The sequence below is a fragment of the Mesorhizobium sp. M0590 genome (assembly GCF_040320905.1).
Taxonomy (GTDB): Bacteria; Pseudomonadota; Alphaproteobacteria; order Rhizobiales; family Rhizobiaceae; genus Mesorhizobium.
Genome location: NZ_JAMYQN010000020.1, coordinates 54114 through 105068, shown reverse-complemented (window position 1 = coordinate 105068; position 50955 = coordinate 54114). Strand labels below are relative to the sequence as shown.

General features: G+C 61.1%; 47 protein-coding genes and 2 tRNA genes (1 of these 49 cut by a window edge). 28 read left to right on the top strand and 21 right to left on the bottom strand.

The window, feature by feature from the left end:
- Nucleotides 1-913, bottom strand: a 913-nt coding sequence (locus tag NKI52_RS26720; RefSeq protein ID WP_352700291.1) for a DUF4350 domain-containing protein, incomplete at its 3' end; no start/stop codon positions are given.
- Nucleotides 910-1542, bottom strand: a complete 633-nt coding sequence (locus NKI52_RS26715; RefSeq protein WP_352700290.1) for a DUF4129 domain-containing protein — start codon at nt 1540-1542, stop codon at nt 910-912. The genes NKI52_RS26720 and NKI52_RS26715, both read right to left, overlap by 4 nt.
- 144 nt (nt 1543-1686) lie before the next feature.
- On the opposite strand from NKI52_RS26715, the gene NKI52_RS26710 reads away from it, so the two are divergent.
- Both NKI52_RS26710 and NKI52_RS26705 read left to right on the top strand, forming a co-directional pair.
- On the top strand, nt 1687-2469 hold the full coding sequence (locus NKI52_RS26710) for a hypothetical protein (RefSeq protein ID WP_352516778.1): 783 nt from the start codon (nt 1687-1689) through the stop codon (nt 2467-2469).
- 154 nt (nt 2470-2623) lie between these two features.
- The gene (locus tag NKI52_RS26705; protein WP_352700289.1) at nt 2624-3409 is read left to right on the top strand and encodes a hypothetical protein; all 786 of its coding nucleotides are present in this window, start codon (nt 2624-2626) and stop codon (nt 3407-3409) included.
- Between the two features lie 57 nt (nt 3410-3466).
- Here the strand turns inward: NKI52_RS26705 and NKI52_RS26700 are convergent, their stop codons facing one another.
- The 3 genes from NKI52_RS26700 to NKI52_RS26690 are packed head-to-tail and all read right to left on the bottom strand — an operon-like array spanning nt 3467 to nt 6203.
- Complete coding sequence (locus NKI52_RS26700; protein ID WP_352700288.1) at nt 3467-4246, bottom strand: N-formylglutamate amidohydrolase; 780 nt, start codon at nt 4244-4246, stop codon at nt 3467-3469.
- Nucleotides 4246-5559 (bottom strand): type I glutamate--ammonia ligase, encoded by a 1314-nt coding sequence (locus NKI52_RS26695; RefSeq protein WP_352700287.1) that lies wholly within the window; start codon nt 5557-5559, stop codon nt 4246-4248. Before NKI52_RS26695 ends, NKI52_RS26700 begins: the two co-directional genes overlap by 1 nt.
- Nucleotides 5556-6203 carry a cysteine hydrolase family protein gene (locus NKI52_RS26690; RefSeq protein WP_352700286.1) on the bottom strand — a complete coding sequence of 216 codons (648 nt, stop codon included), beginning with the start codon at nt 6201-6203 and terminating at the stop codon, nt 5556-5558. Before NKI52_RS26690 ends, NKI52_RS26695 begins: the two co-directional genes overlap by 4 nt.
- Before the next feature lie 150 nt (nt 6204-6353).
- On the opposite strand from NKI52_RS26690, the gene NKI52_RS26685 reads away from it, so the two are divergent.
- The 5 genes from NKI52_RS26685 to NKI52_RS26665 all read left to right on the top strand — a co-directional run bounded on the left by NKI52_RS26685 (nt 6354) and on the right by NKI52_RS26665 (nt 13390).
- Nucleotides 6354-7076, top strand: a complete 723-nt coding sequence (locus NKI52_RS26685) for a LuxR family transcriptional regulator (RefSeq protein ID WP_352590463.1) — start codon at nt 6354-6356, stop codon at nt 7074-7076.
- A gap of 83 nt (nt 7077-7159) precedes the next feature.
- Nucleotides 7160-7840, top strand: a complete 681-nt coding sequence (locus NKI52_RS26680) for an acyl-homoserine-lactone synthase (protein ID WP_352700285.1) — start codon at nt 7160-7162, stop codon at nt 7838-7840.
- Between the two features lie 278 nt (nt 7841-8118).
- On the top strand, nt 8119-11343 hold the full coding sequence (locus NKI52_RS26675) for a hypothetical protein (RefSeq protein WP_352474980.1): 3225 nt from the start codon (nt 8119-8121) through the stop codon (nt 11341-11343).
- Entirely contained in the window at nt 11344-12645 is a 1302-nt protein-coding gene (locus NKI52_RS26670) for a patatin-like phospholipase family protein (protein ID WP_352474979.1), read from the top strand. It abuts the gene before it with no gap.
- Between the two features lie 463 nt (nt 12646-13108).
- The gene (locus NKI52_RS26665; RefSeq protein WP_352474977.1) at nt 13109-13390 is read left to right on the top strand and encodes a hypothetical protein; all 282 of its coding nucleotides are present in this window, start codon (nt 13109-13111) and stop codon (nt 13388-13390) included.
- A gap of 196 nt (nt 13391-13586) precedes the next feature.
- Here NKI52_RS26665 and NKI52_RS26660 read toward each other — a convergent pair.
- Nucleotides 13587-13660: transfer RNA gene (locus NKI52_RS26660), tRNA-Gln, on the bottom strand.
- Between the two features lie 261 nt (nt 13661-13921).
- On the opposite strand from NKI52_RS26660, the gene NKI52_RS26655 reads away from it, so the two are divergent.
- Nucleotides 13922-14353, top strand: coding sequence for a YybH family protein (locus tag NKI52_RS26655; RefSeq protein ID WP_352590473.1), 432 nt, complete (start codon nt 13922-13924; stop codon nt 14351-14353).
- A 733-nt stretch (nt 14354-15086) separates the two neighbouring features.
- Complete coding sequence (locus NKI52_RS26650) at nt 15087-15512, top strand: hypothetical protein (protein ID WP_023674443.1); 426 nt, start codon at nt 15087-15089, stop codon at nt 15510-15512.
- A 155-nt stretch (nt 15513-15667) separates the two neighbouring features.
- On the opposite strand, the gene NKI52_RS26645 is transcribed toward NKI52_RS26650, so the two are convergent.
- Entirely contained in the window at nt 15668-16090 is a 423-nt protein-coding gene (locus NKI52_RS26645) for a CBS domain-containing protein (protein WP_023674444.1), read from the bottom strand.
- A gap of 252 nt (nt 16091-16342) precedes the next feature.
- Between NKI52_RS26645 and NKI52_RS26640 the strand changes: the two genes are divergently transcribed.
- Complete coding sequence (locus NKI52_RS26640; protein WP_352571491.1) at nt 16343-16642, top strand: hypothetical protein; 300 nt, start codon at nt 16343-16345, stop codon at nt 16640-16642.
- Nucleotides 16643-16853: 211 nt separating this feature from the next.
- Here NKI52_RS26640 and NKI52_RS26635 read toward each other — a convergent pair whose 3' ends face one another.
- The 3 genes from NKI52_RS26635 to NKI52_RS26625 all read right to left on the bottom strand — a co-directional run bounded on the left by NKI52_RS26635 (nt 16854) and on the right by NKI52_RS26625 (nt 18311).
- The gene (locus NKI52_RS26635) at nt 16854-17069 is read right to left on the bottom strand and encodes a hypothetical protein (protein ID WP_352571489.1); all 216 of its coding nucleotides are present in this window, start codon (nt 17067-17069) and stop codon (nt 16854-16856) included.
- A 116-nt stretch (nt 17070-17185) separates the two neighbouring features.
- Nucleotides 17186-17259 (bottom strand) — tRNA-Gln (locus tag NKI52_RS26630).
- A gap of 119 nt (nt 17260-17378) precedes the next feature.
- Nucleotides 17379-18311, bottom strand: a complete 933-nt coding sequence (locus tag NKI52_RS26625; RefSeq protein ID WP_352590477.1) for a lysylphosphatidylglycerol synthase domain-containing protein — start codon at nt 18309-18311, stop codon at nt 17379-17381.
- Nucleotides 18312-18805: 494 nt separating this feature from the next.
- Here NKI52_RS26625 and NKI52_RS26620 point away from each other — a divergent pair, with 494 nt between their 5' ends.
- Together NKI52_RS26620 and NKI52_RS26615 are read left to right on the top strand one after the other, a co-directional pair.
- Complete coding sequence (locus NKI52_RS26620) at nt 18806-20197, top strand: Ppx/GppA phosphatase family protein (RefSeq protein WP_352700284.1); 1392 nt, start codon at nt 18806-18808, stop codon at nt 20195-20197.
- Nucleotides 20198-20255: 58 nt separating this feature from the next.
- On the top strand, nt 20256-20951 hold the full coding sequence (locus NKI52_RS26615) for an RlmE family RNA methyltransferase (RefSeq protein ID WP_352700283.1): 696 nt from the start codon (nt 20256-20258) through the stop codon (nt 20949-20951).
- Between the two features lie 118 nt (nt 20952-21069).
- Here the strand turns inward: NKI52_RS26615 and NKI52_RS26610 are convergent, their stop codons facing one another.
- Entirely contained in the window at nt 21070-22554 is a 1485-nt protein-coding gene (locus NKI52_RS26610) for an MFS transporter (RefSeq protein WP_352700282.1), read from the bottom strand.
- A gap of 294 nt (nt 22555-22848) precedes the next feature.
- Here NKI52_RS26610 and guaB point away from each other — a divergent pair, with 294 nt between their 5' ends.
- From guaB to NKI52_RS26595, 3 genes are read left to right on the top strand one after another with little or no spacing between them, the layout of a single operon-like run.
- The gene (guaB, locus tag NKI52_RS26605; RefSeq protein ID WP_352458563.1) at nt 22849-24351 is read left to right on the top strand and encodes an IMP dehydrogenase; all 1503 of its coding nucleotides are present in this window, start codon (nt 22849-22851) and stop codon (nt 24349-24351) included.
- A gap of 31 nt (nt 24352-24382) precedes the next feature.
- The gene (locus NKI52_RS26600; RefSeq protein ID WP_352700293.1) at nt 24383-24922 is read left to right on the top strand and encodes a hypothetical protein; all 540 of its coding nucleotides are present in this window, start codon (nt 24383-24385) and stop codon (nt 24920-24922) included.
- 28 nt (nt 24923-24950) lie between these two features.
- Nucleotides 24951-25370, top strand: a complete 420-nt coding sequence (locus tag NKI52_RS26595) for an MAPEG family protein (protein WP_352700281.1) — start codon at nt 24951-24953, stop codon at nt 25368-25370.
- Nucleotides 25371-25382: 12 nt separating this feature from the next.
- On the opposite strand, the gene rnd is transcribed toward NKI52_RS26595, so the two are convergent.
- Together rnd and NKI52_RS26585 are read right to left on the bottom strand one after the other, a co-directional pair.
- Nucleotides 25383-26534: a ribonuclease D gene (rnd, locus tag NKI52_RS26590; protein ID WP_023674454.1), complete on the bottom strand. Its 1152-nt coding sequence runs from the start codon at nt 26532-26534 to the stop codon at nt 25383-25385.
- 73 nt (nt 26535-26607) lie between these two features.
- Nucleotides 26608-27855, bottom strand: coding sequence for an MFS transporter (locus tag NKI52_RS26585; protein ID WP_352700280.1), 1248 nt, complete (start codon nt 27853-27855; stop codon nt 26608-26610).
- Nucleotides 27856-28111: 256 nt separating this feature from the next.
- Here NKI52_RS26585 and NKI52_RS26580 point away from each other — a divergent pair, with 256 nt between their 5' ends.
- The 4 genes from NKI52_RS26580 to aspS all read left to right on the top strand — a co-directional run bounded on the left by NKI52_RS26580 (nt 28112) and on the right by aspS (nt 33170).
- Entirely contained in the window at nt 28112-29380 is a 1269-nt protein-coding gene (locus NKI52_RS26580; RefSeq protein ID WP_352700279.1) for an ABC transporter substrate-binding protein, read from the top strand.
- Between the two features lie 68 nt (nt 29381-29448).
- Nucleotides 29449-30321: a carbohydrate ABC transporter permease gene (locus tag NKI52_RS26575; protein WP_352622841.1), complete on the top strand. Its 873-nt coding sequence runs from the start codon at nt 29449-29451 to the stop codon at nt 30319-30321.
- Between the two features lie 19 nt (nt 30322-30340).
- Nucleotides 30341-31165, top strand: a complete 825-nt coding sequence (locus tag NKI52_RS26570) for a carbohydrate ABC transporter permease (protein WP_352622835.1) — start codon at nt 30341-30343, stop codon at nt 31163-31165.
- Between the two features lie 214 nt (nt 31166-31379).
- A complete protein-coding gene (aspS, locus tag NKI52_RS26565; protein WP_352700292.1) occupies nt 31380-33170 on the top strand; it encodes an aspartate--tRNA ligase in 1791 nt (596 codons plus the stop codon).
- Between the two features lie 80 nt (nt 33171-33250).
- On the opposite strand, the gene NKI52_RS26560 is transcribed toward aspS, so the two are convergent.
- Nucleotides 33251-34444, bottom strand: coding sequence for an aq_1923 C-terminal domain (locus NKI52_RS26560; protein ID WP_352571484.1), 1194 nt, complete (start codon nt 34442-34444; stop codon nt 33251-33253).
- 371 nt (nt 34445-34815) lie between these two features.
- Between NKI52_RS26560 and parC the strand changes: the two genes are divergently transcribed.
- Both parC and NKI52_RS26550 read left to right on the top strand, forming a co-directional pair.
- Nucleotides 34816-37068, top strand: a complete 2253-nt coding sequence (gene parC, locus NKI52_RS26555; RefSeq protein ID WP_352700278.1) for a DNA topoisomerase IV subunit A — start codon at nt 34816-34818, stop codon at nt 37066-37068.
- A gap of 249 nt (nt 37069-37317) precedes the next feature.
- Complete coding sequence (locus tag NKI52_RS26550; RefSeq protein WP_352621043.1) at nt 37318-38538, top strand: AI-2E family transporter; 1221 nt, start codon at nt 37318-37320, stop codon at nt 38536-38538.
- Here NKI52_RS26550 and NKI52_RS26545 read toward each other — a convergent pair.
- From NKI52_RS26545 to NKI52_RS26535, 3 genes are all read right to left on the bottom strand, one after another.
- Nucleotides 38526-39422 carry a DMT family transporter gene (locus NKI52_RS26545; protein ID WP_352700277.1) on the bottom strand — a complete coding sequence of 299 codons (897 nt, stop codon included), beginning with the start codon at nt 39420-39422 and terminating at the stop codon, nt 38526-38528. The two genes, NKI52_RS26550 and NKI52_RS26545, sit on opposite strands and share 13 nt — an antisense overlap.
- A gap of 121 nt (nt 39423-39543) precedes the next feature.
- A complete protein-coding gene (locus NKI52_RS26540) occupies nt 39544-40308 on the bottom strand; it encodes an arginyltransferase (protein WP_352700276.1) in 765 nt (254 codons plus the stop codon).
- A gap of 138 nt (nt 40309-40446) precedes the next feature.
- A complete protein-coding gene (locus tag NKI52_RS26535; RefSeq protein WP_023674465.1) occupies nt 40447-40917 on the bottom strand; it encodes an RDD family protein in 471 nt (156 codons plus the stop codon).
- Between the two features lie 212 nt (nt 40918-41129).
- On the opposite strand from NKI52_RS26535, the gene sthA reads away from it, so the two are divergent.
- The 3 genes from sthA to NKI52_RS26520 all read left to right on the top strand — a co-directional run bounded on the left by sthA (nt 41130) and on the right by NKI52_RS26520 (nt 44326).
- Nucleotides 41130-42518, top strand: coding sequence for a Si-specific NAD(P)(+) transhydrogenase (gene sthA, locus NKI52_RS26530; RefSeq protein ID WP_352571479.1), 1389 nt, complete (start codon nt 41130-41132; stop codon nt 42516-42518).
- 149 nt (nt 42519-42667) lie between these two features.
- A complete protein-coding gene (locus tag NKI52_RS26525; RefSeq protein ID WP_352700275.1) occupies nt 42668-43876 on the top strand; it encodes an MFS transporter in 1209 nt (402 codons plus the stop codon).
- Between the two features lie 72 nt (nt 43877-43948).
- Nucleotides 43949-44326, top strand: a complete 378-nt coding sequence (locus tag NKI52_RS26520; RefSeq protein WP_352571477.1) for a VOC family protein — start codon at nt 43949-43951, stop codon at nt 44324-44326.
- A 46-nt stretch (nt 44327-44372) separates the two neighbouring features.
- Here the strand turns inward: NKI52_RS26520 and NKI52_RS26515 are convergent, their stop codons facing one another.
- A complete protein-coding gene (locus NKI52_RS26515) occupies nt 44373-45029 on the bottom strand; it encodes an alpha/beta hydrolase (RefSeq protein ID WP_023674469.1) in 657 nt (218 codons plus the stop codon).
- 215 nt (nt 45030-45244) lie between these two features.
- Here NKI52_RS26515 and NKI52_RS26510 point away from each other — a divergent pair, with 215 nt between their 5' ends.
- Nucleotides 45245-46420, top strand: coding sequence for an OpgC family protein (locus tag NKI52_RS26510; RefSeq protein WP_352590513.1), 1176 nt, complete (start codon nt 45245-45247; stop codon nt 46418-46420).
- Between the two features lie 22 nt (nt 46421-46442).
- On the opposite strand, the gene NKI52_RS26505 is transcribed toward NKI52_RS26510, so the two are convergent.
- Nucleotides 46443-47522 (bottom strand): LacI family DNA-binding transcriptional regulator, encoded by a 1080-nt coding sequence (locus tag NKI52_RS26505; protein ID WP_352700274.1) that lies wholly within the window; start codon nt 47520-47522, stop codon nt 46443-46445.
- Nucleotides 47523-47893: 371 nt separating this feature from the next.
- Here NKI52_RS26505 and NKI52_RS26500 point away from each other — a divergent pair, with 371 nt between their 5' ends.
- Nucleotides 47894-48037, top strand: a complete 144-nt coding sequence (locus NKI52_RS26500; protein WP_023674473.1) for a hypothetical protein — start codon at nt 47894-47896, stop codon at nt 48035-48037.
- A gap of 69 nt (nt 48038-48106) precedes the next feature.
- Here the strand turns inward: NKI52_RS26500 and NKI52_RS26495 are convergent, their stop codons facing one another.
- Nucleotides 48107-48478: a DUF423 domain-containing protein gene (locus NKI52_RS26495; protein WP_023674474.1), complete on the bottom strand. Its 372-nt coding sequence runs from the start codon at nt 48476-48478 to the stop codon at nt 48107-48109.
- A gap of 53 nt (nt 48479-48531) precedes the next feature.
- Nucleotides 48532-49791 carry a multidrug efflux MFS transporter gene (locus NKI52_RS26490; RefSeq protein WP_023674475.1) on the bottom strand — a complete coding sequence of 420 codons (1260 nt, stop codon included), beginning with the start codon at nt 49789-49791 and terminating at the stop codon, nt 48532-48534.
- Between the two features lie 197 nt (nt 49792-49988).
- On the opposite strand from NKI52_RS26490, the gene NKI52_RS26485 reads away from it, so the two are divergent.
- Both NKI52_RS26485 and NKI52_RS26480 read left to right on the top strand, forming a co-directional pair.
- Nucleotides 49989-50651, top strand: a complete 663-nt coding sequence (locus NKI52_RS26485) for a GntR family transcriptional regulator (protein ID WP_352571474.1) — start codon at nt 49989-49991, stop codon at nt 50649-50651.
- Nucleotides 50652-50747: 96 nt separating this feature from the next.
- Nucleotides 50748-50955 carry the 5' portion of a DUF982 domain-containing protein gene (locus tag NKI52_RS26480; RefSeq protein ID WP_023674477.1) on the top strand. Its footprint extends 50 nt past the window's final position, so the window shows 208 of its 258 coding nt (coding positions 1-208); its start codon is at nt 50748-50750; its stop codon lies off the right edge, out of view.

The window sequence follows — 50955 nt, the reverse complement described above, 5'->3', positions numbered from 1 at the left end:
GCGCACGCTTGCCGAAGGCGATCGCGCGCTGGTCGATACGCGGCGGGCCGAACCGGCCAAGGCCATGCAGGAACGCCAGCGCCGCAGCGATCAGGATCGTCAGTGTCAGCGCCAGGAACGGCGGCTCGACCAGAAGCTTGGCCAGATCATACTTCCGCCCCGCGCCGTGCAGCGTCAGATCGAACATCACCGGGCCGTCGTCGGGCTGGAGCAAGGCAATCAGCCCGAGCGCGGCTGCTGCCTTTTCGGGATCCTTGAGGGCGGCGTTGTTGATCAGGTCGGGGTCAGTCAGGATATAGAACGGCTTGTCGTCCAGTTCGGTAAGCACAGCCTTGTCATTGCCGGCTGCGATGAGAGGGTACTTGTCGGCCACCCACTGCAATTCTTCGGGTGCGGCAACCATGTTGCCTTCGATGTCGAGTTGCTTTGCCGTGCTCTGGCCGGCACCGATCGTCGCATCGGCGATGCGGCCAAGCCATTCGTTCACCACCGAACCGGGCAATCGCCCGAATTTCATGTTCCAGCTTTCATGCCCCTGCAGCGGCAGGATCTGCCATTTGGGCAGCACGAAGAGCGTGTTCTGGTCCTGGCGAAGATTGAGGATGTGGTCGAGCGCCTCCGGATCGCTGTCGGGCGAGATGGTGACGATCAGCAGTATATCTCTGGCAAGATCGTCTTCGGTCCGCGCCATCAAGGGCGCTTCGCCGGTGAGCCGCAGCCATTCCGCCAGGCCGGCGTAGCCCACACCGCTTTTCGACAGCGGCGTGGCGCCGCCATTGCCGGGTTGCCGGAAATCGGGAGCATAGGTGGACAGCAGGAAGAAACCGGCTGCCGCAAGGAGGCTGGCGAAAATCCCCCAAAACAGTGTCTTTCGATTGAACGGCTCCTGTGCCTCGACCGCCGGTGCACTCACGTCCAGGCATCCCGGAAGGCGAAACGTTCATAGGCGCCGCGCGCCTGCCGCCAGCCTTCCGCGCCGACCGGCCGGCGCGCGAACAGCGCCGCCTCGACAATGCGGGCGATCTCGGTAAACGCATGGCGCGCCCTTCCCGGCAGGGGAGAGGCATTGGCGATGTCGCGCGCGGTGAGCGACGGGCGCAGGAAGTCCGGCAGCCGGCCGGCAATATCGGCGACGCTGCGCCGAAGCAAAAGGTGAACCGCCTCGTCATAGTCGCCGCGTGCGGCCAGCGCATCCGCTTGCGACAACAGGATCTGCGCGGCGCCGGCGTCGGGGCGCCAGGCTTCTTCGTCTTCGACTTCGGGTCGAGCGCGCTGCCACGGCAGCCGCCAGGCGATGCCTTTCACCTCAAGGAAGACCAAAAGCAGGATGATTGCGACGCCCGATATCACCGCCCCCCAGAACAGATAGATCATGTAGGGACCGAGCCACGACAAAAAATCCTGCAGCGGTTTCAGCCACTCGGGCGGCTTTGGTGGCACATAGGCCGGCAGGTCGAACTGGATCGACTCATCGGCGATCAGCTGCTTGTGCAGATTGGTCAGCCGTTCGGCTTCCGCTGTGCCTGGCTGTGCCAACGCCACCCGCTCCCCTGCAACCTGTGGTTCCCTGCCGACACTGACAATGCAGCGGAACAATTGCAAGTGGGCTGGACGCCCACCGTTAATCTTGGCAGAATTACTATTAGGGCGCCGTGATACTGTTACGGCGAAACACGGGGGGAAATCATGGCTTCAACGACACTGGAACGGCCTGAGAAATTCGAGATCGGCAGGGTGTTCAACAACAGCTTCGCCGTGATCGGCCGCAACATCGGCTTGTGCCTTGGGCTCGCGCTGCTGTTTTCAGGCTTGCCGGCGATTATTCTTCGGCTGTGGAGCCAACCGCAAATAGATGCGGTTCTGCAGGGCGACCCCGGCGCCGCGGCCGATCCCTCGATGATGTTTCGGAATTCATGGTTTACGATTATTGCGGGATTGCTATCCTTCGTTTTCGCGCTGCTGCTCCAGTCGGCGCTGGTGCGGGCGACGATCGAGGACTTGAACGGCAAGCGGCCGACCTTTGGCGACTGCATTCAGATAGCCATCCGCAATTTGCTGCCGACCCTCGGTATTGGCCTGCTCGTCGGCCTGGGTGCGGGCCTGGCGTCGATAGCTTTGCTGGTTCCCGGCATCATCTTATGGCTCGGATGGTGCGTGGCGGTGCCGGTTCTGATCCAGGAGCGGCTTGGCGTGTTCGGTTCGATGTCGCGTAGCCGTGTCCTGACCAAGGGCAACCGCTGGCCGCTATTTGGCCTCTTCTTGATCCTGATGGTCATCGCGATGGTCATCCAGTGGGTGATGCTGGCAGTCATCGTCATGTTTGGCGGGATCATTGCCGATGTGGCGGCAGCCTTGGTGTCGACCGTACTGTCGATGGTGCTGTCGGTCGCCACGGCGGTCAGCTATGTCGAGCTGCGTCAGGTCAAGGAAGGCACCAGCGTCGAAGAACTGTCGCAAATCTTCTCGTAGCAAAGTCGCGCGGCTGCACCACGTCGGGACCGGCCTGAACATCAGGCGGGCCCGGCGAGCCGCGACAGCCGTTCGCCATGCTGCCGCCGGCGGGTCAATGTCGGCCAACACCGGGTCGCAATGACGGACCGGTCAAAACAGGTAGAGGTATATCGTGGCGTCAATAACGCTGGACCAGCCCAACAAATTTCGCATCGGCAGGGTTTTCGGCGCCAGTTTTGCGGTCATCGGCCGCAACCCCATGCTTTGCCTCGGACTTGCATTGCTGTTTTCGGGTTTCTCGACCCTTGTTCATGAGCTTTGGATGCAGGTGCCGCAGGCCGGCGTCGCCCGAGGGGATCCTGATGCCGCCCTCGGCGGCCTCCGCATGATGTCTCGTGATTCCCTGATTACGTTCGGCGTCGTGTTGATGTCCTTTGTCCTGGATCTGTTGCTTCAGTCTGCGCTGGTCCGGGCGACTATCGAGGATCTGAACGGCAAGCAGCCATCCATTGCCGACTGCATCAAGATAGCGATCGGCTGTTTTCTGCCAACGCTCGGCGTCGGGCTGCTGGTCGTCCTGGGCGCAGGATTGGGCTTGATCCTGCTCGTCATTCCCGGAATCATATTGTGGCTCCGGTGGCTGGTAGCGGTGCCGGTTCTGGTACAGGAACGGGTCGGCGTGTCTGGCTCCATGGCGCGCAGCGGTGAACTTACCAAAGGCAGCCGCTGGGCACTGTTCGGCCTGTTCTTCGTTCTGATCGTGGCCTCGGTGGCCATTCAGTTGGCACTTGAAAGTGCTGTCGAACCGTTGGGCGGCATAGTGCGAGCTGTAGTGGCGACTTTGGTGTCGACGATATCGTCAATGGTGACGTCGATTGCCACCGCGGTCAGCTATGTCGAGCTGCGTCAGGTCAAGGAAGGCACCAGCGTCGAAGAACTGTCGCAAATCTTCTCCTGAGGACGGTGGCCAGGCCGACCGTAGGCTCTCGCTTTGCGCTCACTCGGCCGAGCTCTTTCACGACTCCTTAGTCAGCTGCGCCGGCAACGCCGCCGCCAGCCGCTTCGCCCATTGCTCGATGCCGGAGCGGCTCGCCAGCAGGTCCTGCCTGATCTCGATAAGGACCGCGGGAATGCCGCGATCGTCGCCATGGACCGGTATGGCGTAGTCGCCGTCGCGGCTGATCACGTAGGGCTCGTTTGCCGCGGCGTTGAGTGCACTGTCGGCGCGCAGGCCGGCAAGCACTGCCTGGCCGAAATCGACTGCCCGATCGTAAAGCACGCCGGCGTGCCAGGGCCGCGCAATGCCGAGGAAGACCGGCGTGAAGGAGTGGATCGTCGCGATCCGCGTCGCTCTGCCCTGCTTCGCCCGGCCATCGAGATGGGCGGCCACGCGGTCATGGAACGGCGCGAACATGACTTCGGCGCGCCGGCTTCGTTCCTCCGGATCGAGGCCGACATTGCCGGGGATGCCGGTGTCCTCCGATAGCACCGGAATGCTGCCGCTGGAACCAAGCGGCCGGTTGAGATCGATCAAAAGCCGCGAATAGGAGCTGAGGAAAGCCGGAGCATCGAGCAGCTTCGACAGAGCGCGGGTCACTTCGGCGGCGCCGATATCCCAGGCGATATGGCGCTGCAAATGGCTGCTGTCGAGATCGAGCCGCGCATACTCGGCCGGGATGTGATTTGACGCATGCTCGCATATCAGAACGATATCGGAACGCCCCGTTTCGTTGATTGCTTCGACCGCTGGAAGCCAACCTTCCGGTAGGATGGCGTTAGCAAGCGGCTCAGCCATCAATACAGCGTCCGGTAGAGATCGCAGACCGCCACTGGGTCGAGACCAGCGAGGCGCTCGGTCTCATGCCGCTTGAGGCCGACAAAGGTCTCGACGAACACCGGCGCGAACCATCCGGTGACGGTCTTGTCGGCAACGAGCGCGTCGAGTGCCGCAGGCAGCGTTTCCGGCAGCCGCACGAGGCCAAGCTTCTTGCGCTCGGAACCGCTCATCTGCGTCGGGTCGCCCGAGACAAGCGGCGGCGCCGGCAGCTTGGCCTTCAGCCCCTCCAGCCCGGCGCGCACGATCGCCGCCAGCGATAGATATGGATTGCCCGTGGCGTCGGCTGCCCGGTATTCGATGTTGTACTGCCGCGCCGGATCGCGCCCGCCGATCGTCACCGTCGGGCAGATGCGCAGGCTCGCCTCGCGGTCGCGATCGGCAAGCCAGGTGTAGGACGAGCTCCAGCTATGCGGCTTCAGCCGGTAGTAGGACGACACACTCGCCGCCGTCATGGCGGTGATCGCGGGCAGGTGGCGCAGCACGCCGGCACAGAAGGAAGCGGCCTGGCTGGAAAGGCCGCCAGGCTGGGCCGGGTCGTAGGTCGCCGGTTTGCCGGCCTCCTCGACGAAACTGAAATGGATGTGGACGCCGTTGCCGACGGCATCGGGCGCGGTTTTGGGCGCGAAGCTCGCCCGCCAGCCGGCACATCGCGCGACTTCGCGCGTGATCTCGCGGATGGCGACGGCGCGATCGGCCGCGGCGAGCGCATCGGCCGGCTCGCATGTCACCTCGAACTGGTCGGTGCCGAATTCGGCGATCACCACTTCGGGCGCGACGCCGGCTTCCGCCAGCGCCGCCATCAGATTGGCGGCGAACGGGTCGGCGCGGCGCAGTGCTGCCAACGACATCGAATGAGCCGGTGCGAACTCGGCCTCGATATGGAATTCATGCTCGAAGGCGGCGATGACGGAAAGCCCGGTTGCCGCCTTCAACTCCGCCAGCGCATCGCTCAGCATGGTCCGCGTGCAGCCAACCCACGGGCTGCCGTCGAGTTCGACGATGTTGCCGGCGACCATGTCGAAAGGCGTCGCCGATCCGGTCAGCGCCGTTCGAAACCGCCCGTTGAGATCGGGAATGAGCCGCACATCGCCCGACGAGCCCCAGGGATTGGGATCGACGATCGAGTTGAACGGCGTCAGCGACAGGTTGGCCTGCAGCCAGCCGACGCCCGTCGCCGCGATCTTCTGCAGCCTGCTTTCGACGACCGAGCGGCCGCGCGTGATCGCCGACAGGTCGGTGGTGACGACGGCAACGAGCGGTTCGACGGTCATGCAGCTTTTCCCAAGGCTTCGAAACGGCCCGTAACGGTGGCGGTATCAGTGACCCAGCAATAGCCACCGAAGGCTTTTAGCGCGCCGTCATGACGCTCCTGTGAGGCGGCGGCGCAAGCATCGGATACGCAGGTGACGAGATAGCCGCGATCGGCGGCATCGCGCACCGCCATGTCGACGCACTGGTCGGTCATGATGCCGGCGACGACCAGGTAACGCACGCCGAGGTTTTTCAGGACATAATCGATGTTGGTCGAGTTGAAGACACCCGACGATGTCTTCGGCAGCATGATCTCGTCGCCGACCGGCGCCAGCGACGGCACCGGCAGCCCCTCCGGCCGGCTCGGCGCGATATGAATCGGCGTCAGCTTGTGGTCGAGCGAGCGGTCGCGGCCGTCCTCGGTCAGGCTCTGGATGATGGTATGGATCACCTCGACGCCGTTGGCCCGCGCCGCCGCCAGCAGGCGCTCCTGGTTGGGGATCGTTTGCGACGCCGTCTGCCGGTAGAAATAGTGGTCGGAACCACGCTCCGGATGCGCCGGATCAGCACCCGGCTCCAGCCAGACCCGTTGCATGTCGACCAGCAGCAGCGCGGTTTCGCCGGCCCGGAACGGCTCGTTTCGTTTCGGCAATGCTGGCGTCATGCTTGGGGTCCTGCTTCGCGGATTAAAGTCTGGCTGATTTAGCTGATTTTGGTCCACGCGTCCTGCGTGGCCGGCGCGCTTATTGGGATATTCGAAGTCGCTAATTTAAGGTAAGCTTTGTTTTCGGCGTGGAGACGGGGGGTCTCTGTCATGATCGATTCAGATGTGTTCGACTTTGTCGAACGCTGCAGGAAACATACAGCTACCGGGCCGCTGCTGGGCGACCTTCTCGAGACCGTGCGAAATCTCGGCTTCGAGCACCTTATCCTGAGCGGGGTGCCGCTCGGTGGCCAGAAGCTTGCACCCATGGTTGAGCTGAATGGCTGGCCGGCCGGCTGGTTCGAACGCTATGTCGAGGCCGAGCATGCCGCCGTCGACGGCGTTTGCATTTACTCGGCAAAGACCCTGAAGCCGTTCCTTTGGTCGGAAGTCCCGGCAAAGTGGTCAGATACGGAGGGCTCACGACGCGTCGCCGGCGAGGCGACGGAGTTCGGCATCTGTAGCGGCTTCGCTGTGCCGATGCTCAGCGTTCATCACTGGCAATCCGTGCTTTCGTTTGCGTCGTCCGCGAAGTCCTGCACCCTGTCGCCGCGCCATCAGGTGCAACTGGTGACCATGGCGGTCTATGCGGGCATGTCGATCCAGGCCTTGGCCAATGACGATGACGACCATGAAGGCGTGCTGACCGACCGCGAAAAAGAAGTGCTCTTGTGGGCCGCGGCCGGCAAGACCTCGTCGGAAACCTCGCAGATCCTTGGCCTTACCGAGCGCACGGTCAAATGGCACTCGACGCGGGCCCGCGAGGCTTTTGGCGTCGCCACGACCACGCAAGCGGTCGTCGAGGCAGTGCGCCGGCGTCTGATCCATCCCTAATCGCGTCAACTGTCCCATCGGACAGGTGACGTATATTAGCGCGACTGCGAGTATCCCGGCGAGAACGATCGGGGGATCGCGCCATGATAACGGCCCACGTAGTCAATGCCCATAACAAGCATCTCTACGAAAACGAATTCGACGAGTTTCTGCGCCGGCGGCACGACTTCTTCGTGCACCAGAAACATTGGCGCCCTCCGAGCCCGGATGGTCGCGAACTGGATCAATTCGATACCGACGCGGCGACATACCTGCTGGGCATTGAAGACGATCGCGTAGTGACTTCGGCTCGATTGATCCCAACGAGCGAGCCGCACATGGTCTCGGAGGTTTTTTCTCACATGTGTGAAAAATCGGGCGTCCCAAGACGTCCCGATTGGGCCGAATGGACCCGCACATTCGTCGTTCCCGACAAACGCACTGCCGGACTGAGGGGCACGCTGACGCAGCTGTGCTGCGCGGTGATGGAATACGCTCTCGACGAGGGCCTCAGCGCCGTCGGCGGCATCCAGGAAACCTACTTCATGCCCCACCATGGCGCGCTCAAATGGCGGGCCGAACCGATGGGCATGGCCAGGGAAGAGAACGGCGAGTGGTACATCGTCGCGTACATCGAAGTGAACGAGGCGGCGCTGGCGAGTGTCCGGAAGATACTTAGGATTGGGCATTCGTTGCTGGTGAGGCGCGGAATACAGACGCAATTTGTTGAAAATACGAAATACAAGACGGTCGTATTTGACATGGGTATTCCGGTTTTGGCATAGTAACTCACCAAAGCACGCGTCATTATGTCTTCAGCAGTCACCAAAATTGGAGTGGTGTCGTCGCTTATCTGGCCTCATCACCAGATTATTTTCGAAAGAAATTCTATGTAGGCCGATACGGTGTCTTGGCGAAATCACTTGACTCAGGCAGTTTCATTTAAAGGAAAGTTAAACGGGTGGCGAGTTACATCAACGGAGCTTACTTGACTCGCATCAAAAGGCGATACGCTTGAAAAGCGGTTGCATGTAGAAGACGTGTCTCACGAAGGATGAAGTTAATGCCCACAGATGTGCCTCAGAGTGTATTAACAAAATACGCAGTGGTTCGTGCACCGAAGGCCATGCCTGTGGAAGCAGAACGGTGGAATTTCGTCACTCGGCCAAGTGCGCGGACTGAGCTTTGGGATAGACTTTATTCTCTGATATCCAAAGACTCGCCCTCGTCCGATTTTGAAGAAGTATGTGCAAAATACGTGAACGAAAATCCCGTCGCGGGATCGGATGCGGAATTCCCCAAGGCATTCGACTCTGTCATTCAGGCAACTCAAGGGCTTCCAGGATCGGAACTCACGAATTCATACATATCTATACTCAGGGAGAGCCCTAGCATATTCGATAGCGAAGATAAGTTGAAGCTATTTATACTATGGCTTTGGGATCAGCTGACGGCAAGAATTGTTTCAAGACGTAAATACGGCTCAGCGGGGAAATTCATCCAAGCAATCGCCTATCTGCAAGCCAAGGCTTACGCCGATTCACTTGCCGAAGATGCGGTGCCGTGCGCCCTGTCAGTTCGACCTGAGGTTTTGATGCCGCAGGCACTTACAGAGTTTATAAGAGCGGCAAGACACGACCTACGACGCGAACAAGAGGAGTCAGCCTCGAAAATCTCAGATGCCGCAAACGACAAGGCGAGAAGTGAAGCAGCCAGCATACTATGCACGGCTGCTCTGCATAAGTTCTTTGAGGATGCGTTGGATGCGATGGATTTCGCGGAGATTAGGTCCGAAATTCGTACTGACCGGACGGCTGCCAAAGCTGATGCCGCCGAGAATGCCTCGGGTGGAGTAAGCAGGCAGCCGCTGAGACTCTCAGATTCCAGACTGAAGCAGCTCGCTCCTGAACTCGTTGATTTTGCGCGTGCTAAACTTGGAATAGAGATCGTCGATGTCGATCCTATCCATCTCAATCACTTATTGAGCCGCCGCTTGGCTGACACTGAGGCCAAACTCGTACAGGGCGCCACCTTGTCCGTCGCATGGCGTGCGTCAGAGTTCGTTCGCACTGCCGCAGCAGAGATCGCCACCGATGTGAGGAACCTACCGTCAGCGGTTGAACGACTTATTTTAACAATCGGCACCGACGCTACCTACACTTTACCAGACTTCAAGAATCCTAACCAGGTGAGGGTTGCCGGGTTATGTGATCTTAAAGTGGTAAGACAGCAGCTTCAAAAATACATTCTGGGTGAAGTAGCCTACATAGAGAACGTGCTTAAGGGTGAAGAGCGATCCCGCACACATCACCGACTAGATAGAACTGAGCAGCAGATTATAATTGAGATTGAAGAATCGTCATCGATTGAGCGCGATCTTCAAACAACAGATCGTTTCGAATTGACACAAGAATTAGACAATGTCCAGAAGGAGAATAGATCATCAGATATGGGAGTGAACGTGACTGCATCTTATGGTGCCGTTACTGTAGCTGCTCACGCCAACGCCACTAGTACACAATCGGCGGAGAACGCTGAGAAAGTCGCCAGATCCACGGTAAAGGAAAATATCGCGCGAGCGGTGGAGAAGGTGCAAAAGAGCACAAAACGGCAGCAAACTATAACCGTGACGACGGAAGTGACCGAGGACAATATTCACAGGTTCACGGCGACTAGCGACTCCGTTATTGGCGTGTATCGATATGTGGAAAAGCAATATTGGGCTCAGGTGTTTAACTATGGCGCACGTCTCATGCTTGAGTTTCTGGTGCCGGAGCCCGCCGCCAGCTATCTTTTCTATCAGGGGAAGAGCCCGCGGAGCGGTGACGCGCATCTAATTGCACCAGAGCAACCGAATTTCACCGCAGATCAGATCACCGAGTCGAACTATCTTAGCCTTTCCGCACGGTATAACGCCCAAGTAACTGCCCCTCCACCAGCGTTTATGACGGGGTATGCGATGGTCGATCACATGAAAAAAGACGACGCTGATCCGAGTATTGACATAGATACTAGTTACGAAGCGATATACGCTTCACCAGCAATGTACATGATATGGACTGATCCGCAGGCGCAGCTAGCAGTTATACTTGGCGGAAATTATTGGTATATGACTACGATAGCAAAAGATCCGATACACGGCTCAACGTACATGGTCCATCCTTTACGTGGAAAGGTGATGTTTCATGTGCAGCCGTTTAGAGCTATAAGCGCATGGATGGTTGGCATTACGTTGGTCACGAGGAGGACTCAGGAAGCATTCGGAAAGTGGAGACTTGATACCTATCGCGCAATATTGGAAGCTTACAATCTCGCCAAGGATGATTATGATAAGAAGCTGGCGGCATCGCGGTCTAACTCAAGAAACATAACCCTAAGATCCGATATCGAGTACCGCAACACTGAACAGCAGGAGTTAAAGAGGGGGGTTTTAGAGATACTGACGAATCAGCACTTCAACTCTATGGGCGCAGAAAATGTCAGTAAAGACGGTGAGCCGGTTCTCGACCCTGCGAAGGCACTCGCCGAAGGCCCGACTGTACAGTTCTTTGAGCAGGGCTTCGAGTGGCCGAACATGGTTTATACATTCTACCCATACTTTTGGGGGCGGCACGACACCTGGGAGGACCGGCTCTCGGTGTCAGATGCGGATCCGATTTTTTCAAGGTTTCTTTCTGCGGGTTACGCGCGCGTTGTCGTTCCTGTTCGACGTTATTTTGAGAACAATATCAAATATTATCTTGAGCACGGTGATATCTGGGAGGGCGATGACTGTCCAGTGCCGGGAGACGCGGACTATGTAGCCATAGTTGACGAGATCAAAAGCATTGAGGCAACCAGCAGCCCTGATCTACAGGACGGCGTCCCAGACGGCGATCCGTGGCGAATCGCGCTCCCGACTCCGCTGGTTTGCCTCGACGATCCGAAGGTCAAGCTGCCCAGCTGGGAGATAGTAGTTCCATCCACCACACCGTATGTTCCATCAGTCGAGACTTGCAACGGCATTCCCTACAATGCTGCTCAATGGCCAGATCATGTCTCCATAATGGCCGAGCTAAAAGCGCTTGGCTATGGAGTTCCGGCTGACGCAGATCCCGCCAAATACTTAGAAAGCGGCCCCGGCACACGTGTCGTGAAAGCGTTCCAGCGGAGGATGAATCAGCTTGGCATTGCAGATGCGCTGGGAGCTCCTCTGAAGCTAGATGGCATAGCGGGACCCTGCACGTGCCGCGCTTTGACCCTGGCAAACGAATGGCGGCGACTTAAGCAATGGCCGGGCCCTGTGTAAGTGGCTAAGCTCAAGAAGCCCACCGATGTAAACTTCCTCAGCTTTCAAGGGGGCGGGGGGCTGGGATTTGCATATTTGGGTGCCATTCAGGCCTTGGAAGACCTTGCCGTCTTGCCGTTCGGCCGCACGGGCAGTCAGCTGAAAGGTATTAGTGGCACATCAGCGGGTGCGATAACTGCGATGTTCTTGGCTCTCGGTTGCGGTTCGAAGGACCTTAAGGCTGTTTTTGACAACAATATCGACTTTGATTCCTTCTATGATCCTCCAGTGCTAGGCAAGGGGCGTGGTCTCCTACCTAATAACTACAGCGCAGAAGTGGAAATGCCCGGCAGCAAGGGTCAACTACGCGATGTAGCGAAGCTCATCCTTGAAAACAAACGACGGATAGAAAGTGGTAGCGACGACTTCCGGAAGATGCTGAGTTATTCTTGGCTTAGATCGCTTGACGTTCGAGTTTCTGGCGCCGCGCTGATCCTTGCGATGAATACCATCGGACAACTCGACGTTGTGAAGGAAATGCAGTCTATTCCATTTCTGAAGAAATTCTCTGCGCGATTTCCGGAGTATATGTATTCATTGATATATGACCGTGGTATTTTCGCTGGACTAGCCGTTCGGCATTATCTACGAAGGCAGTTTCGTAGTTTTGTGGCACGAATACCTGCATGGCAGCGGAATCCCAGGCTTAAAGATGCCTCAACAATGACTTTTTCTATGCTAAAGGATCTCACCGGCGTAAGTCTTGCCGTTTGCGCCACTAACATATCTCAAAAGAAGAGCATGGTTTTCTCCGCTTCGGGGACACCGGATTTTCCGGTGGTAGAGGCTGTGGGTATGTCCGCATGTTTTCCTGTAGTGTTTAAGCCTATATTTATAGACGCTCCGTGGAGCGACCCAGTGCTCGGTCCTCTGCGTGGTCTTTGGCTCGATGGAGGCCTGTTAAATAACATCCCGGTACACGCATTTGACAAGGAAGCAAGGCGTTCCGGACAGAGTGGGACTGCGACGCTACCTCCTGGAATGTTGGCACTACGATTGGTTGAGGGAGCGCCAAGATCCTTTGAAGCCTACGACGACCCGTCGCAAGACACTTTGCCGCTAATCGGGTTGCTCCGAGACATGTTCTCAACCTTGATGGTTCCTGGTAGGGAAGGCCAATTCCTTACCGTCGAAGAGCGCCAACAAAGCATTGATCTCTTCACGTTCGACCTCTCGCTCTTTGAGTTCGCGCCGACGCAATATAAGGCAAAGAATCCCGTCGATGTTGCACGACGCACTGTGCTGGACTATTTCCGGCGATAGTCACTAGCTCCGAGTCGGCGTAAACACCTATGCTCGCATGAACCTGTCAGCGATCGACAACAGCACGCGATCCGATTGCTGGAGAGGGATGAGTTCGCGCAGTAGACATGGATTAGGAGGGGCACCTTTCGTCGCTCGCATCGCTGACGATGAACCGCCACGACGGTCAAAAAAGTGCTCATCACACGACTTTGAGCTAAGACGCTTTGAAGGTCCATTATTGCGCTGAAGCAGCCGATGTTGATTATCGAAAAGTGGGCACACTCGTGTTTTTGCTTTGAGCGGAAAGCGCGAGCAATGAAACGAAATGTGGGGTGATGCACACTTTATTCTCTAACACCGACATCTTTATCTGGCCTCAGGTGGAACCATGCGAGAAACACAGGAACCGGCTAAAGGGAGGGCGTAGAGGTGCCTTTTGGAAACAGCCGACGAATCCACCAAAAAAGGGGAGGATCAAAGCATGAGTGAACCCAAGCCGATCGGGTCTGGAGTCTTTGCTGCTGTGTGCGGAATACTGTTCTTCCTTGCGTTTGTTGGCTCGTTTTGGGTCAATGTCGAGCAGCTAACTCCGGATCGCCTAATTAGGGCATGGTTTCTTTTTGTCGCGGCAGTCCTCGTCTGGTGGGGCACTAATCGTATGTGGGGTGGCAGGCGGGACCTAACTGTTGGCCAAGAGACCATCAACCTCGTTGTTGGAATCGTTGCTGCGACCATCGCTCTCCTCAGTCTATTAAAGGATTAGCGGAAGGAACAATATTCCTAATTTTCGCTAACAGAGGATGTCATGGCGCTAAGCAGGGTCGTTCCGAAAGAAGCTTCCCTACGCCAAGACCAGCGCTGACGCTTTGCACCCAAGACGCGACATTTTGGCGTCGCTCTTGCTACGGACTTCGCTCGATTTCGGATTTTGTGTTGAGGTCCAAAATAGACCAATCAATTGGCTGGGGAACCTGGATTCGAACCAGGACTAACGGAGTCAGAGTCCGTGGGTCTACCGTTAACCCATTCCCTAGCAGGCGCGATTACGGTGACAGTGCACTATTTTCTTTTCGCCGCCTGCCCTCGTTTTCCGGGTTTCACGGCTTTGCCGATTTGCCCCGCGATGCGGCAGACCGGGAACGCCGGCAAGGTGCATCATGCGACGGGGGGACATGGTAAAAAGTGCACTCACCGTAATTCTGATCTATACTCCGGACACCAGCCCGAACGCCTAGGCGAAGGGCGGATGAAGTGTTTGATAGAGTTCTCTTTTTAGTCATGTGGCGATGTTAAGATGTTGGCCTCCGACCTGACGAAATTTATCGAGCAGGATCATCTGGCTCTGGATGCCTTCGTAAAGGGCGATCCTGAGCCCTTGAAAAACCTCTACTCGCGACAGGACGACGTCATTATTGCCAATCCCTTTGGCCCGCCGGCGAAGGGATGGAGAAAGGCCGCTGAGACCATGGAACGGGCCGCCACCAATTACCGGCACGGCAAGGCCATCGGCTTTGAGCGCATATCGGAGTATGCGACAGCCGATTTGGGATACATCGTCGAGGTCGAGCGGTTCCAATCCAAGGTCGGTGGTGGCAACAAACTGGTGCCGATTGCGCTTCGAGTCACCACCATATTCCGGCGCGAGGAAGGCGCGTGGAGGATCGTCCTTCGTCATGCCGATCCGATAACCTCGGCACGCCCGTCGACGTCCATTGTCGGGGAGTAGAAGGGTTGCCGGAGAGGTTTTAGGAATTACGGTGACAGTGCACTAATTTCCTTTCGCCTGTCTCGTTTTCCGCGTTTCTCGGTTTTGCCGATTTGCCCGGCGATGCTCTCGGCCCACAGCTGCATCGAAACCCGCGACATCGGCGACGCGGTAATGCTCGATCAGCAGTTCTTATGGAACACATAGTCTTCGGACGTGAAAACACTTTGGCTCGCCGGTACGGTGCCGGGGAGACGCGGCAGACCGGGAACGCGGGCAAGGTGCACAATGCGGCGGAGGCGACATGGTAAAAGTGCACTGTCACCGTAATTCATCCTTAGCGGCCAATTTCCGGCGTCGCATCAACAATCTAGGTCATTTTCGGTTTCGCTTTAGGCAGCGCGGCCAGCAAGAGCTGGTGCTGTTTCTTCTTTCTCTTCGACGTGAGGGCTCACCCATTCGTCGGTTATCACGCGGCTGGCCAAGGTGCCCGGCACCGCTTTTCTCAAGGCACGCAGCAAAAAGTATCTAACCCGCTCGGACAGTCAAGAGGTGTGGCAGGCAGGCCATGCGCAGCCAGCCGCAGCGAGCCGCCAAGACGCGCGAAGCACCTTCGGCGGTGTAGGACAGCGGCACGCCAGAACGCGCGCAGGCCAGGCGTTGGCTTGCCCAATTGTGTTTTGACTATTTGGCTGAACGGGAGCGTAAAATATCAGGTTCGCCCGGTCGGGCGAACTAACTCAGGGAGGATGTTATGAAGATGAATCGACGTAATGCTCTCGCCCTTGGTGCCACCTCGTTGGCGGCCCCGCTATTGGTCGCAAAGCCCATTCCGGTAGCGGCCAAGACCTACGGTCCGACTGATGGCAAAGAGATTTTTCCCGGCGTTCGGCTCGTCGAACTGGGAACACGAGACTCCCATATCAAGGGGTACAAGAAAATTGCCATGGAAGACGTCGTCTACCAGCCAAAGGCAACTAGCCCGCTCGGGGATGTCATGGCCGACGATATGGTCTGCACGGTCACTGAAGGCGAGCTGCAGGTCACGGCCGGAGACATGCAGTTCACGGCCAAGGAGGGTGACGTATGGAGCTGCGGCAAGGGTAGCACGAAGGAGGCTGCTACGAACAACGGAACAGCGGTCGCAGTGATGCGGGTGATTAACCTGAAGGCTGCATAAAGTTACCCACACTCTGGCGACTGCAGACGCTCCAGCCGGCTTCGGCCGGCGGGCTTTTCCGGTGCGCCACGGCCTCGATGACCGGACATTTCTGCCGGCGCGCTGTGGCCAGCGCGGCGGCAGACTGAGGCCTTAGCGCACGGGCGAGCCGCCCTTCAGTGGTGGTGGGCGGAAACGCTCTTGACGTATTCGGACACCAGTTCCCTCGGTGCCGACTGACTGACGTCGCCGACACTAAGGATGCCGACCATCCGCATATTCTTGTTGATCACCGGCAACCTGCGGATTTTCAGTTCTTCCATGTGCCGTACGGCCTTGGCCAGATCGTCGTCTTCGCGGCAGCAGTGAATGCCGGCCGTCATAACATCGCGCGCCGTTGCGATGCGGCCGTCGAAACCATCTTCTGCCAGTCCGTTGCAGACAATATCGCGGTCGGTCACCATTCCGATCAGTCGGTCGTTCTCTCCAATGGGAATCGACCCGATATCCTGGGCTCGCATCATTTTCGCCAGTTCGGTGACAGCGGTTTCGGGGCTGACCCAGTCGACACCCTTATGCATTGCGTCTTTGACCTTCATGGCGGACCTCCCTTGCTGGGTTGGTGAATGTCCCCCTGTCCCATTCTAACGCGGACGGGGTTTGGCTGCCAGAGGTCATCATCCAGACCCGCATTTTGCGGTGGTTGTCATGCGGAATTACGGTGACAGTGCACTTTTTACCATGTCGCTCCCGCCGCATGGTGCACCTTGCCCGCGTTCCCGGTCTGCCGCATCCCCCAGCATCGATAACCGCAACATCGGCGACGCGGCAATATTCGATGAGCGGTCCTTGTGGAACGCATAGTCTTCGGACGTGAAAACACTTTGGCTCGCCTGTACGGTGCTGCGGCAGACCGGGAACGCGGGCAAGGTTACACGATGCGGCGGGGCGAACATGGTAAAAAGTGCACCGTCACCGTAATTCCGGTGCACTATTTTCTTTTCGCCGCCTGGCTCGTTTCCGGGTTTCTCGGCTTTGCCGATTTGCCCGGCGATACTCTCGGCCCCCGGGTGCATCGAAAAACCGCGACATCGGCGACGCGGCAATACTCGATGAGCAGTTCTTGCGGAACACATAGTCTTCGGACGTGAAAACACTTTGGCTCGCCCGTACGGTCCGGGGATGCGGCAGGGCGGGAACGCGGGCAAGGTGCACCATGCGGTCAATCTAGACACGGGGCGACATGGTAAAAAGTGCACTGTCACCGTAATTCCTAGATGTAGTGTGCTCAGCCGTCCAGCAAGTATAAGGATCAACGTCGTGCGCGGACGCAGGCACTTGACAGCTTCGATCGCGAGTGGCTCACGCGCCGCCGCTCTGTTGCAGGCTGTGCCATTGTTCAATGCTATCGCATAGGAACTTCACAAATCCACTGCACAGCAACGGCTCAGCTGCACCGTCTGGCGTGAATTCATATATCGCGTCCGACTCATCGATTCCCCAAGTTCCGAGATATTCGCCTTCCTGAGTGACGACAGCGCCGTCCTCAAGCAGGTTTATTGACCATCGAAGATTCATGCCACCTCCCGGTCCGAATGATGCGGATAGAATACCATGCGGATCATCCGCATGGTTGTAACACATGCCATTTTCGGGAATGATCTAAGTAATTGTTTCTATTGAAAAAAAGAAGCTGGCTGGGGAACCTGGATTCGAACCAGGACTAACGGAGTCAGAGTCCGTGGGTCTACCGTTAACCTATTCCCCAGCAGGCGCGGCTGTTGAAAACCACACGGGCAGGGCGGCGACGTCGCCGCGCGTGCCTTGTAGCCGCCGCCGGAAAATAGTCAACCCTGTGTCTGGGTTCAATCGTCGGCTTCCCGCGCTTCAACTCTCGCTGCGGCTGTATTGCGAGTGCTCGAAGAACAGCACCACGCCGAGTGCGATCAGCAGCGGGATGATCAGGTAGAACAGCCGGAACACCAGCAGCGCCGCCAGCACGCCGACCTGGTCCATATGTGACAAGCCCGCGAGGAACACCACCTCGAAGACGCCCAGCCCGCCCGGCGCATGTGAAATCTGCGCGATCGAGAACGACACCAGGAAGACGCCGAGCACGACGAAATAGCCGGGATTGCCGGCGGCGGGCAGGGCAAAGAAGATGATCGCCGCTGCCGCCAGGAGCTCGATCGGGCCGACCAGCAATTGCCGCGCCACGATCGGCAGCGCCGGGTAGTGCAGCTGAAAGCTGCCGATCCTCAGCGGCCTGAGATGCAGCCAGCTGCCGAAGACATAGGCCGCCACCACGAGCAGCATGGCGAGCCCTCCCGCCTGCGCCAGCCGGTGATGCGGCGTGCCGGAAAACCGGTCGATCACCTCGGGCTCGAGCAGCAGGACGATGCTTGAGACGAACAGCGTCGACAGCACGAAGGTGATCCAGCAGATCGCCACCAGAATGCCGACGTCCTGCCCGGTCAGGCCCTTGGTGCCGTAGGCGCGGTAGCGGATCACCGCACCGGAAAACACCGAGCCGCCGATATTGTGCGACAGCGCGTAGGTGGTGAACGAGCAGAAGGTGACGAACAGCCACGAGACTTTCTTGCCGATGTGCAGCAGCGCGATGTGGTCGTAACCGGCGAGCGAGGCATAGGCGATGACCGAACTCAGCGCCGCCAGCACCCAGCCGCGCGCCGGGATGGCGATTATGCCGGCCCAGACATCGTCGAGCGAGATGCCGCGCAATTCGTGCAGCAGCAGCCACAGCGAGAACACCACAGCGGCGATGCCGATCACGGGCCAGAAATAACGCCTCCAGTTCATGGCCTGACGATCATGCGTTGCAGCCCGTACCCGATTTCCGGTTCGCAGCAGGAAAACCGCCCGCGCTCCCGAATGGTTTACCCCTCCATTTCAGAAATGCCTCATTGAAGCCGGCTATTCAACCGGGAAGGCGCGTTGTGGCGCTCGCGCCTTCCCTTCTCCCCTTGTGGGAGAAGGTGGATCGGCGCGCAGCGCCGAGCCGGATGAGGGGTGCCGGAAGGAACTCAGCTCGAAAAAATAAAATGATTTGAAGGGGTTACATCTTCAATGCCGCGATCCGTCCAGCACCCCTCATCCGACCGAGCTTCGCTCGGCCACCTTCTCCCACAAGGGGAGAAGGGGTCACCGACGTCGCCGCCTTCACGCCGCCGGCAAAATTCGCTGCGGGCACTCTTGGTGATCCGGCCCGGCGCTGATAGTCTGGCGGCAACTTGAACATGTAAAAGCGCCTGCTGCGTCCGATCTCGGTTCGCGCGGCGCCGGAAGGAACGACAGTGGAAGACCACGACGCCGGCGCTGGCGCGCCGGAAGTGGGCGTGTCCAGGGGTTCGCCGACGCCGTCCGGCCAGGCAAGCCCATCCACCGGACGCTACGGCCGTCAAGTGCAGCCCCGGTCCGGCAATGGACAGGCTGGCGACACGTCCCACGACCACAAGGGCCAGAACGGCTCGCATCAGAACGGCAAACCCAAGAAACGGCGCAAGCGCCGGCGCGGGCGCAAGGTTTTCGCACGCGACGAGACTCGTCCGCTGGCGGCCGGCGCTTCGGTGCCCGCCGCCAACGAGGCCCCGGCCGCGCGCCCGCCCCAGCCAGCGGCTTACGCGCCTCCGCCCTCAGCTCCGCCAAGGCCGGGGCAAGGTGCCCGCACACCGCCGCCGCTGCAGGAATTGCCGGTGTTTGCCGCGCTCGATCTCGGCACCAACAATTGCCGGCTGCTGGTCGCGGTGCCGACGCGCCATGGCCAGTTCCGCGTCATCGATGCGTTCTCGCGCATCGTCAGGCTGGGCGAGGGCCTTACCGCCAATGGTCGGCTTGGCGACGCCGCAATGGACCGCGCGGTCGAGGCGCTGAAGATCTGCGGTGACAAATTGCGCAACCGCAAGGTCAGGAAGGCCAGGCTGATCGCCACCGAGGCCTGCCGCACCGCCGCCAACGGCGTCGAGTTCCTCGAGCGCGTCGAGCGCGAGGCCGGCCTGAAGCTCGAGATCATCGACCGCCAGACCGAGGCGCGGCTGGCGGTGTCGGGCTGCGGCTCGCTGGTCGAGCGCGACACGCAAGGCGTCGTGCTGTTCGACATCGGCGGCGGCTCGTCCGAAATTGCGCTGATCGACCTCACCGGTCAGCGCTCGCCAAGGCTTGCCAACCACATCGTCTCGTGGACGTCGCTGCCGGTCGGCGTCGTCTCGCTGGCCGAGCGTTTTGGCGGCCGCACGGTGACGCGCGCGATCTTTGGCGCCATGGTCGAGGATGTCGCAATGCGGCTGCGCGCCTTCGACGGGCGCGATCGGCTGAGCCACCTCCTGTCCAGCCCGAAATTCCATTTGCTCGGCACATCGGGCACTGTGACGACGCTGGCCGGCGTTCATCTCGACCTCGAACGCTATGACCGCCGCCGCGTCGACGGGCTGTGGATGGATCGCGACAGCGTCGACCGCATGGTCGAAAAACTGGTCGGCTGGGATTTCCAGCAGCGCGTCGCCAACCCTTGCATCGGCGCCGACCGCGCCGACCTGGTTCTGGCCGGCTGCGCCATACTGGAGGCGATCCGTGCCGTCTGGCCGTCGGAGCGGCTGCGTGTCGCCGACCGCGGCCTGCGCGAGGGCATATTGAGCGAATTGATGGCCGATGACGGCGTCTGGCGCAATAATGGGCGAGGCAGAGCATGATCCCGAAAAGTGGCTGCCGGTTTTCGGACAAGATCATGCTCAAACAAGCAATCAAGCAATGACCAAGAAACCGGAAAGACCGAGCTCCGCCGGCATTCGCGTGCTGAAGACGAAGATCAAGAAGAAAAGCGGCTTGAAGGAATCGTCGCGCCGCTGGCTGCAGCGCCACATCAACGATCCCTATGTCCAGCGCTCGAAGGCCGACGGCTATCGCTCGCGCGCCGCCTACAAGCTGATCGAGATCGACGACAAGCACCATTTGCTCAAGCCTGGCATGAAGGTGATAGACCTTGGTGCGGCACCCGGCGGCTGGTGCCAGGTCGCCGCCGCGCGTACCAAGTCGACCGCGGAACACCCTTACGTCGTCGGCATCGACTATCTCGAGATGGACGCCGTGCCGGGCGCGCCGGTGCTGCTGATGGATTTCCTCGATCCGCAGGCACCCGAAAAGCTGGCCGAGACGCTGGGCGGCCAGCCCGACATCGTGCTCTCCGACATGGCCGCACCCACCACCGGCCACAAGCGGACCGACCACATCCGCACCATGCATCTTTGCGAGGTGGCGGCCGATTTCGCGCTGTCGGTATTGAAGCCTGGCGGACATTTCCTCGCCAAGACCTTTCAGGGCGGCGCCGAAAACGAATTGCTGGCCAGGCTGAAGCGGAATTTCCGCTCGGTCCATCACGTCAAGCCGCCGGCCTCGCGCGACGAGTCGGTGGAGCTTTATTTATTGGCGAAGGATTTTAAGGGGTAGCGCCCTTTCCTTCTCCCCTTGTGGGAGAAGGTGGCCTCGCGAAGCGAGGTCGGATGAGGGGTGTTCCAGCTTGGCAACACGCTTGCAGTTATCATCGCCTCATTTCTTCCAACACCCCTCAACCGTCTCGGCGCTGCGCGCCGATCCACCTTCTCCCACAAGGGGAGAAGGGAAGGGGTCCCCAACTCCCCGGCGGGCTCACCGGCTCCAGCGTCTTCGGCGGCGTCAACCGGCCATGTCCCGACACGGCATTGCCGGCGTCCGGCGCCAGCCGCATGAACGACAGCGAGGCTGCCGCCGACACCGCCGCTACGATGAAGAAGGCGGTGTGGAAGTCGCTCAGCGTCAGCGGGCCGCCATGGATATTGGTCGACACTTCCAGGATGCCGCCGGCCAGCGCCACGCCGAGTGCGATCGCCAACTGCTGGAACACCGCCGTGATCGGCGTGGCCTTGCTGGTGTCGGCGGCCGAAATCTCGGCGTAGGCAAGCGCGTTGATGCCGGTGAAGAACATCGACCGGATGAAGCCCCCGGCGAGCAGCATGGCGAGGATCAGCCCATAGGGCGTGTCGGGTGTGAACAGGCCGTTGATGGCGATGGACGCGGCAGCGATCAGCGAGCCTGAAATCAGCACCCGGCGGAAGCCGGCGACCCTAAAGATCAGGGCAGTGACGAATTTCATGCCTATGGCGCCGATCGCCGAGACGAAGGTGATCATGCCGGACTGGAACGGCGTCAGCCCGAAACCGATCTGGAACATCAGCGGCAACAGGAAAGGTACGGCACCAATGCCGATGCGGAACAGTCCGCCGCCGAGCACCGACGAGCGGAACACCCGATTGCGAAACAGCTCGAGCGCCAGCAGCGGATTCCTGGCGCGGCGCGCGTGCAGCAGGTAAAGCACCGCCGACGCCAGCCCGACGGCTACGGTGAGAAAGCCGTCAGCGGGCGGCAGAGCCGGCAGGCTGACCACCGACAGGCCGAACACAATTCCCGATGCCGCCAGCCCGCTCAGCACGAAACCGATGAAATCGAGCGGCGGCGTCTGCGCGGCGTCGGTCTTCGGCAGGAAACGCGTGGCCAGCCAGATGCCGATCAGCCCGATCGGCACATTGATCAGAAAAATCCAGTGCCAGGAGAAATAGGTCGTGATGAAGCCGCCGACCGGCGGGCCGACCAGGGGGCCGACCAGAGCCGGGACAGTCAGCCACGACATGGCGGCGACTAGCTCGCTTTTCGGCGTCGCGCGTACCAGCACCAGGCGTCCGACCGGCGTCATCATGGCGCCGCCAATGCCTTGCAGGAAACGTGACACCACGAAAGCCGGCAGCGAATTGGAAATGGCGCACGCGACCGAACCGACGATGAACACGGCGATCGCGGCACGGAAGACATTCTTGGCGCCGAAGCGGTCGGCCATCCAGCCGCTGATCGGAATGAAAATCGCCAGCGATACCAGATAGGCGGTCAGCGCCAGCTTGAGCGCGATCGGGCTGGTGTGGATGTCGATGGCGATCGCCGGCAACGATGTCGCAATGACGGTCGAATCCATGTTTTCCATGAATAGAGCGACCGCCAGGATAAGCGGAATGGTGCGGTTCACGATGGATCCGGCCTTGAATGTGCGTCGCGATTGCTTGCCGGCCCTGGGGGCCAAACCGACAGGTAGGGCGGTTATCATGGCTTGGCCCGGATGTCGCATTAATTTGCTGTCACGTTTGTGCGACCGCAAGTCCCACAGCCCCTGGGGCAAAATGCAGCTTCGCCACTACACAACCATCGGCTTTTCAACGGCCACGGGACGTGTTACGAGCCAGCGCCAATCCTGAAAGGGAAGAAGACGAGTCGGCGCTGTCCATCCAGGGCGAGCGCCTTTCCTGCATTCCGAGGGCTGGCCATGGCAAAAATCATCGAGACGTCCACCGGCGCATTGGCGCTGACCTTTGACGACGTGCTGCTGCAGCCGGGTCATTCCGAGGTCATGCCCGGCGAGACCGACATCCGCACCCGCATCGCCGGCGACATCGACCTCAACGTGCCGATCCTGTCGGCCGCCATGGACACGGTTACCGAGGCGCGGCTCGCCATCGCCATGGCCCAGGCCGGCGGCATCGGTGTCATCCACCGCAATTTCTCGCCGGCCGAACAGGCCGAGCAGGTGCGCCAGGTGAAGAAGTTCGAGTCCGGCATGGTGGTCAACCCGGTCACCATCGGTCCCGAGGCGACGCTTGCCGATGCGCTGGGTCTGATGCGCACCTACAGCATTTCGGGCATTCCGGTGGTCGAGAACGGCGGCACCGGCGGCCACACGGTCGGCCGGCTCGTCGGCATCCTGACCAACCGCGACGTCCGCTTCGCGTCCGATCCGGCGCAAAAGGTCTATGAGCTGATGACCCGCGAGAACCTGATCACGGTCAAGGAGAACGTCGATCAGGACGAGGCCAAGCGGCTGCTCCATCAGCACCGCATCGAGAAGCTTGTTGTGGTCGATCGGGACGGCAATTGCGTCGGGCTGATCACGGTCAAGGACATCGAGAAGTCGCAGCTCAACCCGCACGCCACCAAGGATGCGCAGGGGCGCTTGCGCGCCGCCGCCGCCACCAGCGTCGGCGATGACGGTTTCGAACGGGCCGAGCGCCTCATCGACGCCGGCGTCGACCTTCTCGTGATCGACACCGCGCACGGTCATTCGCAGCGCGTTCTGGATGCGGTGACGCGGGCCAAGAAGCTGTCCAACTCGGTTCGCATCCTGGCCGGCAACGTCGCCACCGCGGAAGGCACCTTGGCGCTGATCGATGCCGGCGCCGACGCGGTCAAGGTCGGCATCGGACCAGGCTCCATCTGCACCACCCGCATCGTCGCCGGCGTCGGCGTGCCGCAGCTCTCGGCGATCATGTCGGCGGTCGAGACGGCGCAGAAATCCGGCGTTTCGGTCATTGCCGATGGCGGCATCAAATATTCGGGCGATCTCGCCAAGGCACTGGCCGCCGGCGCCAGCGCGGCGATGATCGGCTCGCTCCTGGCCGGCACGGACGAGAGCCCGGGCGAGGTCTATCTGCACCAGGGCCGCTCCTTCAAAGCCTATCGCGGCATGGGCTCAGTCGGCGCGATGGCGCGCGGCTCCGCCGATCGTTATTTCCAGGCCGAGGTGCGCGACACGCTGAAACTGGTCCCGGAAGGCATTGAAGGGCAGGTGCCGTACAAAGGACCTGTGTCCGGCGTGCTGCACCAGCTTGCGGGCGGCCTGAAAGCCGCTATGGGTTATGTCGGTGGCCGCGACCTTGCCGATTTCCGCGAGCGCGCCACTTTTGTGCGGATATCCAATGCCGGACTTCGTGAAAGCCACGCCCATGACGTCACGATTACCCGCGAAAGCCCGAATTATCCTGGCGGAGCCTGATCGCCATGCGCTTTGGCGCAATCTGGCGGCAATGATCCTGCGGCTGTCGCGCCACGCGGCCGCACTCTGTGTCGCCACCGTGGCGGTTTTCATCATCATGACGGCGATGGAGTTCCTCTATTTTCGCCGATTGAGCGGCGGTCTGCCGTCGCTCGACATGCGCTATACCGGTTTCACCCCGGATGAGGGCATGGCCTGGCTAACAGCCCTCGGCCGGCGCGGCAGCGAAATTATTCTCGTCTGGCATTACTTGACCTTCGACCTGCTTTTTCCGGCGCTGCTATCGCTGACGATGGTCAGCCTGATCCTGGCCACGGGCCGGCGGCTGAAGAATTTCCGTGCACTGCCTGCGCAAACCCAGTCGATATTCGCGGTTGTGCTGGTGCTGCCCTATCTGCTTACCGACTATGCCCAGAATATCGCCGTGGCTCGTCTTTTGTCCGATTTTCTGTCGGCCAATCCGGATTCACTATCCTTCGCCTCGGCGCTGATCGTCACCAAATTCGCCCTACTGGCGATACCAGTGACTGTCATTGCGGCTTTCACTTTGATGGCTCAGAAACGGCCTTGAAGGCTGGGTGACAACGACAGGGGGCGTCTTGAACCAGACCGCGATCTTCTGGCCGATGCTGGCGCAGGTGCTGCTGGTCTATATCATCTATATCGTAATGGGCCGGCGCCGCTATGGTGCGGTCAGGTCGGGCGAAGCCAAGACCGGCCAGTTCAAGACGCGCTCGACGGAGCCTGGGTCCAGTATCACCGTCGCCGACAATCTGAGCAACCAGTTCGAACTGCAGGTGCTTTTCTACGTCTTATGCTTGACGCTGCACGTGACCAATGGCGTCAATTATCTGACCTTGGCTCTGATGTGGATCTTTGTCGTCTCCCGCTATCTTCACGCGTCGGTCCACTTGACCAGCAATCGGCTAATCCTGCGCAGCAGGGCATTCTACCTGGGCGCGGTAGTTCTTGCACTTGGCTGGATATGGCTAGCGCTGCATCTGCTCGGCTTGGTCTGAGCAAGCTCAAGGCTACAAATCGAACACAGCGATCTTGCGCTTGTCGAACCTGATGGCGAGTTCGCCGCGCACCAGCTTGAGCGCGGCCTCGCCGAAGACGGCGCGCCGCCAGCCTTGCAATGCCGGCACGTCGGCTTCCTCGCCCTCGGCAGCGATGCGGTCGATGTCGTCACTGGAGGCGAGTACCTTGGATGCGACGCCCTCCTTTTCGGCAACGATCCGCAGCAGCACCTTCAGCAACTCCGCCGCGGCGCTTGACCCCTCCGGCGGCTGGAAGCTCTTCGGCAGCTTCGGCATCTCTTCCCTGGGCAGGGCAAGGGCAGCGTTTACCGCGCCAAGCAGTGCCGTCGCCGTCGACGAGCGCTCCCAGCCCTTCGGCGTGGTACGCAGCTTGCTCAGCGCCGCAGCGTCGCGCGGCGCCTGCTGCGCCACTTCGTAGATCGCATCGTCCTTGAGCACCCGGCCGCGCGGCACGTCGCGCTCGCGCGCTTCGCGTTCGCGCCAGGCGGCCACGGCCTGCACGATCGCCAGTTCCTGCGGCTTGCGCAGCCGCATCTTGAGCCGCTTCCAGGCATCCTCGGGATGCGGATCGTAGGTCTCGCGCGAGGTCAGCACGTCCATCTCCTCGTTCAGCCAGTGGGCGCGGTTTTCCCGCACCAACTCGGCGCTGAGATGCTTGTACACCTCGATCAGGTGGGTGACGTCGGCGAGCGCGTAGTCGAGCTGCTTTTCGGACAGCGGACGGTGGCGCCAGTCGGTGAAGCGCGAGGACTTGTCGAGCCGCGCTCCGGTGATGCGCTGCACCAGCTGGTCGTAGGAGACGCTGTCGCCGAAGCCGCAGACCATTGCCGCGACCTGGGTGTCGAACACCGGATGCGGCACCAGATCGCCGAGATGCACGATGATTTCGATGTCCTGGCGCGCCGCATGGAAGACTTTGACGATCGCCTCGTTGGCCATCAGCCTGAAGAACGGTTTCAGGTCGATGTCGGGCGACAGCGGATCGATCAGCGCGGTCACCCCGGGCGCTGCCATCTGGATCAGGCACAGGATCGGCCAGAAGGTCGTTTCGCGAATGAATTCGGTATCGACGGTGACGAATTCCGCCTTTTCGAAAGCGGCAATAGCGGTCTCGAGTTCTTTCTGGGTGGTGATGACGTGCATCAAATCGCTTTTGGCAAGGGATAGGGTCTCTTTCAATTTCAGCCGCGCGCGCTTTCGTCAAGCGCAAGCACCTCTATCCAGGCTTTGCGGGTTCATCGGGATCGGCATTCCGCTTCGCCAACCGGGCAAAAACCGTCGAAGTGCGCAACAGCGCCGTAAAACGGCTGCGATGGGTGGCCGGCACGGCGGAGCGCGCCCGCATCCGGTAAAGGATGACGGCCACGAAGATCGCATAGACGGTGGCGCTGAACACGAACAGCGCGCTCGGCCCGAAAAATTGCATCACCGTCGAGGCTGCGAACGGCCCGCCGATGGCGCCGAAGGAATAAAACAGCATCAAGGCAGCGTTGATCAGCACGAACTCGCCCTTGTCGGCGCGGTCGTTGGAATGCGCCGCTGACAACGAATAGAGCGGCATGGCGAAGCAGCCGAAGATGAAGACGAGCAGGAAGTTGAGAAACGGGCTGCCGCCTGCCACGAATGCCAGCGCCAGTGCCGCCACCATCGCACAGCACGTCGTCATCAGCAGCACCGAGCGCCGGTCCCAGCGGTCGGAGAGATAGCCAAGCGGGTATTGGATGATGGCGCCGCCGAAAATGCCGACGCTGACGAAGGTGACGACGTCGGCGACCGACATGCCGATCTGCTCGGCATAGACCGGCGACAGGGTGCGGAAGGCGCTGTTTGTGACGCCGACGGCGATACAGCCGAAGCAGCCGAGCGGCGAGATCCGCCAGACGCGCGCCAAATCGAGCTTGACGTCTTCCGGCGGCGTCGGATTGGAGCGGTCGCCGAGCGAAACCGGCACCAGCGAAACGGTGATCATCATCGACATGATGGCGAAGATGGCAAAGCCGCCGGCGCCAAAGATCGGGATCAGGAACTGGGCGCCCGTCACCGAGCCGATGTCGACCATCCGGTAGATGGCAAGCACCCGCGCCCGGTCGGTGTTGGTGACGCCGGAATTCAGCCAGGCTTCCATGATGGTGAACAGGCCGGCAAAGCGGAACCCGCCGGCAAAGCGCACGGCGCACCACATCACCGGATCGATGACCAGCACCAGAAGCAGCGTTCCCGCCGAGGCGATCGCCGCGAGTGCCGAAAAGGCGCGCACATGGCCGACGGACTTCATGATGCGGGTCACGGCAAGGCAGCCGAGCAGGAAGCCGGCGAAATAGAACGTGCCCATCAGGCCGATCGAGGAAGCGGGAAAACCTTCCTGCGCACCACGCAGCGCAATCAACGTGCTCTGCAGGCCGTTGCCGCCGAGCAGGATGCCGGCGGCGATCAGGAGGGGGATCAGCGGGCGGATGGAGGACATGAAGGAAAGCCTGTCGTTGATCCTTCTTGAACCATCACCTTCGCCAATGCCAGCGGCAATTCCCGGCGGCGTTGAGGCCAGCCGGGGGCTACCGCGTGGCGCCGGACCCTCCGTGTTGGGAACCAAGGCGTATCTTTGTAGTTCAGTGCTGGTGGGCGAATACGCGTCTTGTGAGCTGCCGGTGTGCGGAGACGGTGTCAGGCATCGAGGTCGTTTCTGCTGCCCGGCCTGAAGCTCCAAAGGGAGGTCCGCCATCATGAAATTTCATTCCGCATTTGCGGCATTTGCCGTGGCCGCAGTTCTGGCGGCCGGGCCGGCGCGGGCTGTCGACCTCGCCGTGGTGTCCGGAGATACCGGCAACGGCCAGAGAATCCTTCGCGAGATCCTCGATCAATACGAGAAGAAGACCGGCAACAAGGTTAGCGTCGTTCCGCTGCCTCCCTCGGCGACGGACCAGTTTGGCCAATACCGGCTCTGGCTTGCCGCCGGAAGCAGCGACGTCGACGTCTATCAAACGGACATCATCTGGGCCCCCCAGCTTGCAAGGCAGTTCATCGACCTGACCGAAGCGACCAAGGATGTCGTTGGCGCCCATTTCCCATCGATCATCAAATCGCAGACCGTGGACGGCAAGCTCGTCGCCTTGCCGATATTCACCGACGCTCCGGCGCTCTACTACCGCAAGGATCTCCTCGACAAATACGGCGCCAGGGTCCCGGCCAGCTGGGCTGAACTTGCCGATACCGCCAAGCTTGTCATGGACAAGGAGCGCGCGGCCGGCAACAAGGACATGTGGGGTTTCGTTTTCCAGGGCAACGCCTATGAGGGGCTGACCTGCGATGCACTCGAATGGGTGAAGTCGAACGGCGGCGGCCAGATCATCGAGCCGGACGGCACGATCTCCATCAACAATCCGCAAGCAGCTGCGGCGCTGGAAATGGCGAGGAGCTGGGTGGGAACCATCTCGCCGCCCGGCGTTCTGGCCTACCAGGAAGAAGAGTCGCGCGGAGTCTGGCAGACCGGCAACGCCGTCTTCATGCGCAACTGGCCCTACGCCTACGCGCTTGGCAACAGCGAAAGCTCCCCCATCAAAGGCAAGTTCAAGGTGACCACGCTGCCGCCGGGGTCGGGTGAGGGCGCGCGCCCGGCAGCAACGCTTGGCGGCTGGAATCTCGCGGTTTCCAAATATTCGAAGAACCCGGATGCAGCGATCGAGCTGGTCAAATGGATCGCCTCGCCTCAGATGCAGAAGTACCGCGCCTTGAAGGGGGCATATCTGCCGACCATCCAGGCACTCTATGACGATGCCGACATCGCCAGCGCCCAGCCGGTGATTCCGCGCTGGAAGGAAGTCGTCCTCAACGCGGTGCCGCGTCCCTCGGCCCAGGCCAAGACCAGGTACAATGAGGCATCGAGCGAGTTCTGGACCGCCGTCCACAACACCATGTCCGGCGAGGGCACGGCCGCCGACAACCTTGCCGATCTGGAGTTCTCCTTGACCAGGCTCAAGGGCACCGCCTGGTGACCTCGCCGCGCTCAGGCTCGCTGCTGGCGCGTCAGCGTGTGCGCTCGGCATGGCTGCTGCTTGCCCCGATGCTCATCGTGCTCGTCGCCGTCGCCGGCTGGCCGTTGATGCGCACGATCTATTTCGGCTTCACCGATGCCTCGCTCGCCGACCTCGAAGCCCGCCGCTGGGTTGGCTTCGCCAACTATTTCTCCGTCCTGCAAATGCCGAGCGGCCGCGTCATTTATGACGGGCTGCTCGCCGATCCGGTCTGGTGGCGCGCCGTCTGGAACACGGTGCGCTTCGCGGTGATTTCGGTGACCTGCGAGACGATGCTCGGCATGATCGTCGCGCTGGTGCTCAACGCCAAGTTTCGCGGCCGCGGCATCGTACGCGCCGCGATTCTCATCCCTTGGGCCATCCCGACGATCGTCTCGGCTAAAATGTGGCAGTGGATGCTCAACGACCAGTTCGGCATCATCAACGACGTCCTGCTCAAGCTCGGCCTGATCAGCACCAAGATCGCCTGGACGGCCAGCGCCGACACGGCGATGGTCGCCGTCCTTGTTGTCGACATCTGGAAGGCGACCCCCTTCATGGCGCTTCTCATTCTCGCCGGCCTCCAGATGCTTCCGCAAGAAATCTACGAGGTCGCCAAGCTCGACGGCGTCGGCGCGTGGAGAATTTTCTGGAAGATCACCTTGCCGCTCATCCGACCGGCGTTGATGGTGGCCATGATCTTTCGCGGTCTCGATGCCCTGCGCATCTTCGATCTGATCTACGTGCTTACGCCAAACAACATACACACCAAGTCGATGTCGGTGTTTGCCCGCGAGAGCCTGTTTGAGTTCGACAAGTTCGCTTCCGGTTCCGCCGCCTCGACGCTTCTCTTCCTTATCCTCGCTCTGCTGACCATGCTCGTTCTTTGGCTCGGCCGGATAAGACTGGACAAGGACTATTGATCATGGGGGACTACTGACCATGTGGATCGTCAAGCGCACGGCTTTCTACCTCCTCGTCGCCGTTATCGTCGTCGTCGCGGTGTTCCCGTTCTACTATGCCACCATCACCAGCCTGAAATCGGGGACGGCGCTCTTCCAGGTCGACTATTGGCCGACGACGATTACCTTCAGCAACTACAGGACCGTATTCACCGAGGGGACCTTCCTGCGCAATCTCGTGAACTCGCTGTTCATCTCGAGCGCGGTTGTTGTCATTTCGCTGTTCCTCGGCGTCACCGCCGCCTATGCGCTGGCGCGCATCCGCTTCCGCGGCCGCTCGGCTCTGCTCCTCACTATCCTGTCCGTTTCGATGTTCCCGCAATTGGCGGTGCTTGCCGGTCTTTTCGAGCTGATCCGCACCTTCGGCCTCTACAATTCGCCGTTCGCGCTGATCTTGTCCTACATGATCTTCACCTTGCCGTTCACCGTTTGGGTGCTCACCGCCTTCGTTCGCGACCTGCCGATCGAACTGGAGGAAGCGGCGATCCTCGATGGCGCCACGCCCTGGATCATCATCAGCCGCGTCTTCCTGCCGCTGATGTGGCCGGCGCTGGCGACCACCGGGCTACTCGCCTTCATCGGTGCTTGGAACGAGTTCCTGTTTGCCCTGACGTTTACCTCCAGCAACGAGCAGCGAACCGTGCCGGTCGCCATCGCCCTGCTCTCCGGCAGCTCTCAATTCGAGATCCCGTGGGGCAACATCATGGCCGCATCGGTGATCGTCACCGTGCCGCTCGTCGTCCTCGTTCTCATCTTCCAGCGCAAGATCGTCTCCGGCCTCACGGCGGGCGGGGTGAAGGGATGAGTGCATAGTTGAACTGCCGGCACAGAGCAGCGAACTCAGATTGACGCCTCGAGCATAAATTGATGCCGGTGGGATAGGGGCGGGAAGAACGCGAACTCGACCCGGCTGCCGCTTGCCTTGACAAATGCACCCTCTCATGTGCTTTTCGCGCAAATTTTCAGGCTGAGCCATCATGCCTTGGCCGCAACCCAACATCCGGACTTTAAGAATGACAATGCATCGTTACCGCAGCCATACCTGTGCCCAATTGAGGAAGCTCGACGTCGGCTCGACCGTACGCCTGTCGGGCTGGGTGCATCGCGTGCGCGACCATGGCGGCCTGCTGTTCATCGATTTGCGCGACCATTACGGCCTGACGCAGATCGTCGCCGATCCGGATTCGCCCGCCTTCAAGATTGCCGAGACCCTGCGCGGCGAATGGGTCGTCCGCGTCGACGGCGAGGTCAAGGCGCGCCTCGCCGACACCGTGAACCCTAATTTGCCGACCGGCGAGATCGAAATCTTCGCGCGCGAGATCGAGGTGCTGTCGGCGGCCAGGGAATTGCCGCTGCCGGTCTTCGGCGAGCCGGATTATCCGGAGGACATCCGCCTCAAATACCGCTTTCTCGATCTGCGCCGCGACACGCTGCACAAGAACATCGTCGCGCGGACGAAAATCATCGCCGAGATGCGCAAGCTGATGGGCGAGGTCGGCTTCACGGAATTCTCGACGCCGATCCTGACCGCCTCGTCGCCGGAAGGGGCGCGCGACTTTCTGGTGCCGTCGCGCATCCACCCCGGCACTTTCTATGCGCTGCCGCAGGCACCGCAGATATATAAGCAGCTGATCATGGTGTCCGGCTTCGACCGCTACTTCCAGATTGCGCCCTGCTTCCGCGACGAGGACCCGCGCGCCGACCGTCTGCCGGGTGAATTCTACCAGCTCGACGTTGAGATGAGCTTCGTCGAGCAGGAGGATGTGTTCACCACCATGGAGCCGGTGATGCGGGGGGTGTTCGAGACCTTTGCCGCCGGCAAGCCGGTGACGGAGAAGTTTCCGCGCATCGCCTATGATGTCGCCATGCGCAAATACGGCACCGACAAGCCGGACCTGCGCAACCCGATCGAGATGCAGGCCGTCTCGGATCATTTTCGCGACTCAGGCTTCAAGGTATTTGCCAACATCCTTGCCAACGATCCGAAGGCCGAGGTCTGGGCCATTCCGGCCAAGACCGGCGGGTCTCGCGCCTTCTGCGACCGCATGAACTCATGGGCGCAAAGCGAGGGCCAGCCCGGCCTCGGCTACATCTTCTGGCGCAAGGAGGGCGAGAAGCTTGAAGGCGCCGGGCCGCTGGCCAAGAACATCGGCGAGGAGCGCACCGACGCGATCCGACAACAACTCGGCCTTGCCGATGGCGATGCCGCCTTCTTCGTCGCCGGCGATCCGAAGAAATTCGTCTCCTTCGCGGGAGCGGCGCGCACCCGCGCCGGCGAGGAGCTCAATCTTGTCGACCGCGACCGCTTCGAATTGTGCTGGATCGTCGACTTCCCGTTCTTCGAATGGAACGAGGACGAGAAGAAGATCGATTTCGCGCACAATCCTTTCTCGATGCCGCAAGGCGGCATCGATGCGCTTAACGGCGAGGATCTGCTCGGCATCAAGGCGTTCCAGTACGACATGGTCTGTAACGGTTTCGAGATCGCCTCCGGCGGCATCCGCAACCATCTGCCCGAAACCATGGTCAAGGCGTTCGAAACCGTCGGGCTGGACCGCGCGACCATCGAAGAGCGCTTCGGCGGCCTTTATCGCGCCTTCCAGTATGGCGCGCCGCCGCATGGCGGCATGGCAGCCGGCATCGACCGCGTCGTCATGCTTCTGGTCGGCGCGAGGAACCTGCGCGAAGTGACCATGTTTCCGATGAACCAGCAGGCCTACGACCTGTTGATGAACGCGCCGTCGGAAGCCAGCCCGCAGCAGCTTCGCGAATTGTCGCTGCGCGTGGTGGCGACGAAGAAAGAGGTTTAGAAAACGCTCCGAACCGGTGCTGTTGATTCATAAAAAAGCCCGGCATCGCTGCCGGGCTTTTTGCTTGAAGCCTGTCTCGATCAGTCTTCGTTTGCTGTAACCGTCACGCCAAGCGTTTTCGGCAGGTCGAGCGGGTTGGACATGGCGCCCGCCATGATCAGTGCGAACGGCACCGCTGCCGGCGGCTCGGCCGAGACCTCGATGCTTTGCGGGTCGTCGAGGAATTTGTTGACCGCGGCCGAAACCTGCGCGGTCAGTTCCGGATTGTTGAGCTGCGCCATGCCGAAGGGCACGATCGCCTTGGCCTGGTTGGCGATGTCCTTGCCGGACATGCCTTGCTGCTTGCCGGCATAATCGAGCAGCTTTTTGGTCAGCGAATCGTCGTCGAAGCGGATCGAGGCGCTGTTGAACGAAAGCTGCTGCAGCAGCCCGAGCATGGCCATGCCTTGCGCCGAATTGTCGGCGCCTTCGGGCTGCGCTGCCATCTTCTTCTGCATCTCCTGCAGTGATTTGATGACGTCCAGCGTGTAGCCGCCGAGATCGAAGGTCATGCCGAGCGTGCCGGCATTGTCGACCGATATTTCGTATTTCGACAAGTCCATCCTGCCGTCGGTAGGCTGCCAGGTTCCTTCCATCTCAAGATTGCCTGATATGTTCTGGTAGCCGAGCGCGTTGATGACTTCCTTGGACTTCGGATCTTCGACCAGGGTCAGGTCGGCAGCGAATTTTTCCGTAGTGCCGGAAAACGCCATGGCCTTGCCGTCGGCCGGCGGCGTGATTGCGATGGCAAGCCCGTCCATCGAGAAAGCAGTTTTGTCAGCCACTTTGACTGTCATGTTGTCGAGCTCGGCCGATTTGTACATCATCAGCGAGCCCAGCGGACCGCTTGCGCCTTCGGCCGGAACCGTCATGTCGTGGATGACGAAGGGGCTGAGATTGAGCGTGACGCCATCTTCGCTGTGTTCGAACGGCGACGTCGATACGGTCGCGATTTGATAGCCGCCATTGGCTTCGGTCACACCTTCGAGCTTGACGTCGCCGATCTTGAGCGCCTCCTTTTCGGCCGCCGGTTTGACCGCTACGCCTTGCAGAACCATGCTGGAGGTGTCGCCGGTTACTCCGGTCCAGGAGAGGTCGACACCCTGCGCGGCGAGGGCAACCTTCAGCCGGTCGGCGACCGCGGTATCCTGCGCGAACGCCGCATTCAGCGGCAGCGTCAGCAAAAAGGTCGAAAAAGCCAGTCTTTTAATAAGTGTCGAGTGTCTGATCGTCATCGAGAGCTCCCCTGAGAGTGTCCTGAAATTCTTTTCAAATCGTCGCGTCGTCACCATTCGGTGACGAACTGGACCGGAAAAAGGCGGGCCTCGGCACAATGGTCGAAAATCGCGGCCAAAGGCAAACCCGATCCATCAGCCTTGCGATAGAAGCAGGATGTAACGGGTTGATGTTGGCCGGCGTCGTGACGCTTCCAATTCCTGTTGCATAATGGATGTCGCGCAAAAGTGTGCAGCGGGTTTTGCGATAACGGCATGTATCAAAACAAGGACCTAAAGCGTCGCATGGGGCCGGTCGAATGCGACTCGCTTTAGGAGGATGCATACCGGTGCCTCTTGCCGCGAATCACCCGCTCGGCTAGTGCCAGCCCATGGGAAAAAGGCTTTTGCCGCCCGAGAGTGGCGGCGGCGACAATATCGAGCCGGTCGATCTGAAGAAGGCGCTGGAAGAGCGCTATCTCGCCTACGCGCTGTCGACCATCATGCACCGGGCACTGCCAGACGTGCGCGACGGGCTGAAGCCGGTGCATCGTCGCATCATGCATGCCATGCGTCTGTTGCGGCTCAACCCCGACCAGGGCTTTGCCAAATGCGCCCGCATCGTCGGCGAGGTGATGGGCAAATTCCATCCGCATGGCGACCAGTCGATCTACGACGCGTTGGTGCGGTTGGCGCAGGATTTTTCGATGCGCTACCCGCTGGTCGACGGGCAGGGCAATTTCGGCAATATCGACGGCGATAACGCCGCCGCCATGCGCTACACCGAAGCGCGCATGACCGAAGTGTCGACGCTGCTGCTGGAAGGCATCACCGAGGACGCCGTCGATTTCCGCCCGACCTACAACGAGGAAGACGAGGAGCCGGCCGTGCTGCCCGGCGCCTTCCCGAACCTGCTCGCCAACGGCTCGTCCGGCATCGCCGTCGGCATGGCGACCTCGATCCCGCCGCACAATGCGGCCGAGCTCTGCGACGCCGCGCTTCACCTGATTGATCATCCGGATGCGCCCGTCACCAAGCTGATGGATTTCGTGCAAGGTCCGGATTTCCCGACCGGCGGCATCATCGTCGACAGCCGAGCCTCGATCCTCGAAGCCTACGAAACGGGTCGCGGTGGTTTCCGCGTCAGGGCGAAATGGAGCCAGGAGGACCAGGGGAGGGGCACCTGGAACATAGTCGTCACCGAAATCCCCTACGGCGTCCAGAAGGCCCGGCTGATCGAAAAGATCGCCGAGCTCTTGATGGCGCGCAAGCTTCCGTTGCTCGAGGATATCCGCGACGAGAGCGCCGAGGACATCCGCGTCGTGCTGGTGCCGAAGAGCCGCTCGGTCGATCCCGGCATCATGATGGAATCGCTGTTCAAGCTGACCGAGCTCGAAAGCCGCTTTCCGCTCAACATGAACGTGTTGTCGCGCGGCAAGGTGCCGAACGTGCTGTCACTGAAAGGCGTGCTCAAGGAGTGGCTTGAGCACCGCCGCGACGTCTTGATCCGCCGCTCCAAGCACCGCCTCGGCGAGATCGAGAGGCGGCTGGAGATCCTCGCCGGCTATCTGATCGCCTACCTCAACATCGACGAGGTGATCAGGATCATCCGCGAGGAGGACGAGCCCAAGCAGGTGATGATGGCCCGCTGGTCACTCACCGACACCCAGGCCGAAGCCATCCTCAACATGCGGCTGAGGGCGCTGCGCAAGCTCGAGGAATTCGAGATCCGTGAGGAATTCAACGGCCTGAGCGGCGAGAAGAAGCAGATCGAGGCATTGCTCGCATCCGACGCCAAACAGTGGGCGACGATCAAGTGGGAAGTCGCCAGCATCCGTGAGAAATTCGGACCGGAGACCGAGATCGGCAAGCGCCGGACCGAGTTCGCCGATGCGCCCGAACATGACCTGACCGATATCGCCCATGCCATGATCGAGCGCGAGCCGGTCACTGTCGTCGTTTCGGAAAAGGGCTGGCTGAGGGCCATGAAAGGTCATCTGACCGACCATTCGGCCCTGACCTTCAAGGAAGGCGACAGCCTCAAGCTCGCCTTCCACGCCCAGACGACCGACAAGGTGCTGGTCTTCACCACCGGCGGCAAGTTCTACACGATCGGCGTCGACCGGCTGCCTGGTGGGCGTGGCCACGGCGAGCCGATCCGCATCATCGTCGACATGGACAACGACCAGGATATCGTCACCGCCTTCGTCCATGATCCCAAGCGCAAGCTGCTGCTGGTGTCGCATGACGGCAACGGTTTCATCGTGCCGGAAGAAGAAGTCGTCGCCAACACCCGCAAGGGCAAGCAGGTGATGAACGTCAAGGCGCCCGACGAAGCCCAGCGCTGCGTGAGCGTCGCCGGCGACCATCTCGCCATTGTCGGCGAGAACCGCAAGATGCTGGTATTCCCGCTGGCCGAGATCCCGGAGATGGGGCGCGGCAAGGGCGTGCGCCTGCAGAAATACAAAGATGGTGGCGTCCTCGACCTCAAGACCTTCACGCTCGCAAGCGGCCTGTCCTGGCAGGATTCGGCAGACCGCACCTTCACCAAATCGCGTGACGAGCTTGCCGAATGGATCGGCGCCCGCGCCTCGGCCGGCCGCATGGTGCCGAAGGGCTTTCCGCGCACGGGCAAGTTCGGGTGAAGCGGTAATCTCCCCCCCTGAGGGGGAGATGGCCGGCAGGCCAGAGGGGGTCCCCGCGCATGAAGCGCCAGCCTCCTTTGTTCGTGGTAAGGTCGCGTCAGGACGTCCCGACCCCCTCTGTCGCCTTCGGCGACATCTCCCCCTCAAGGGGGGAGATTAGCAGCTCCACCCAAACATTTGGAATGTCGTCACGATTGCTGCACTATATCAGGGCATAAGCGATACGATGGGCCAGGGAGAGGTAGCCGCTTGAAGGAAGTCAGGATCCAGAAGCCGGAGCGGCAGCAGCGTCTGTTTGGCCTGTCGACGCCGCTCAGGGCCGCTGTCATTCCGCCGCTGTCGGCGGCGCGCTGGCTCCTGGTGCTGATCGTTGCCGCCGGCGTTTATTTCTTCCACGGCTTCCTGTTCCCGGTTCTTGCCGCCCTGGTTATCGCCTTCGCCAGCTGGCCGCTCTATCGGCGGCTGCTCGCCGGCGTCGGCGGCAACCGCACCATCGCTGCGACGCTTGCGATCTTGTTCATCCTGACCTTCCTGGTGGTGCCGATCGCGCTTGCCGGCACCTACGCCATCAATGAGGTGCGCGAGTGGGTCAACTGGGCGATAGAGACCAACCGCTACGGTGCGCCGACGCCGCACTGGATCGCCACCATGCCCGTGGTGGGCGAATGGCTCAATGAACAATGGACGGTCAACGTTGGCCACCCCGGCGGTATCGGCGAACTGATCCAGCTGATCAGTGGCGCCAATATCGGCAGCATCTATCGCGGCGTGCTTGCCGCCGGCGGCAGCGCCTTCGGCCTTTTGCTGACGCTGCTATTCATGATGATCGCGCTGTTCTTCGCCTATCGCGACGGCGAGCATTTCGCCGGACAGGTCGATCGCCTCGGCGAACGCATCCTGCCGGCCAGATGGGAACGGATCTCACGCGTGGTGCCTGCGACAATCTCCTCGACGGTGACCGGCATGACCGTTATCGCCATCGGCGAAGGGCTGGTGCTGGGTATCGCTTACTGGTTGGCCGGCGTGCCGTCGCCGGTGACGCTCGGCGCGCTGACCGGCATCATGGCGCTGATTCCCGGCGGCGCACCGCTGTCCTTCACGCTGGTGTCGATCTATCTCGCCGCCAGCGGCTCGCCGATGGCGGGGCTGGCGCTGTTCATCTGGGGCGCGGTCGAACTCTTCATCGTCGACAAGACATTGCGCCCGAAGCTGGTCGGCGGGCCGATAAAGCTGCCCTTCCTGCCAACCTTTTTCGGCCTGATTGGCGGCGTCAAGACAATGGGCTTTCTCGGCCTGTTCATCGGCCCGGTGCTGATGGCCCTGCTGGTCGCAATCTGGCGCGAATGGCTGCGCGAAGTGGAACTGACCGATGAGCTCGCTGCCGCCGAACCGGCGGAGCACGATGACGCACCGCCGCAGATCGAAATTGTCGCCGGACGCGCCGCCGCGAAAAAGAATCAGGCCGGGTGACTGACGGCGAACGTGGCGCGGCGCTTGCGCCCCTCGTGCAACTGCCAGAGCGAATGGCCGATCAAGGTCATGATGAGGATCGCGCCGCCGATCAGGCTGTTGCCCGACGGTGTTTCGGCGAAGATCATCCACACCCAGACCGGCGCCAGTACGGTTTCAAGCAGGTAGAACATCGCCACCTCCGGCCCGGAGATGTATTTCGGGCCGTTGGCGAGGCAGAAGAACGAGATCGGCATGATGACGGCACCGTTGAAGACGATCCACCATGGCGCGTTGACGTGAAAACCCACCTTGGAAACCATCAGGGTGGCGACGGCCAGCGGCAGGACCACTCCGATCAGCGCGGTGAAGCCCATATCCTTGCCGCTGGCGCGCGAGATGGTGATGGCCGCGGCGATCATGAAAGCCGAGCATAGCGCCATCAGGTCGCCGAAGAGATGTCCGGTTCCAACGGAATCGCCGACAATGATCGTCACGCCGACGATCATCAGTGCCAGCGCTGCAAGCGTCAGGGGCCGTGGCCTCTCCTTCAGGAACAGCCATGACAAAAGGCCCGCGAACATGGTTGTGAACGCCAGGATGAAAACGAGATTGGCTGTCGAAGTGTTGTAGACGCCGGTGATGAAGGCGATCGAGCCGAGCCCGTAGAGGCCGGCAACGATGAGCCCTGACCAGCCCGGCACAAGCTGCGGTGCCTTTGCGCTCAGCGAGCGCCAGGCGGCCCAGATGATAAGCGTGGCGACGAAGGTCGTGCCGGTGCGCAACAGCAGGATCGTCCACGCCTCGCCGTCGGCGAGCCGGATCAGCGGAATGTCGACGGTCAGCGTCAGCCCGCCGATGGCGGTGATCAGAAGGCCTCTCTGGTGGTCGTTGTGGGAAGACATGCGGCAATTCTCGCGTAGGCTTGGAGGCGCAAAATTGACCGCCCGGTTTTCCAGCCGATCGGCCGGAAGCCCAGCGGCATCCTCCTCGAAACAATTTAAGAGTGAATACCGAAAGCGAAGATCAGCGCGAAACCGCTTCGTGATTGTAGCGTTCCCAGCCTTTCGGGCCGAGATGCTCCTGCGGCTGGAAGCGCATCTTATAATTCATCTTGCGCGAGCCGTTGACCCAGTAACCCAGGTAGACATGGGGCAGGCCCATCGCCCTGGCGCGGGCGATGTGGTCGAGGATCATGAAGGTGCCGAGCGAACGGTCCTCGAAGTCCGGGTTGAAGTAGGAATAGACCATCGACAGGCCATCGGCCATCTTGTCTGTGAGCGCCACGGCGATCAGCTCGCCCTGGCCCTTGCCGGTGATGAAGCTGTCAGGTCCGCGGCGACGGTATTCGATGACCTTGGTGTCGACATGGGTATCCTCGACCATCATGGCGTAGTCGAGCACGGTCATGTCTGACATGCCGCCACGGCGGTGGCGGGCGTCGAGATAGCTGCGGAACAGCGAATACTGTTCGGTGGAGGGTTCGGCGTCGTGCATGGCGCCGACCAGATCCGAATTATGCTGCATGACCCGTTTCAAGTTGCGGCTGGCGGTGAATTCCTGCGCCAGGATGCGCACCGACACACAGGCGCGGCAGGTCTCGCAGGCCGGCCTGTAGGCGATGTTCTGCGACCGCCTGAAACCGCCCTGCGTCAACAGATCGTTCATCTCGGGGGCCTTGTCGCCGACCAGGTGTGTGAACACCTTGCGCTCGAACTGGCCCTCGAGATAGGGACATGGCGAGGGCGCGGTCAGAAAGAACTGCGGCGACTGGGTCGGGTGCTGCGTCATCGAGCCTTGGAAACACTCCTGCGAATCGCTCTACCTTTGGCGCGGACGCCGAAAAATTCAACAGGATTGTGAAAGCCTGGTTGATTGGACGTCTTCACATTTGTGCGCAAAGGCTGCGGCCGCGCTTCAAAAGTCTGCTCAGCGGCCGCTGCGGCTGACGACGGTGCCGAGCAGCAGGTCGTGCAGCGTGCGCTTGCGGTCGGAAAACAGGCTCACCAGCAGGACCAGCGGCGAAAGGATGACATTGCCGGCCCAAAACAGCACCGAATGCACGACGGCGGTCAGCCCGTCGATGCGGCTGCCGTCGAGCCGGTCGAGCCGGATGCCCATCATCTTCATGCCGGTGGTGGCCTGGTCTTTACTGCCGAGCGTGTTCCAGATGTAGAGGATGGCGACGGCCGGCACGAGAATGGAAAACAGCATCCAGCCGAGGCCGAGCGTCAACAGCCCGAACAGGAACACCAGGATCGCGAATGGAATGGTGAGCAGCGCGACGATGAAATAATCGATGACAAAGGCGAGAATGCGCCGCGTGCGCACGCCCTCATAGGCGCGGACATCTTCGAGCCTGCTGGTGATGATTTCGCCGTCGAGAACGCGAGCGTTCATGTCATTTCCTCGTAATCGAACCCGGGTTAATGCACGGGGCCGCTTCTTGGTGAAATGGTGAAGGTTCGCGGCGGAATCAAGATCGAGCCTTTCGCCGCCGTGTAGATGGTGACGGAGTGCCTGGGGCCGTCTGACTTGTTGAATTCACGGCGCGGATAGCGTTAGTTTGCTGCGGCGCAACAAAGCGCGCCGAGCCGAGGGGACGGGGCGACATGGACTACGACATGCTGGTCATCGGCAGCGGCCCATCCGGGCGCCGCGCCGCGGTGCAGTCGGCCAAGCTCGGCAAGTCGGTGCTGGTGGTCGACAGAGGCCGGCGTCTCGGCGGCGTGTCGGTGCATACCGGCACCATACCGTCGAAGACGTTGCGCGAGACGGTGCTCAACCTCTCCGGCTGGCGTGAGCGCGGCTTTTATGGACGCGGCTACCGCGTCAAGCAGGACATTTCGGTCGGCGATCTGGTCGAGCGCCTGCACAAGACGCTCGACCATGAGGTCGAGGTGCTGCAGCATCAGTTCATGCGCAACACGGTCAAGAGCGCGCGCGCCGCGGCAAAATTCCTCGGCGCCAACAAGGTCAGCCTGACCACCGACACCGGCGACTACAGCGAGGCTGGCTTCTCCCATGCGCTGATCGCGGTCGGCACCCGGCCGCACCGGCCGCACGACGTGCCGTTCGACAAAACACGGATTTTCGACAGTGATGAGATGCTGGAGCTCGATCGCCTGCCGCGCACGCTGACGGTGATCGGCGCCGGTGTTATCGGTGTCGAGTATGCGACGATCTTTTCGGCGCTCGACGTGCCGGTGACGCTGGTCGAGCCGCGCAATACGATGTTGGATTTTGTCGACCGCGAGATCGTCGACGACTTCATCCATCAGATGCGCGACCGCGGCATGACCATCCGATTGGGCAGTGCCGTCAAGGAGATCGCCTCCAAACCCGACTATGCCGAGGTGACGCTGGCCGACGGCCGCACCATACGGTCCGAGATCGTGCTTTACGCCGCAGGGCGTACCGGCAATGTCGGCAGCCTGGGCTTGGAAACGGTCGGCATCGAGTCCGATTCCAGAGGCCGCATCAAGGTCGATCCGCAGACCTTCCAGACCAGCGCGTCCAACATCTATGCCGCCGGCGATGTTATCGGCTTTCCGAGCCTGGCCTCGACCTCGATGGAGCAGGGCAGGGTGGCCGCCTGCCATGCCTTCGGCGTGCCCTTGCCGCCGCCGCCCGAAACCTTTCCCTATGGCATCTACGCCGTGCCGGAAATCTCCACGGTCGGGCAATCCGAGGAGCAGGTGCGTGAGAGTGGTGCCGCCTACGAGGTCGGCGTGGCGCGGTTCCGCGAGACATCGCGCGGCCACATCATGGGCGTCAACACCGGCTTCCTGAAGCTTCTGTTCTCGATCGAAACACGCCGTCTGCTCGGCGCCCATATTGTCGGCGAGGGCGCGACCGAACTCATCCACATTGGCCAGGCGGTCATCAATCTCGGCGGCACCGTCGACTTCTTCGTCAACAACACCTTCAACTATCCGACGCTGGCCGAAGCCTACAAGATCGCCGGGCTGGACGCCTGGAACCGAATGGGGCGAGGGTAGACCATGATCCCGAATCGAAGGACCGCGTGGGCATCGGTTTTGCTGCGCGGACCTTCGGGATGGGGGCAGGACACTCAGCAGTGGCGCATTGCAACCGACATGGTGGCCGTTGCGTTTCAGCCAAACGGATTGCCGAACAGGGCAAAGCAATGACTGGGGCAGCGCCAAGGAAAACCTTCGCCTGGATTTCCCGAAACACGGTGCTTCTGGCGCTGGCGAGCCTGTTTGCCGACATTTCGACAGAGATGCTTTATCCGATCCTGCCGATCTTCCTAACCCAGACTCTGCACGCAAGCGGGAGCGTCGTCGGTCTGGTCGACGGAATCGCCCAGGCGACGCAGAACATCGTGCAAGGTTTTTCGGGCTGGCTCTCGGACAGGCTTCAGAAGCGGAAACCGATAGCCCTCATTGGCTATTTTCTGGCCTCTATCGCCAAACCGCTGATCGGCGTGGCCACGGTGTGGCCGATGGTCCTGGGCGCGCGGTTTGTGGATCGGCTCGGTGCAGGTTTCCGGTCCGCTCCGCGCGACGCGCTCCTTGCTTCGTCCGTGGCCGACGAGCACCGAGGCAAAGCATTCGGCCTAGAAGGCATTGGCGACAATCTGGGAGCGTTTCTGGGACCACTGCTCGCGGTGCTGCTTCTCATCGCCCTCAAAGTCGATATCCGCTGGATCTTCTATCTCGCGCTCATTCCCGGTCTCCTCGCCTTCCTCATGGTGGTGTTGGTGCACGAGCAGCCACTGGCCGTAGCCGCAAAGGCCAAGATCGACATCAATCTGCGGCAGTTTCCCAAAGCCTATTGGACCTATCTCTTGGTGACAGCTCTCTTCGGCATCGGCAATTCGAGCAATGCGTTTCTGATTCTGCAAACACAGGATATCGGTGCCTCTTTGGAGGCAACCATTCTTATCTATGCAGGCTTCAATCTCGTTGCGGCGCTGATTTCCTACCCGGCCGGCTTTCTATCGGACCGCTTCGGCCGCAAGGGCGTGTTACTGTTGTCCTTCGTCATCTTCCTGATCGCCTATCTCGGCTTCGTCTTGACCCGGAACATCTATCTGATCGGGCTGCTTTTTGCCTTCTACGGGTTCTATCAAGGCATCTTCCGCTCAGTCGGCAAGGCATTCGCCTCGGACTTCGTGCCGCAAGAGCTGCGTGCCAGCGGCATCGGCTGGTACAGCACCACGGTCGGCCTGCTGGAACTCGCGGCAAGCGTTGTCGCCGGACAGCTCTGGGATCGTGTAAGCCATGAGGCGGTGTTCATCTACGGCGCTGTCTTCGCCGTGGTCGGCAGTGCTGGTCTGCTTGCCCTGATCCCCTGGCGAACCGACGGTCATAGTGTGTCGGCGGCGTCGTAGTGCTGCCGGGGCGTTGCCGATGATGAGCAGCCTTTAATAAAACGTTCTACTCAAACTGAAAGGTCCCCGGTCATGACGCCCGTCAGTGTTCGCTATATTGTCGACGATGTCGCCGCTTCCATCGATTTCTACGTGAAGCATCTGGGCTTTGCCATTGAACGGGATGCGCGGCCGGCTTTCTGCTCGGTCACGCGCGGCGATCTGCGGCTTCTGCTGAGCGGGCCGGAGAGCTCGGGCGCACGGGCGATGCCGGATGGCCGCCGGCCGGTGCCGGGAGGGTGGAACCGCATCGTGCTGGTGGTGCCGGATCTGAAGCAAGAGGTTGCGCGCCTGAAGGGCGCCGGGCTCGCCTTCCGCAACGATATCATCAACGGCGTCGGCGGCTCGCAGACCCTGCTCGAAGACCCGTCCGGCAATGCGATCGAGCTATTCCAGCCCGCCGCACACTGACATTCGATGGTCGGGCCCGCGTTGTGCGTGCGCTCAATCCGCTCGTTCAGCGGTTGCCTGACCCCGCCAGCCACTGCCTGACGATTTCAGCATCCGCGTCGCCGATTTCATGGCCGGAGGCAATGGTGTGGGTCTCGACCTTGGCGCCATGCGAGCTCAGTAGAGCGGCCAACACGGGGGCGAAAGGCGCGTAGGTCAGGTCGGCGGCGCCGGCGACGATCAGAGCCCGCGCCTTCGACAGGTCGGCCGGCGGCACCTCGTCGAGCACCGGCATGGGGCGCAGCAATGCAGCGCGCTCGATGAGGCCCGGATGCAGCGGCATGACGCTTGAAACCAGATTGGCGCCGTTCGAATAGCCGAGAAAGGTCGCGCGGCGGAGATCGAGGCTGTGGCGCTTCGCGACGCCGGCGACGAAGCTTGCAAACGCATCTGCCTCCGCGCGGATACTTGCCTGCTCGAATCGCGTCGGGGTGATTCGCGTGAACCAGCGGAAACCGTCCTCCTGAGGGATGCGGCCACGGACCGTAACCAGCGCCGCATGCGGCGCGATTTGCCGACCAAGCGGCAGCAAGGTCGTCTCGTCGACACCCGATCCATGCAACAGGAACAGCCAGTCACCGGGTAAATTGGCGGATCGATGGAGCCGGTAGAAAAAGCCTGAATTCTCCTGCAAAATACCGTCTTCGAGGCTTTGCTCGGCCATAGTCACATCCTTTTGATTCCGCGTTACTTTCGTTAATTTGCCGGCTTCAAAACGGAATATTTTCAAGCTCCGCGAAAGTTGATTGAACCGGGCGCATTTCAGTCCGTTTCTTTGCCGATATAATCCCCGCGGGGGGATCGAAGCAGTGTGCGCCGGGTGGTCGCCCGAGGGATCGCATGCCGGGCATGAACAACCAGCTTTAAGGCCTTTTATCGATGACCATGCCAGTTTCGCCGGAACGCGATACGCGTATTGATGTGTTCCGGGCTCTCGCCCTCCTGACCATATTCGTCGACCACGTGCCTGGCACCGTTTTCGAAACCCTGACCTACAAGAATTTCGGGTTTTCGGATGCGGCCGAGGCCTTCGTGCTGATCTCCGGCATGTCCGTCGCTCTCGCCTACGGCACTAAGTTCCAGCCGGGAAACCGGCTGATTGCAACACTGAAAATGTGGCGCCGCGCCGGTGTGCTCTATGTCACCCACATCGTCACGACGATGGTGGTCATGGCTATCTTCTGCGCGGCGGCGGTGTTTGCGAAACGGCCGGATCTTCTGACGCTGATCAACATCGAGCCGCTCGTCAGGAACCCGCCACAAGTCCTGGTCGGCATCGTCACGCTCGGCCATCAGCTCGGTTACAACAACATACTGCCGGTCTATGCGGCGCTGCTGTTGATGGCTCCGGTCTTCCTGCTGTTCATCAGCTACCGGCCACTGGCGGCGCTCGCAGTATCCGCAGCCCTTTGGCTGATTGCCGGAATCTACCAGATCGCGCCGCCGAACTACCCGGAGCCCGGCTTCTGGTTCCTCAATCCGCTGTCATGGCAATTGCTGTTCAATATCGGCATGGCCAGCGTGTTGCATGTGCGGCGCGGCGGCACCATCCCTGTCAATCGCTGGCTGGTCGGCGCGGCCGCCGCCTATGTGCTGACGGCACTCGTCTGGGTGCACAGCCCGCTGTGGGGGCATGTGTCGTGGCTCGACCTCCCGGTGGTGCTGACCGGTTTCGACAAGACGTTCCTGTCGTTGCCGCGGCTGCTGCACATCCTGGCGATGAGCTATCTGGTCGTCGCCTTGCCTTTCGTCTCGAACCTGTTCCGCACCGGCCGCGACAATCCGCTCGCCATATTGGGCAAACGCTCGCTGCCGGTTTTCATTGCCGGCACGGTGATTGCCATGGCGGCGCAGGTGATGAAGCTGGTCAACCCGGGCGGCTTTGCCTATGACAGTCTGCTGCTCGCCGCCGGCATCGCCATGCAGTTCGCGCTCGCCTTCTATCTGGAATGGCTGTCCGCTATCGGCTGGTCCGGCAAGGGCAAGCCGGTCCGCAACGAGGCGTCACCGGTCCGTCCATCCTTTGGCATCGGTCCGATGGCGGCCAATCGATAAGATTTGGAGCCGATCTGCCCAGTCAACCTGTGCCTGGCGGCGGCCCGGACGACGCCCTGACGACAAGTTCGACATCGAGCGTTTCTCGCCGCACCGTGCCGTCGAAGTCGAGGATTCTTCGCGCTGCCCGGCGGCCGATCTCGGCGATCGGCTGGGCGATGGTGGTGAGCGGAGGCTCGCAAATTGCGGCTTCAGGCACGCCGTCGAAGCCGACGACGGAAACATCGCGAGGAACCGCGATGCCCCGCGCGCTGAGCCATTCCAATGCTTCCATCGCGACCCGGTCCGACATCGCCAGGATGGCGGTCGGCGGTTCTGCCGAGGCGAAGAGGGTTTCGAGGCCGGCCTTTGTGCTGGCCTCATCGTTTTCAGTCTCGTAGACCGGCACCTTGGCGGTATCGACGCCGAACCGGGAAAGCTCTTCGAGATAGCCGAGGAGGCGGTCACGGGTTCCTGTATAGACTGCGGTCCGGACCTGCTCGGGCGAGACAAGTCCGGTGCTGTTGTCGGCGAAGGCCAGCGACAGCACGGCGAAGCGGCGATGTCCAAGTTCCGCCAGATGGCGCGCCGCGAGCCGGCCGCCGGCAACATTGTCGACGCCGATCGCGGAGACCGTGGCGTCCTGCGAGCCGAGCTCGAGCGCGACGAAGGGGAGCTTGCGTTCGCGCGTCAGCTCGACGAGGCGCGGACCGCCCTCGATGCAGAACAGGATGAAGCCGTCGACCAGGGCGCTCTGGATATTCCAGGCAAGTTTTTCCTCGTTGCCGGCCGACACGAGGGCTATTCCCGCGCCGGTGGCGTCGCATGCCTCCGAGATGCCGGCCATCATCACGCGCGCAAAGGGGTCGTCGAAGAAATAGGACAGCGGCTCGGTTGTGGCGACGCCGATCGCATTGACCTTGCCGGCGCGCAGCAGGCGGCCCTTTGGATCGGGGCCGGCGTAGCCCAGCGCGTCGGCCGCCGCCTTGACCCGCTCGCGGACTTCCTCGCGTACGATTTCGGGACGGCTGAAGACATTGGAGGCAGTGCCGTGTGATACGCCCGCGGCTTTGGCGATGTCCGCCAGCCGGATGGGCCTCCTGCCTTCGGTGAGTGATGCCATTTGTTTGTCTCCGGGACTCCGGTCCAACAGTATCGCCGACTACCTAACACCTTCGTTGGATCGATTCAAATTTTTGCTTGACATTTGTGGTGCGATGCGTATTCTTTGAATCGATCCAAGAGCGTTTTTCGTCCCCAGATTGGATCGATACAAGAGGAGAGCGCCATGCACCCCGTCAATTATCTGTTCGAGGACATTTACCGGAACGACTGGAGCATCCGTTCGAGCGCGGAGGCCCGGAAGCGGCGAGACAGGACCGGTCCGTGGATTCGCGACCTGGGTTTCCTCGTAGGACGCAAGCGGAGCTGATCGGTGGCCTATTTTTGTGCCCGCTGATTGGATCGAGTCAAAAAACTAGAGGAGATTAAACCATGCACCCGATCAAGCATCTGTTCGAAGACATCTATCGCAATTATTGGGGCATCTCGCCGGCCACCGAACGGCCGGAGCGGCGGCGTGTAGTCAAGACGACCAACAGCGATGGCCAAGTCCGGCCCGAACGTCCGCGAGACTGAGCTGGCAAGACAGAGCTCGTGGATCGAGGGCGGCTGGCGAAGGAGCAGCGGCGGCCATTGGTTGCCGCATCAATGGCGGCGCGGGCGCACCAGCGCCGAGGCGGCCATCATCAGCCAGCCGCCGATGAGCAACGTGCCGCCGATCGGCGCCGACATCGGGAACAGCCGCGAGCCAAGGAAGTCGCGGGCCAAAAGATCTCCCGAGAATAGCAGAAGCCCGACGAGAAGGATGAGGCTTCCGGTTCGCAGGATGCTATTGCCACCGAGCAGCCCGACGGTAAGGAAGACCGGCGCATGCAAGAGCAGGAAGGATGCGGCCGTACCGACGAAAGCGCCGCCGAGATGTGCCGCCGCCGCCGAAAGCGCCACGCCGGTTGCGCCGCATAGGCCGCCGGCAAGAACCAGAATGCGGCCGCCTGCCGCGTGTTCATCCGTGCTCATTTCCACGCCTCCGTGATTCCTGGCGACCGCCTGAGATAGTGCCGCGAACCGTGTCAGGATTTGCCGGCTTCCGCCAGCATGTCGCGTTCGCGGCGCGACTGGACCAGCCAGTTATAGGCCGCTCCGCCCGCCATCAGAATGGATGTGCCGAGAAACACCGAGCGCATACCGAAATGGCCGCCGGCGAAGCCGCCGAGCAACGGTCCGGCGACCTGCCCGACATATTGCGCCGAGATCGACAAGCCCAGCACGTTGCCGCCGACCCCGTCGGGCACATTGTGGCGGATGACGCTGGTGATGCAGGGCAAAAGACCGCCAAGCGCCAGGCCCATCAGGAAACGCAGGCCGACGAGCTGCCAGCCCTGGGTAACGAAGGCCTGCGGGATCAGCAGCAGCGCCGAGACGGCGAGTGCGGCAACGATGACGTTCCAGTGGCCGATACGGTCGGCGAGCTTGCCGAGCCGCGACGCCGACAGGATGGCGCCTAGCGCTGCCGCGGACATGACGATGCCGGAGACCAGCGTGACCTGGCTCTGATCTTCGATGAGCTGCTGGACATAGACGGTGATGATCGGCTCGATCGACATGGTGGCGAAACTCAACAGCATGCCGGTCGCCAGCATGGCGACGACGGGGCGCTTGTCGGGAATCTGCGACCAGCCGTCTTTCACTTTTTCTTCTGACGCGGCCTTGGCGGCAACCGGGCGAGGGGCCTCCTTGATCAGCAAGGTGGTTGCCAGAAAAGCCAGGAAAATGACGCCGCCGGCGAGCAGGAATGTGGCGCGGATGCCAATCAGCGGCGGCAGCGCGCCGCCAAGCAGCGGACCGACCAGGGCACCGGCCGTGATTCCGGCCGACAGCACGCCCAGCGCCCAGCCGGAGCGATCCTTCGGCGTCTGCATGGCAACCAGGATGGTCGAGCCCGAAGAATAGCCGCCGGCAAAGCCGATCAGCAGGCGCAAGAGCACCAATTGCCAGACGGTCTGCACCATGCCGGTCAGCGACATACACAGCGCCATGCCGAAACTGGCTCGCACCAGCATCAGTTTGCGGCCGTAGCGGTCGCCTAGCCGCCCCCACAGGGGCGCGACCAGCGCGGCAGCAAGGAAGGTGGCGCCGTAGGCGATGCCCGACCACTGCACGATCGCCGCATGGCCCTCGGCGCCCAGCTGCTCGACGTAAAGCGGCAGGAAGGGCAACAGCAGCGTCATCGCTACAAGCGTGCTGAACGAGCCGGCAAAACACACGGCGAGATTGCGGCGCCAGTGGACGTTGTGCGTGCCTTGCATGGCGAGGGCGGCGTCTTGCGGCATGTCATGTCCTGTCCGGCCAGCTTGCATGAAACTTGCTACGGATACCAATTTGGGATACCAAACTGGTATCTGTCATGAACGCAAGCCCCGTCGCTGTCAATGCGGGCCTCTCAAACATGATCGACAAAGGCCGGCGTGATCGGCCAACGCCGGCCAGTGACCCGATTGCCGGAACAAATGACCTGAACGGAACGCCAATGTCGCAGATGCAGAACGTCGAAAAGCAGCTTCGCGAGATGATCCTCGGGCTCGAGATCGGTCCCGGCGAGCGGCTGACGGAGCGCTGGGTCGAAAGCCGCTTCGGTGCATCGCGCACGCCGGTCAGGGCGGCATTGCTGCGGCTCGAGACTGAAGGCCTGATCTGCCGCGACGGCCGCGGCTGGACGGTCTCGCCCATCAATCTTGCTGAACTCGAGCAGATCGCCGTCTATCGCGAGGCGGTCGAGGTCGCGGCACTCAGACTAACTTGCACCTTGCAGGACAGAAGTGCCGTCGAAATCATCGAGGCGATGCTCGATTCTTGCGACGACAAGACGCCGCGCGAGGAATGGCATCGCGTCGGCAGGGATTTTCATATCGAGTTGGCGCGTCTATCCGGCAACGAGTTCCTGTTCAGAGCGGTTCGCGACGTGATGACACGCCTGTCGCGCGCCCGCTGGCTCGAGGTTCGCGACGAGGCAGCGCTCGGCCGTGCCTGGGCCGAACACCATGCCATTCTGTCGGCGGTGCGGGCCGGCGATGCCGATAGCGCCGCCCGCCTGCTTTCGGCCCATATCATCGGCAGCCGCGACCGGCTGGTGACCTCGCTGCGCAACGACCGGCGCGGCCTGCGCGCCCGGGGATTTGCCGTCGTCGCTTGAGTGAGGATCGGCTGCCATTGATCACGAAAAGAGCAGATGAGCGAAGAATGCTACTTTCGGTCTCGCTTCGCAAATGCCGATGGCGTAAGAGCAGCGATGGAAAACAACCGATTTGACACACCCGTGACCGTCAAGGGCGCGGCGGGAAGCAATCAGCTCTTGCGTACGGCCCGCGAGGCTTCCGACTACCTCCTCAACAATTGGCCCGGCAAGCGCAGCCCCAAGCACCGCGAAGCGTTGCAAGCCTGTCATGATGCGCTGGCCGGCGACAAGCCGGCCATGAACGCAAGACGGGCCTTTATTG

Excerpts from the sequence above, each read along its gene's own strand:
- NKI52_RS26575 (WP_352622841.1), top strand. The coding sequence starts at position 29,449 with ATGCTCATCGTGCTCGTCGCCGTCGCCGGCTGGCCGTTGATGCGCACG.
- parC (WP_352700278.1), top strand. The coding sequence starts at position 34,816 with ATGGGAAAAAGGCTTTTGCCGCCCGAGAGTGGCGGCGGCGACAATATC.
- NKI52_RS26500 (WP_023674473.1), top strand. The coding sequence starts at position 47,894 with ATGCACCCGATCAAGCATCTGTTCGAAGACATCTATCGCAATTATTGG.
- NKI52_RS26710 (WP_352516778.1), top strand. The coding sequence starts at position 1,687 with ATGGCTTCAACGACACTGGAACGGCCTGAGAAATTCGAGATCGGCAGG.
- rnd (WP_023674454.1), bottom strand. The coding sequence starts at position 26,534 with ATGCACGTCATCACCACCCAGAAAGAACTCGAGACCGCTATTGCCGCT.
- NKI52_RS26570 (WP_352622835.1), top strand. The coding sequence starts at position 30,341 with ATGTGGATCGTCAAGCGCACGGCTTTCTACCTCCTCGTCGCCGTTATC.
- NKI52_RS26655 (WP_352590473.1), top strand. The coding sequence starts at position 13,922 with ATGTTGGCCTCCGACCTGACGAAATTTATCGAGCAGGATCATCTGGCT.
- NKI52_RS26525 (WP_352700275.1), top strand. The coding sequence starts at position 42,668 with ATGACTGGGGCAGCGCCAAGGAAAACCTTCGCCTGGATTTCCCGAAAC.
- NKI52_RS26545 (WP_352700277.1), bottom strand. The coding sequence starts at position 39,422 with ATGTCTTCCCACAACGACCACCAGAGAGGCCTTCTGATCACCGCCATC.
- NKI52_RS26520 (WP_352571477.1), top strand. The coding sequence starts at position 43,949 with ATGACGCCCGTCAGTGTTCGCTATATTGTCGACGATGTCGCCGCTTCC.
- NKI52_RS26635 (WP_352571489.1), bottom strand. The coding sequence starts at position 17,069 with ATGAATCTTCGATGGTCAATAAACCTGCTTGAGGACGGCGCTGTCGTC.
- NKI52_RS26585 (WP_352700280.1), bottom strand. The coding sequence starts at position 27,855 with ATGTCCTCCATCCGCCCGCTGATCCCCCTCCTGATCGCCGCCGGCATC.
- NKI52_RS26485 (WP_352571474.1), top strand. The coding sequence starts at position 49,989 with ATGTCGCAGATGCAGAACGTCGAAAAGCAGCTTCGCGAGATGATCCTC.
- NKI52_RS26690 (WP_352700286.1), bottom strand. The coding sequence starts at position 6,203 with ATGACGCCAGCATTGCCGAAACGAAACGAGCCGTTCCGGGCCGGCGAA.
- sthA (WP_352571479.1), top strand. The coding sequence starts at position 41,130 with ATGGACTACGACATGCTGGTCATCGGCAGCGGCCCATCCGGGCGCCGC.
- NKI52_RS26515 (WP_023674469.1), bottom strand. The coding sequence starts at position 45,029 with ATGGCCGAGCAAAGCCTCGAAGACGGTATTTTGCAGGAGAATTCAGGC.
- NKI52_RS26600 (WP_352700293.1), top strand. The coding sequence starts at position 24,383 with ATGATCCTGCGGCTGTCGCGCCACGCGGCCGCACTCTGTGTCGCCACC.
- NKI52_RS26625 (WP_352590477.1), bottom strand. The coding sequence starts at position 18,311 with ATGAACTGGAGGCGTTATTTCTGGCCCGTGATCGGCATCGCCGCTGTG.
- guaB (WP_352458563.1), top strand. The coding sequence starts at position 22,849 with ATGGCAAAAATCATCGAGACGTCCACCGGCGCATTGGCGCTGACCTTT.
- NKI52_RS26675 (WP_352474980.1), top strand. The coding sequence starts at position 8,119 with ATGCCCACAGATGTGCCTCAGAGTGTATTAACAAAATACGCAGTGGTT.
- NKI52_RS26580 (WP_352700279.1), top strand. The coding sequence starts at position 28,112 with ATGAAATTTCATTCCGCATTTGCGGCATTTGCCGTGGCCGCAGTTCTG.
- NKI52_RS26490 (WP_023674475.1), bottom strand. The coding sequence starts at position 49,791 with ATGCCGCAAGACGCCGCCCTCGCCATGCAAGGCACGCACAACGTCCAC.
- NKI52_RS26495 (WP_023674474.1), bottom strand. The coding sequence starts at position 48,478 with ATGAGCACGGATGAACACGCGGCAGGCGGCCGCATTCTGGTTCTTGCC.
- NKI52_RS26505 (WP_352700274.1), bottom strand. The coding sequence starts at position 47,522 with ATGGCATCACTCACCGAAGGCAGGAGGCCCATCCGGCTGGCGGACATC.
- NKI52_RS26665 (WP_352474977.1), top strand. The coding sequence starts at position 13,109 with ATGAGTGAACCCAAGCCGATCGGGTCTGGAGTCTTTGCTGCTGTGTGC.
- NKI52_RS26685 (WP_352590463.1), top strand. The coding sequence starts at position 6,354 with ATGATCGATTCAGATGTGTTCGACTTTGTCGAACGCTGCAGGAAACAT.
- NKI52_RS26695 (WP_352700287.1), bottom strand. The coding sequence starts at position 5,559 with ATGACCGTCGAACCGCTCGTTGCCGTCGTCACCACCGACCTGTCGGCG.
- NKI52_RS26700 (WP_352700288.1), bottom strand. The coding sequence starts at position 4,246 with ATGGCTGAGCCGCTTGCTAACGCCATCCTACCGGAAGGTTGGCTTCCA.
- NKI52_RS26540 (WP_352700276.1), bottom strand. The coding sequence starts at position 40,308 with ATGACGCAGCACCCGACCCAGTCGCCGCAGTTCTTTCTGACCGCGCCC.
- NKI52_RS26615 (WP_352700283.1), top strand. The coding sequence starts at position 20,256 with ATGACCAAGAAACCGGAAAGACCGAGCTCCGCCGGCATTCGCGTGCTG.
- aspS (WP_352700292.1), top strand. The coding sequence starts at position 31,380 with ATGCATCGTTACCGCAGCCATACCTGTGCCCAATTGAGGAAGCTCGAC.
- NKI52_RS26650 (WP_023674443.1), top strand. The coding sequence starts at position 15,087 with ATGAAGATGAATCGACGTAATGCTCTCGCCCTTGGTGCCACCTCGTTG.
- NKI52_RS26560 (WP_352571484.1), bottom strand. The coding sequence starts at position 34,444 with ATGACGATCAGACACTCGACACTTATTAAAAGACTGGCTTTTTCGACC.
- NKI52_RS26510 (WP_352590513.1), top strand. The coding sequence starts at position 45,245 with ATGACCATGCCAGTTTCGCCGGAACGCGATACGCGTATTGATGTGTTC.
- NKI52_RS26645 (WP_023674444.1), bottom strand. The coding sequence starts at position 16,090 with ATGAAGGTCAAAGACGCAATGCATAAGGGTGTCGACTGGGTCAGCCCC.
- NKI52_RS26680 (WP_352700285.1), top strand. The coding sequence starts at position 7,160 with ATGATAACGGCCCACGTAGTCAATGCCCATAACAAGCATCTCTACGAA.
- NKI52_RS26535 (WP_023674465.1), bottom strand. The coding sequence starts at position 40,917 with ATGAACGCTCGCGTTCTCGACGGCGAAATCATCACCAGCAGGCTCGAA.